Annotated in this window: 53 protein-coding genes and 1 pseudogene (1 of these 54 cut by a window edge); 25 read left to right on the forward strand and 29 right to left on the reverse strand. The window is 69.5% G+C overall.

Annotated features, from left to right (window positions below; translation table 11 throughout):
* Positions 1-425: pseudogene (locus JIG36_RS45115) on the reverse strand (transposase); the annotation flags it as partial.
* A gap of 457 nt (positions 426-882) precedes the next feature.
* On the opposite strand from JIG36_RS45115, the gene JIG36_RS45120 reads away from it, so the two are divergent.
* On the forward strand, positions 883-2697 hold the full coding sequence (locus tag JIG36_RS45120; RefSeq protein ID WP_203383065.1) for an AfsR/SARP family transcriptional regulator: 1815 nt from the start codon (positions 883-885) through the stop codon (positions 2695-2697).
* A 74-nt stretch (positions 2698-2771) separates the two neighbouring features.
* On the opposite strand, the gene JIG36_RS45125 is transcribed toward JIG36_RS45120, so the two are convergent.
* On the reverse strand, positions 2772-3419 hold the full coding sequence (locus JIG36_RS45125) for an SRPBCC family protein (protein WP_203383066.1): 648 nt from the start codon (positions 3417-3419) through the stop codon (positions 2772-2774).
* Positions 3412-3765 (reverse strand): ArsR/SmtB family transcription factor, encoded by a 354-nt coding sequence (locus JIG36_RS45130; protein WP_203383067.1) that lies wholly within the window; start codon positions 3763-3765, stop codon positions 3412-3414. Before JIG36_RS45130 ends, JIG36_RS45125 begins: the two co-directional genes overlap by 8 nt.
* 118 nt (positions 3766-3883) lie before the next feature.
* Here JIG36_RS45130 and JIG36_RS45135 point away from each other — a divergent pair, with 118 nt between their 5' ends.
* Positions 3884-4753 (forward strand): alpha/beta fold hydrolase, encoded by an 870-nt coding sequence (locus JIG36_RS45135; RefSeq protein WP_203383068.1) that lies wholly within the window; start codon positions 3884-3886, stop codon positions 4751-4753.
* A 228-nt stretch (positions 4754-4981) separates the two neighbouring features.
* Here the strand turns inward: JIG36_RS45135 and JIG36_RS45140 are convergent, their stop codons facing one another.
* Entirely contained in the window at positions 4982-5560 is a 579-nt protein-coding gene (locus JIG36_RS45140; protein ID WP_203383069.1) for a hypothetical protein, read from the reverse strand.
* Positions 5561-5729: 169 nt separating this feature from the next.
* Positions 5730-6329, reverse strand: coding sequence for a TetR/AcrR family transcriptional regulator (locus tag JIG36_RS45145; RefSeq protein ID WP_203383070.1), 600 nt, complete (start codon positions 6327-6329; stop codon positions 5730-5732).
* Positions 6330-6428: 99 nt separating this feature from the next.
* Here JIG36_RS45145 and JIG36_RS45150 point away from each other — a divergent pair, with 99 nt between their 5' ends.
* The 5 genes from JIG36_RS45150 to JIG36_RS45170 all read left to right on the forward strand — a co-directional run bounded on the left by JIG36_RS45150 (position 6429) and on the right by JIG36_RS45170 (position 13242).
* On the forward strand, positions 6429-7730 hold the full coding sequence (locus JIG36_RS45150; RefSeq protein WP_203383071.1) for an MFS transporter: 1302 nt from the start codon (positions 6429-6431) through the stop codon (positions 7728-7730).
* A complete protein-coding gene (locus JIG36_RS45155; RefSeq protein WP_307873171.1) occupies positions 7727-10501 on the forward strand; it encodes a glycoside hydrolase family 2 protein in 2775 nt (924 codons plus the stop codon). The genes JIG36_RS45150 and JIG36_RS45155 overlap by 4 nt, the downstream gene beginning before the upstream one ends.
* A gap of 321 nt (positions 10502-10822) precedes the next feature.
* Positions 10823-11329, forward strand: coding sequence for an LURP-one-related/scramblase family protein (locus JIG36_RS45160; protein ID WP_203383072.1), 507 nt, complete (start codon positions 10823-10825; stop codon positions 11327-11329).
* 76 nt (positions 11330-11405) lie between these two features.
* Entirely contained in the window at positions 11406-12152 is a 747-nt protein-coding gene (locus JIG36_RS45165) for a sulfite exporter TauE/SafE family protein (RefSeq protein ID WP_203383073.1), read from the forward strand.
* A 550-nt stretch (positions 12153-12702) separates the two neighbouring features.
* On the forward strand, positions 12703-13242 hold the full coding sequence (locus JIG36_RS45170; protein ID WP_203383074.1) for a deaminase: 540 nt from the start codon (positions 12703-12705) through the stop codon (positions 13240-13242).
* Here JIG36_RS45170 and JIG36_RS45175 read toward each other — a convergent pair.
* A complete protein-coding gene (locus tag JIG36_RS45175; RefSeq protein ID WP_203383075.1) occupies positions 13142-14125 on the reverse strand; it encodes an SDR family NAD(P)-dependent oxidoreductase in 984 nt (327 codons plus the stop codon). The genes JIG36_RS45170 and JIG36_RS45175 overlap by 101 nt on opposite strands.
* 82 nt (positions 14126-14207) lie before the next feature.
* Here JIG36_RS45175 and JIG36_RS45180 point away from each other — a divergent pair, with 82 nt between their 5' ends.
* Positions 14208-14774 (forward strand): TetR/AcrR family transcriptional regulator, encoded by a 567-nt coding sequence (locus tag JIG36_RS45180; RefSeq protein WP_203383076.1) that lies wholly within the window; start codon positions 14208-14210, stop codon positions 14772-14774.
* Positions 14775-14828: 54 nt separating this feature from the next.
* Here JIG36_RS45180 and JIG36_RS54855 read toward each other — a convergent pair whose 3' ends face one another.
* The 9 genes from JIG36_RS54855 to JIG36_RS45220 form a co-directional block, all read right to left on the reverse strand.
* On the reverse strand, positions 14829-14927 hold the full coding sequence (locus JIG36_RS54855; RefSeq protein WP_436655917.1) for an MFS transporter small subunit: 99 nt from the start codon (positions 14925-14927) through the stop codon (positions 14829-14831).
* Positions 14924-16318 carry an OFA family MFS transporter gene (locus JIG36_RS45185; RefSeq protein WP_236049614.1) on the reverse strand — a complete coding sequence of 465 codons (1395 nt, stop codon included), beginning with the start codon at positions 16316-16318 and terminating at the stop codon, positions 14924-14926. The genes JIG36_RS54855 and JIG36_RS45185 overlap by 4 nt, the downstream gene beginning before the upstream one ends.
* Positions 16319-16399: 81 nt before the next feature.
* Positions 16400-17893, reverse strand: a complete 1494-nt coding sequence (locus JIG36_RS45190) for a M1 family metallopeptidase (protein WP_203383078.1) — start codon at positions 17891-17893, stop codon at positions 16400-16402.
* An 83-nt stretch (positions 17894-17976) separates the two neighbouring features.
* Complete coding sequence (locus JIG36_RS45195; protein WP_203383079.1) at positions 17977-18801, reverse strand: ABC transporter permease; 825 nt, start codon at positions 18799-18801, stop codon at positions 17977-17979.
* Complete coding sequence (locus JIG36_RS45200; RefSeq protein ID WP_203383080.1) at positions 18801-19724, reverse strand: ABC transporter permease; 924 nt, start codon at positions 19722-19724, stop codon at positions 18801-18803. The genes JIG36_RS45195 and JIG36_RS45200 overlap by 1 nt, the downstream gene beginning before the upstream one ends.
* 43 nt (positions 19725-19767) lie before the next feature.
* Positions 19768-20814: an ABC transporter ATP-binding protein gene (locus JIG36_RS45205; protein ID WP_203383081.1), complete on the reverse strand. Its 1047-nt coding sequence runs from the start codon at positions 20812-20814 to the stop codon at positions 19768-19770.
* Between the two features lie 37 nt (positions 20815-20851).
* Positions 20852-22051 carry an extracellular solute-binding protein gene (locus tag JIG36_RS45210; RefSeq protein ID WP_203383082.1) on the reverse strand — a complete coding sequence of 400 codons (1200 nt, stop codon included), beginning with the start codon at positions 22049-22051 and terminating at the stop codon, positions 20852-20854.
* 5 nt (positions 22052-22056) lie between these two features.
* Entirely contained in the window at positions 22057-23202 is a 1146-nt protein-coding gene (locus tag JIG36_RS52880; RefSeq protein ID WP_236049615.1) for a LacI family DNA-binding transcriptional regulator, read from the reverse strand.
* A gap of 151 nt (positions 23203-23353) precedes the next feature.
* Positions 23354-24181, reverse strand: a complete 828-nt coding sequence (locus JIG36_RS45220) for an aldo/keto reductase (protein WP_203383083.1) — start codon at positions 24179-24181, stop codon at positions 23354-23356.
* Between the two features lie 94 nt (positions 24182-24275).
* Between JIG36_RS45220 and JIG36_RS45225 the strand changes: the two genes are divergently transcribed.
* Together JIG36_RS45225 and JIG36_RS45230 are read left to right on the forward strand one after the other, a co-directional pair.
* Complete coding sequence (locus tag JIG36_RS45225; RefSeq protein ID WP_203383084.1) at positions 24276-25229, forward strand: metalloregulator ArsR/SmtB family transcription factor; 954 nt, start codon at positions 24276-24278, stop codon at positions 25227-25229.
* A gap of 1 nt (position 25230) precedes the next feature.
* The gene (locus tag JIG36_RS45230; protein ID WP_203383085.1) at positions 25231-25815 is read left to right on the forward strand and encodes a dihydrofolate reductase family protein; all 585 of its coding nucleotides are present in this window, start codon (positions 25231-25233) and stop codon (positions 25813-25815) included.
* A 40-nt stretch (positions 25816-25855) separates the two neighbouring features.
* Here JIG36_RS45230 and JIG36_RS45235 read toward each other — a convergent pair whose 3' ends face one another.
* Positions 25856-26689, reverse strand: a complete 834-nt coding sequence (locus JIG36_RS45235) for a DeoR/GlpR family DNA-binding transcription regulator (RefSeq protein WP_307873172.1) — start codon at positions 26687-26689, stop codon at positions 25856-25858.
* A 408-nt stretch (positions 26690-27097) separates the two neighbouring features.
* Here JIG36_RS45235 and JIG36_RS45240 point away from each other — a divergent pair, with 408 nt between their 5' ends.
* From JIG36_RS45240 to JIG36_RS45265, 6 genes are read left to right on the forward strand one after another with little or no spacing between them, the layout of a single operon-like run.
* Positions 27098-28267, forward strand: coding sequence for an ABC transporter substrate-binding protein (locus JIG36_RS45240; protein WP_307873173.1), 1170 nt, complete (start codon positions 27098-27100; stop codon positions 28265-28267).
* 54 nt (positions 28268-28321) lie between these two features.
* Positions 28322-29257, forward strand: coding sequence for a carbohydrate ABC transporter permease (locus tag JIG36_RS45245; protein WP_203383087.1), 936 nt, complete (start codon positions 28322-28324; stop codon positions 29255-29257).
* The gene (locus tag JIG36_RS45250) at positions 29257-30108 is read left to right on the forward strand and encodes a carbohydrate ABC transporter permease (protein WP_203383088.1); all 852 of its coding nucleotides are present in this window, start codon (positions 29257-29259) and stop codon (positions 30106-30108) included. The genes JIG36_RS45245 and JIG36_RS45250 overlap by 1 nt, the downstream gene beginning before the upstream one ends.
* Positions 30109-30152: 44 nt before the next feature.
* A complete protein-coding gene (locus tag JIG36_RS45255; RefSeq protein WP_203383089.1) occupies positions 30153-31016 on the forward strand; it encodes a ketose-bisphosphate aldolase in 864 nt (287 codons plus the stop codon).
* Between the two features lies 1 nt (position 31017).
* Positions 31018-32223: an ADP-dependent glucokinase/phosphofructokinase gene (locus tag JIG36_RS45260; RefSeq protein WP_203383090.1), complete on the forward strand. Its 1206-nt coding sequence runs from the start codon at positions 31018-31020 to the stop codon at positions 32221-32223.
* Positions 32220-33161, forward strand: coding sequence for a class I mannose-6-phosphate isomerase (locus tag JIG36_RS45265; RefSeq protein ID WP_203383091.1), 942 nt, complete (start codon positions 32220-32222; stop codon positions 33159-33161). Before JIG36_RS45260 ends, JIG36_RS45265 begins: the two co-directional genes overlap by 4 nt.
* A 410-nt stretch (positions 33162-33571) precedes the next feature.
* On the opposite strand, the gene JIG36_RS45270 is transcribed toward JIG36_RS45265, so the two are convergent.
* Together JIG36_RS45270 and JIG36_RS45275 are read right to left on the reverse strand one after the other, a co-directional pair.
* Entirely contained in the window at positions 33572-34303 is a 732-nt protein-coding gene (locus JIG36_RS45270; protein WP_438870805.1) for a LuxR C-terminal-related transcriptional regulator, read from the reverse strand.
* Positions 34288-35535 (reverse strand): sensor histidine kinase, encoded by a 1248-nt coding sequence (locus JIG36_RS45275; RefSeq protein ID WP_307873174.1) that lies wholly within the window; start codon positions 35533-35535, stop codon positions 34288-34290. The genes JIG36_RS45270 and JIG36_RS45275 overlap by 16 nt, the downstream gene beginning before the upstream one ends.
* A 134-nt stretch (positions 35536-35669) precedes the next feature.
* Here JIG36_RS45275 and JIG36_RS45280 point away from each other — a divergent pair, with 134 nt between their 5' ends.
* A complete protein-coding gene (locus JIG36_RS45280) occupies positions 35670-36566 on the forward strand; it encodes a CPBP family intramembrane glutamic endopeptidase (RefSeq protein WP_203383092.1) in 897 nt (298 codons plus the stop codon).
* A 144-nt stretch (positions 36567-36710) separates the two neighbouring features.
* On the opposite strand, the gene JIG36_RS45285 is transcribed toward JIG36_RS45280, so the two are convergent.
* The 5 genes from JIG36_RS45285 to JIG36_RS45305 all read right to left on the reverse strand — a co-directional run bounded on the left by JIG36_RS45285 (position 36711) and on the right by JIG36_RS45305 (position 43956).
* Positions 36711-38786 carry an alpha-galactosidase gene (locus tag JIG36_RS45285; RefSeq protein ID WP_203383093.1) on the reverse strand — a complete coding sequence of 692 codons (2076 nt, stop codon included), beginning with the start codon at positions 38784-38786 and terminating at the stop codon, positions 36711-36713.
* A 6-nt stretch (positions 38787-38792) separates the two neighbouring features.
* Positions 38793-40115, reverse strand: coding sequence for an ABC transporter substrate-binding protein (locus JIG36_RS45290; protein WP_203383094.1), 1323 nt, complete (start codon positions 40113-40115; stop codon positions 38793-38795).
* 39 nt (positions 40116-40154) lie between these two features.
* Positions 40155-40961, reverse strand: coding sequence for a carbohydrate ABC transporter permease (locus tag JIG36_RS45295; RefSeq protein ID WP_203383168.1), 807 nt, complete (start codon positions 40959-40961; stop codon positions 40155-40157).
* Positions 40962-41065: 104 nt separating this feature from the next.
* Complete coding sequence (locus JIG36_RS45300) at positions 41066-41992, reverse strand: carbohydrate ABC transporter permease (protein WP_203383095.1); 927 nt, start codon at positions 41990-41992, stop codon at positions 41066-41068.
* A 2-nt stretch (positions 41993-41994) separates the two neighbouring features.
* The gene (locus JIG36_RS45305; protein ID WP_203383096.1) at positions 41995-43956 is read right to left on the reverse strand and encodes a beta-galactosidase; all 1962 of its coding nucleotides are present in this window, start codon (positions 43954-43956) and stop codon (positions 41995-41997) included.
* Between the two features lie 387 nt (positions 43957-44343).
* On the opposite strand from JIG36_RS45305, the gene JIG36_RS45310 reads away from it, so the two are divergent.
* The gene (locus tag JIG36_RS45310) at positions 44344-45360 is read left to right on the forward strand and encodes a LacI family DNA-binding transcriptional regulator (protein WP_307873176.1); all 1017 of its coding nucleotides are present in this window, start codon (positions 44344-44346) and stop codon (positions 45358-45360) included.
* A gap of 225 nt (positions 45361-45585) precedes the next feature.
* A complete protein-coding gene (locus JIG36_RS45315) occupies positions 45586-45843 on the forward strand; it encodes a DUF4352 domain-containing protein (protein WP_203383098.1) in 258 nt (85 codons plus the stop codon).
* Between the two features lie 40 nt (positions 45844-45883).
* Here the strand turns inward: JIG36_RS45315 and JIG36_RS45320 are convergent, their stop codons facing one another.
* Positions 45884-47248, reverse strand: a complete 1365-nt coding sequence (locus JIG36_RS45320) for a TrpB-like pyridoxal phosphate-dependent enzyme (protein ID WP_203383099.1) — start codon at positions 47246-47248, stop codon at positions 45884-45886.
* Between the two features lie 97 nt (positions 47249-47345).
* Here JIG36_RS45320 and JIG36_RS45325 point away from each other — a divergent pair, with 97 nt between their 5' ends.
* The 3 genes from JIG36_RS45325 (at position 47346) to JIG36_RS45335 (ending at position 49936) form a co-directional block, all read left to right on the forward strand.
* A complete protein-coding gene (locus JIG36_RS45325; RefSeq protein WP_307873177.1) occupies positions 47346-47855 on the forward strand; it encodes a DUF2199 domain-containing protein in 510 nt (169 codons plus the stop codon).
* Positions 47856-48372: 517 nt separating this feature from the next.
* Complete coding sequence (locus JIG36_RS45330) at positions 48373-48954, forward strand: TetR family transcriptional regulator (RefSeq protein WP_203383101.1); 582 nt, start codon at positions 48373-48375, stop codon at positions 48952-48954.
* Positions 48947-49936, forward strand: a complete 990-nt coding sequence (locus JIG36_RS45335) for an NAD(P)H-dependent flavin oxidoreductase (protein WP_203383102.1) — start codon at positions 48947-48949, stop codon at positions 49934-49936. Before JIG36_RS45330 ends, JIG36_RS45335 begins: the two co-directional genes overlap by 8 nt.
* Positions 49937-49940: 4 nt before the next feature.
* Here JIG36_RS45335 and JIG36_RS45340 read toward each other — a convergent pair whose 3' ends face one another.
* A complete protein-coding gene (locus tag JIG36_RS45340; RefSeq protein WP_203383103.1) occupies positions 49941-50912 on the reverse strand; it encodes an arabinan endo-1,5-alpha-L-arabinosidase in 972 nt (323 codons plus the stop codon).
* A gap of 99 nt (positions 50913-51011) precedes the next feature.
* On the opposite strand from JIG36_RS45340, the gene JIG36_RS54495 reads away from it, so the two are divergent.
* Positions 51012-51782, forward strand: a complete 771-nt coding sequence (locus tag JIG36_RS54495; protein WP_203383104.1) for a GNAT family N-acetyltransferase — start codon at positions 51012-51014, stop codon at positions 51780-51782.
* Here JIG36_RS54495 and JIG36_RS45350 read toward each other — a convergent pair.
* Both JIG36_RS45350 and JIG36_RS45355 read right to left on the reverse strand, forming a co-directional pair.
* A complete protein-coding gene (locus JIG36_RS45350) occupies positions 51775-52362 on the reverse strand; it encodes a hypothetical protein (protein ID WP_203383105.1) in 588 nt (195 codons plus the stop codon). The genes JIG36_RS54495 and JIG36_RS45350 overlap by 8 nt on opposite strands.
* Before the next feature lie 71 nt (positions 52363-52433).
* Positions 52434-52910: a DUF6082 family protein gene (locus JIG36_RS45355; RefSeq protein ID WP_236049617.1), complete on the reverse strand. Its 477-nt coding sequence runs from the start codon at positions 52908-52910 to the stop codon at positions 52434-52436.
* 680 nt (positions 52911-53590) lie between these two features.
* Between JIG36_RS45355 and JIG36_RS45360 the strand changes: the two genes are divergently transcribed.
* Positions 53591-54436: a substrate-binding domain-containing protein gene (locus JIG36_RS45360; RefSeq protein ID WP_203383107.1), complete on the forward strand. Its 846-nt coding sequence runs from the start codon at positions 53591-53593 to the stop codon at positions 54434-54436.
* On the opposite strand, the gene JIG36_RS45365 is transcribed toward JIG36_RS45360, so the two are convergent.
* On the reverse strand, positions 54433-55320 hold the full coding sequence (locus tag JIG36_RS45365) for a hypothetical protein (RefSeq protein ID WP_203383108.1): 888 nt from the start codon (positions 55318-55320) through the stop codon (positions 54433-54435). The two genes, JIG36_RS45360 and JIG36_RS45365, sit on opposite strands and share 4 nt — an antisense overlap.
* Before the next feature lie 214 nt (positions 55321-55534).
* Between JIG36_RS45365 and JIG36_RS45370 the strand changes: the two genes are divergently transcribed.
* Positions 55535-56413, forward strand: coding sequence for a hypothetical protein (locus tag JIG36_RS45370; RefSeq protein ID WP_203383109.1), 879 nt, complete (start codon positions 55535-55537; stop codon positions 56411-56413).
* Positions 56414-56419: 6 nt separating this feature from the next.
* Here the strand turns inward: JIG36_RS45370 and araA are convergent, their stop codons facing one another.
* Positions 56420-57439 carry the 3' portion of an L-arabinose isomerase gene (gene araA, locus JIG36_RS45375; RefSeq protein WP_203383110.1) on the reverse strand. Its footprint extends 456 nt past the window's final position, so the window shows 1020 of its 1476 coding nt (coding positions 457-1476); its start codon lies off the right edge, out of view — the gene reads right to left on this strand; it ends in the stop codon at positions 56420-56422.

Below are 57439 nucleotides of genomic sequence, written 5' to 3' on the forward strand. Positions count from 1 at the left end.
GGCCCGATACGTGCTGGACGCGATCGGCCACCCGGACGAGGTCAGGGTCCGGCAGATCGGCTCGACGCCGAACTCGTGCTTGTGCTCGTCGATGTATTTCACGAGCGTCGCGGTGGCCGGTCGAGCTCGGCCGCGAAGAAAGCCGACGCCGATTTCAGGATCTCGTTCGCCCGGCGTAGTTCGGCGTTTTCCTGCCGCAGCCGTTTCAACTCGGCCGCCTCATCCGTGCTGGTCCCGGCACGTCCGCCGGTGTCGACCTGGTCCTGGCGAACCCATTTGCGCAGCGTCTCGGCAGTGCCGATACCGAGTTTCTGGGCGACCGCGACGATCGCGGCGTACTCCGAGGCGTAACTCGGCCGCACCTCGGCGACCATCCGCACCGCTCGCTCACGAAGTTCCGCGGGGTACGGCGAAGGGCGTGACATGAACTCGATCCTCCAAGAGATCGGGCCGATATCAAACCCGGGGCGGTTCAATACAGGCGCACGACACGCACGCGTACGCGCAAACGAACAACCGGCGGGCACTGCCGGCGCGCGAACACTCACGTACGCGACCCGCCGCACGCAACGCGCAACCGAACAACCGGCAGGCACCGCCAGCGCGCAGACACACGCGAACGACACGCACGCGTACGCGAACAACCGACCGACGCGCCGCAGGCGACGAGCAAACGAACCCAACCGGCAGGCGACCACTGAACCGCGAACACACTCGCGCACGACTGCAACGCGCGAATGAACAACGGGTCAGCACCGCTGGCGCGCGAGGACGCACGTGCGCGAGGCGGCGCGCCCACGAGCAGGCGGGCGCGCGTTGGCCGGCGAACAGACTGGCGGGTGGGTGCGCGAATGAGCGAGCGGCGAGCGTTACCGTTGCTCGGTGACGGTCGGGTTCGGGGTGCTGGGGGCGGTTGCCGCCTGGGACGACTCGGGCGCCGCCATCGCGCTCAAAGGGCCCCGCCACCGCGCGGTGCTGGCGCGGCTGATCGTGGCTCGGGGGCGCGTGGTGCCGGTCGGGCATCTGGTCGACGACCTCTGGGTGGCGCCGCCCGAGGGGGCGGTGGCGGCCGTGCGGACGTTCGTCGCGGCGCTGCGCCGGGCGCTCGAACCGGAACGGGCGCCCCGCACGCCGCCGCGACTGCTCATCACCGAAGGGCCGGGCTACGCGTTGCGCGCCGGCGAGGTCGACTCGTGGCGTTTCGAACAGCTCATGACGGCCCGGCCGGCCGAGGCCCTGAGCCTGTGGCGCGGGCCGGCGTACGCGGACTTCGCCGGTGAGCCGTGGGCCCACGCCGAGCGGGCCGGCCTGACCGAGCTGCGCCTGAAGACCGTCGAAACGCTCGCCGAGCAGCACCTGGGCGGCGGGCGTACGGCCGAGGCGATCGCCGCCCTGGACGCGCACGTCACCGAGCATCCTTGGCGCGAGGAGGCGTGGCGGCTGCTGGCCCTCGCCCTCTACCGCGACGACCGGCAGGGCGACGCGCTCGCCGTGCTCCGCCGCGCCCGCGACCAGCTCGTCACCGGGCTCGGCCTCGACCCGGGGCCGGGGCTGGCCGCCCTTGAGGCCGACATCCTGCGCGGGGCCGGCTATCTGAGACCCGAGAACGTGTGGGCGTCGGCGGCCGCGGACTACGACCGGATCGTCGCGGCGGGCGCGCGGGCCCGGCTCGACTCGACCGTGGGCCTGCTGCGCAACCTGGCCGTGACAGGTGGCGGCGGGCTGGAGGCGGTCCGCAAGCACCGCTTGGCCGCCATCAACGCGGCCGAGGAGCTGGGTGACCCGGAGTTGACGGCGCGGGTCATCGGCTCGTACGACGTTCCGGCGATCTGGCCCCGCTCGGACGACCCGGAGCAGGCGGCGCAGATCGTGGCGGCGGCACGGCGGGCGTTGCCGGGACGTACGGGGGCGGCCCGGGCGCGGCTGCTGGCCACGATCGCTCTCGAATCGCGGGGCGGCGGGGAGGCGTACGCGCGGGAATGCGCCGAACAGGCCGTGACGATCGCCCGTGGGCTGGACGACCCGGGGCTGCTCGCGTTCGCGCTGAACGGTCTGTTCATGCAGAGCTGCCACCGCTGCGGCCTGGCCCCGGAACGCGACGCGATCGGTGCCGAGCTGGTCACGCTTGCGGGGCGGCACGGCCTGACCACGTACGAGGTCCTGGGTCGTCTGATCCGGATGCAGGCACGCGCGGCCCTGGCCGATCCGGTCGGCGCCGCCGAACACGCGGAGGCCGCCGATCGCCTGGCCGCGCACCACGAACTGCCGCTGGTGGCCGTTTTCACCGGGTGGTTCCGGGCGATGCGCGACCCCTCGGAGGCGGCCTGTCGCGAGGCGGCCGCCCTGCTCGACGGCGCCGGCATGCCGGGCCTCCAGGATGGACTGCTGCCGCTGGCCCTGTTGTGCCTCGGCACGACGAGCGAAGGCTACGGCCCGTACGAACCGTGGGCGCGCCCGCATGTGCTGCTGGCCGAGGGAGACACCGCCGGGGCCCGGGCTGCCCTGCACGACACCCCGGACCCGCCGGCCGACCTGCTCTCGGAAGCCCTGTGGTGCCTCAACGCGCGCGCGGCCGAGGCCTTGGACGACCGCCCGGCGCTGGAACGCGCGCGAGCGGCCTTGAAGCCGGCGGCGGGCCAGATCGCCGGGGCCGGCAGCGGATTCCTCACCGCCGGCCCGGTCGACGACTACCTCTGACGCCCTGAAGCGAGGCGCGGCCCAGTCGACGACTACCTCTGACGCCCTGGAGCGAAGCGCGGCCCAGATCGGCGCTAGCCTTCGGCGCCCGGGCCGGTGCCGGTGTAGAACGCGTACGTGCGCTCGCCCGCCTCCCGGGCCGCGGTCGCGTCGGTGCCCGCGGCGATCGACGCCTCGGCCCACAGGTCGCTCGACTGCCGCAGGAACGACTTGCCCTCGGGCGTCTCGTGCCAGGTCGCCATGGCTACCGGGTCGATCCCCGACTCCGGGTCGGACAGGTGGCCGTGCAGGCCGAGCAGGGCCAGGTCCCAGCCCACGCCGGTCGCGCCGGGGCCGAACTGGTCCCACCACTCGTCGGCCACGTGGGCGACGTGTTCGAGCTCGAACCGGGTGCCGTCGCCGTCGGGGGTCAGGCGCACCTCGATCCAGCTCACCTGGTCGGCGTATTCCCACGTGGCCGCGTACGAACGCGGCTTGTCGCACCTGGTGATCGTGCCGCTGGCATTGCCGGTCAACTGGTAGTGGCCGCCCTCCTTGAGCTCGCCCTCGATCGGCAGGAACCAGCGCGCGATGCGCTCAGGACTGGTGACCACGTCCCACAGGTCGTCGATGTCGGTGTCGTAGACCTGGCTGATCACCGAGACACGGGCCTCGCCCGCCTCGAGGGTGCGGCTGCCCAGCACGCGGCGCACCTGGCTGATCTGAGTGTCGACGTCAATCATGAGTCTTTCCCTCGTCTGCGAGTCGTCGCTGTCGTTTGCCCCGAGCCACCTCGGTGGCCATGGCGGCCAGGTGAGGAGCCCAGAAGCGCCGAAATTGCGCGAGCCAGGCGTCGGCCTCGCGCAGCGCGGTGTCGTCCACCGCATAGAGCCGCCGGGCCCCCTGCGGGCGCACGGTCGCGAACCCGTTGTCGCGCAACACCTTCAGGTGCTGCGAGACGGCCGGCTGGGAGATCCCGAACTCGGCCCGGATCACGTCGGTGAGGGCGCCGGAGCTCTGCTCCCCCGTGGCGAGCAGCTCCAGGATCCGTCGCCGGACGGGATCTCCGAGAACATCGAACGCGTGCACGAGCCGTACGGTATCAGTTGGCTCTTATATAAGCTAGGGCTGATACCGGTGGTTCCGCCGATGACGTGTTCACCGGAGTGCGGCATGCTGTCCCGGAGTGCGAGGAAAGGGGCGTCACGTGCCGGACGTACGGGCCAACGGGATCGATGTGCGCTACGAGACGGTGGGGAACCCCGACGACCCGGCTCTGCTGCTGGTCATGGGGCTGGGCGCGCAGCTGGTCGACTGGCCGGCCGACTTCTGTGCGGCCCTGGCCGACCGCGGATTCCACGTGGTGCTGTTCGACAACCGCGACGCCGGGCTGTCCACCGCCCTCGACGAGCTCGGCGCGCCCGACCTGGCCGCGATCATGGGTGGCGACCCGGCCACCGTGCCCTACCTGCTGGCCGACATGGCGGCCGACGCCGCCGGGCTGCTCAAGGAGCTCGGCATCACCCGCGCGCACGTGGTGGGCGCCTCGATGGGCGGCATGATCGCCCAGCAGCTCACCGTCGACCATCCGGGCCTGGTGGCCTCGCTCTGCTCGATCATGTCGACGACCGGCGACCGTACGGTGGGACACCCGACCCCCGAAGCCATGGCAGCCCTGATGCGTCCGCCCGCCAGCACGCGTGAGGAGATCCTGGCCGGCGCCATCGCGTCGTCGCGGGTCATCGGCTCCCCCGCCTACCCCGCCTCGGAGGAATGGCTGCAGCAGCGCGCGGCCGCCAAGTTCGACCGCAGCTTCCGGCCCCGGGGAACCCAGCGGCAGTACGCGGCGATCATCGCCTCACCCGACCGCACGGCGGCGCTGCGCTCGGTCGAGGCCCCGACGGTGGTCATCCACGGCGAGGCCGACCCGCTGATCAACGTGAGCGGCGGGCGGGCCACCGCGGCCGCCGTCCCGGGCGCCGAGCTGCTGGTCATCCCGGGCATGGGACACGACCTGCCCCAGGTGTTGTGGCCCCAGATCATCGACGCGATCGTGACCAACACGACCCGCGCCTGAGTTCCGCGTCCCGGCGCGCGCCCCTTCCGCGTCCCGGCGCGCGCCCCTTTCCGCGTCCCGGCGCGCGCCCCTTTCCGCGTCCCGGCGCGCACCCCTTCCGCATCCCGGCGCGCACCCCTTCCGCATCCCAGCGCGCGCCCCTTCCGCATCCCAGCGCGCGCCCCTTCCGCGTCCCGGCGCGCGCCGGACTTCAGCGATCCGGCGCGCGAGCCGGCGACGCACGACAGGTCAGCGCACGAGTTTGCGCCGCACGGCGTCGGCGACGAGCAGGAACGCGAACACCGTCACGACCAGCAGCAGACCGGGGAACAGCAGGTAGGCCGGGTCGTGGCGGAACCAGAGGGCCGCGTCGGCCAGCATCTCGCCCCAGGCCGGCTCGGGCGGCGTGCGCAGCCGCATTCCCGTGTACGAGAGGGCGACCTCGACGATCAGGTTGAGCGGCACGAGCAGCGCGAAGTACATGAGGGCGGGCGCGCCCAGCCCCCGCCACCGTCCGCGCCGGGCCGCCACGGCGATCAGCAGACCGACCAGCACCTCGACGGCGGCCGCGACCACGGCCAGGCCGAGCGAGTACTGCAGGCTCAGCCCGAGCCGGGCGAACAGGTCGCGGCCGGTCAGCGGTTCGACCCCGAACCAGTAGTCGGCGCCGGCCCCGCCGTAGTCACCCAGCGGCGCGCCCCGCATGGGGTCGATCAGCTCGGGGTGATAGCTGACGTAGTCGCGTCCGGACGCGGTCAGGGCGACCACGACCAGCAGCGCGACGGCGACCGCACCGACCCAGAAACCCTTGGACCGCAACAGTTTCATCGGACTCCCCATCCCCCGGAGCCCGGCACACTATCGCAGACCATCGATCCACGGTGGCCCGCTCACCCCACGAGCATCCCCGCCCCGGAGGACGCCCACGGCCAGCCCTCGCCACCGACAACCCCGCCCGGAAACGCCTGGGAGACCGGCAACCCCGCCCGGAGAACGGCTACGCCGCCGGCATCCGGGGCAGCAGGACGCCCGCGTTGAGCAGCGACACGACCCGGTCGGCGTGCACCGACAAGGCCTCGGGAGTCACGGTCGAGCGGGCCTGGTCGAGGGCCATCTGGATGATCGTCTGCGTGATGTGGGCGGTCACCTGCACGGCCAGCGGGTCGGCCGGAGCGTCGGCCCGGTCGGCGATCGCTTGTTCCAGCAACGCTTCCTGCCGGGCCCAGATGTCCCAGACCCGGGCCCGCACGGCGGGATTGTGGTCGATCTGAAGCCGTACGCGGGCGATGTCTTCGATGTCCTGGTCGAGCGCGGCCAGATGCGCCGCCAGCGCGTGCCCCAGCGCCTCCTCGATCGGCTCGCCGGACGGGCGCTCAGCCAGCAGCTCGGCGACCGTGCGGGCGTCGAGGAACGGGTGGTCGAGCAGCGTGCTGTCCTTGGTCGGGAAGTACCGGTAGAGCGTCGACGTGCCGACGTCGGCCGCCGCCGCGATCTGTTCCATCGTCGTCTCGTCGTAGCCGTGCTCCTCGAAGAGCCGCAGAGCCACGTCGGCGATCGCTGACCTCGTACGACGGGCGTTTTGTTCGCGAAGTCCCACTCGAACATCGTACCGGAAAACGAAAGCGTCTTTGCTTCTGGTAGTTACTACCAACTTGGGTTACGGTCCCGTTAACGCTCCGCACGAAGGAAGTGCCTGATGACCGTCGCCCCTCGTACGTCTCTGGGCCGCCTGATACCCGCCCTGCTGGTCTCCCAGGTCGGTTTTTACGTCGCCCTGCTCACGCCCGTGCAGCTTCTGCTCACCCTCCGCCTCACCGACATCGCCGGCGACGACGCGACCAGCGCTTTCGGCGTCGTCACCGGCTTCGGCGCGCTGGTCGCGCTCGTGTTCAACCCGATCGCGGGCCGGATCAGCGACCGCACCGTCTGGCTTTTCGGCCGCCGTCACACGTGGATCCTCACCGGCGCGCTCGCGGGCGCGGCGGCTCTCGTGGCTCTGGGCGCCGCGACCGCCGTGTGGCAGGTCGTCGTGCTCTGGTGTTTCGTCCAGGCGCTGTTCAATTTCCAGTACGCCGCCACGAACGCGCTCGTGGCCGACCAGGTGCCCGCCGAGCGCCGTGGCGGTGTCTCCGGCCTGGTCGGGCTGACGATCGCGCTCGGGCCGCTGAGCGGGCTCGCCCTCGCGAACAGCTTCGACGCCGGCTCGTCGCTCCAGTGGACGGCCGTGGCCGTGGTGGCCGCGATCGCCGGTGTCGTCGCTGTCGTGTTGTTGCGCGATACGCCGGCTTCGCGCACGGTCGCGCAGTCCGGCGGTTCGTTTCTGCGCACTTTCTGGATCAATCCCCGGCGCCACCCCGCGTTCGGCTGGGCCTGGCTGGTTCGTTTCCTGATCACTTGCGCGTACGCGAGCAGTTCGTACAACGCGTTCTTCCTGCTGCAACGTTTCGACGTCAGTGAGGACGAGGTCGGCGCCACGGTTCTGCAGCTGTCGCTCATCTCGGTCGTCCTGCTGGCCGTCACCAGCGTGGCCGCCGGTTACCTGTCCGACGCCGTCCGCCGGCAGAAGCCGTTCATCGTGTTCGCCGGTGTCATCGCGGCGGCCGCGCTGGTCATGATGGCGTTCGCGCCGTCGCTCACGGTCGTCTACCTCGCCACCGGCCTGCTCGGGATCGGCACCGGCGCGTTCTTCGCGATCGACCTCGCGATGTGCGTACGCGTCCTGCCCAGCACCGAGGACGCCGGCAAGGACCTGGCGATCATCAACATCGCCAATTCGCTGCCGCAGTCGGTCGTGCCGTTCGTGGCGCCGCTGCTGCTCGCGATCGGCGGCTACTCCGCGCTGTTCGGTTTCCTGGCCGTGCTCGGCCTGCTCGGCGCCGCCTCGGTGCTGCGCGTTCCCGAGATCGGCCAGGAGAACGACGAGAACGGCCGTACCGCCCCCATCACCCGCCACGACCTCGTCCACAAGACGGCGTCCGATGAAAGGACCTTGGCATGACGTCTCCCGCAGAGGGCCGCACGACCTTCCTGACCGGATTCGAGCTGACGGAGGCGTTAACCGGCAGCGGCCCGGAATCGCTCACAAACGCGCAGTGGATTCCGGCGGTCGTGCCCGGCGGCGTGCACGAATCGCTACTCGCCGCGGGCCGCATCGACAACCCGTACTACGACCGGAACGAGGAGTCGGTCCGCTGGATCGAGGAGCGCGACTGGTGGTTCCGTACGTCGTTCGCGGGTGTCGAGGGCCGGACATTGCTCGTCTTCCACGGCCTCGACACGGTGGCCGATGTATGGCTGAACGGTGTGCACCTCGGACACCACGAGAACATGTTCCGCCCGTTCGAGGCCGACGTGACGCTCGCCGCGGACAACGAACTGCTCGTCCGCTTCCGGCCGCCGCTGGCGGGGCTGACCCCGCCGGAGTCAGCGGTCGCGATGAACGAGCGGCTGGGTGCGGTGTTCGCGGCCATCTCGGACGCCGACACCGGCGAGAGCGGCCTGTCGGACGCGCTGCCACTGGCCACGCTGCGGCGCAAGGCGACGTTCTCCTGGGGCTGGGACTTCGGGCCGCGTGTGCCCTCGGTCGGGCTGTGGCGGCCGGTCGAACTGCGCGTTCGATCGAGCGCGTCCATCATCGGGCATCACATCCGGACAGACTCGCTCACCGGGACGACCGCTTCGCTCACGGTTCTGGTCGAGACGGACGCGTCCGGCGCCGGGACGGACGAACCAGCCGGGCTCGAAACGGACACGGTCAACGTCGGCACGGACAAATCGGCCGGGCTCGAAACGGACACGGTCAACGCCGGCACGGACGAACCAGCCGGGCTCGAAACGGACACGGTCAACGCCGGCACGGACGAACCAGCCACACTCGAAACGGACACAGTCAACGCCGGCACGGACGAACCAGCCACACTCGAAACGGACACAGTCAACGCCGGCACGGACAGCCCTGGCGTCGCGCTCGATGCGCGTTTGACGCTCACGTCACCGTCCGGAGTTGCGCACATCTTTTCGTTTCCCGTCGGCACGCCGACTTCGCTCACGGTCGAGCAGGCCGAGCTGTGGTGGACGCACGACCTCGGCACGCCCTCGCTCTACGACGTGACGATCGAACTGCTCGGCCCGGACGGCGCAGTGCTCGACCGGCTCGAGGACCGGGTCGGCCTCCGTACGATCGAAATCGACCGCTCCCCCGACCCCGAGGGCGGCCGCCTCTTCCGGTTCCTGCTCAACGGGGTGCCGATCTTCGCCCGCGGCGCGGCCTGGCTGCCCGCCGACATGCTCCTCGGTTCGGTCAGCGACGAGCGCTATCGCTCACTCATCACGCTCGCCCGCGACGGCAACATGAACATGCTGCGCATCTGGGGCGGCGGCATCTATGAGCAGGACGCGTTCTATTCGCTCACCGACGAACTGGGGGTGCTTGTCTGGCAGGACTTCGCGTTCGCGTGCATCGACTATCCGAGCGACGACCCGGTGCTGCGGCGCGAGGTGACACTCGAGGCCGAATATCAGGTCACGCGGCTGCGCAACCGGGCCAGCCTGGCCGTGTGGAGCGGCAACAACGAGGTCCAGCTGATCCACGGCTTCGCCTACCAGGGCTACGAGCCGGGCAACTGGGGCTACGACTTCTTCCACCAGATCCTGCCCGAGACCGTCGAACGGCTGGACGGCGCCGTGCCGTACTGGCCGGGAAGCCCGTGGGGTGAGGACGAGTTCGAGGGTTGGATGGCGGTCAACGGCGTCCGCGACGGCGACCGGCACGCGTGGGAGGTGTGGCACGGCTTCGACTTCGGCGCCGGCGGCGGCCCCTACGACGAGCCCGGCCAGGCCCGGCACCACCGGCGGTACGCCAACGACCTGGGCAAGTTCATCAGCGAGTTCGGCATCCACGCCTCCCCCGCGCTCGAGACCCTGCAACGGTGGATCCCGGCCGGCCACCTGTCCATCCACAGCGAGTCGTTCGACGCCCACAACAAGGACCACCCCAAGAACAAGGGCGACGCGGTCCTGGAGATCGTCACCGGGCTGCCCACGACCATGCGCGAATACGTCGACTTCACGATGGCGGCCCAGGCCGAGGGCCTCAAGTTCGGCGTCGAGCACTACCGTCGCCGCCAGCCGCACTGCAGCGGCACGCTGGTCTGGCAGTTCAACGACGTGTGGCCCGGGTTCAGCTGGTCGATGGTCGACCACGATCTGGTGCCCAAGTCGAGCTGGTACGCGCTGCGCCGCGCCTACGCGCCGGTCGTGGCCTCGTTCGCCGAGACGGCGGGCGGGCTGGAGTTGTGGGTCAGCAACAGCACCCCTTCCCCCGTACGGACCACAGCCGTCCTCGACCTCACCGACGCCGCGGGCGTGGTCCTCGGCTCGCGCGAGGTGCCGGTCGAGCTGGAACCAGGCGAGTCGAAGCGGGTCTGGGCGAGGTCCGAGCGTCTGCGCACCGGCGCGTGGGCCTGGGTGCGCAGCCACGACAACACGTTCCCGCCCAACCGCGTGTTCGGGGGCGAGGTCCGCGACCTCCAGCTGACCGGCGAGGCGCCTAAGTGGACGGTTTCGCGCACCGGCGCCACCACGGCTTCGGTCACCGTGCACGCGACGTCGCTCACCTACCAGGCACGGGTGTCCGCGGGTGTGCCGGGCGCGCGCTACAGCGACAACTACCTCGACCTGCGCCCAGGCGACGAGGTGGTGGTGACGGTCGACGGCCTGCCCGAGAACTTCGACCCGGCCACGATCGTCGTGGAGACGTACGGAAGCTAGTGCCTGTTCCGTCCCCGAAGCGGGACTGCTGCCGGCGCCGAGTGCGGAAGCGCTCGACGATGCCGCCTCGGCGCCGGCCCGGCTGGTTCCGCTGGGGGCGCGCCGCGCGGCGCGAACATTCCACGTGCGCGCCACGAGCAACCAACCCTGCGCGCCACGAACATCCCACCTGCGCGCCACGAACAACCAACCCTGCGCGCCACGAACAACCAACCCTGCTCGCCACGAACAACCAACCCTGCTCGCCACGAACAACCGACCCTGCTCGGCGCGAGCAACCCCCGTCCTGCGCGGCCGGGGTGGCCGCGCGAGAATCGGCTCATGTATGTGATCAGGGAGCGGTTCTTCTCCATCGGTGACGACTTCGACGTGATGGACGAACACGGCACCAAGGTGTTCCACGTCGACGGCAAGGTGCTCAGCGTCCGCGACAAGGTGGTCATCGAGGATCCGTCGGGGCAGGAGGTCGCCACGCTGCACCGCCACCTGGTTTCGCTGCGGCCCACCTACGAGATCCGGATCGGCGGCGAGAAAGCGGCCGAGGTGCGCAAGAAGCTGTTCACGCCGTTCCGTGAGAAGTTCACCATCGACGTCCCCGGGCCCGACGACCTGGAGATGAAGGGTGACCTGCTCGACCACGAGTACGTGATCGAACGCGGCGGCGAGGAGGTCGCGAGCGTCTCCAAGAAGTGGCTGACGATCCGGGACACGTACGCGGTGCAGGTCGCGGCCGGTGTCGAGCCGCTGCTCATCATCGGGGCCGTGCTCGCCCTCGACCTGGCCCTGGAGCGGGACAAGAAGAAGGACGAGAAGGACGAGGACGACTGAGACCGGCCTCACGGTGCGGTCCGCCAGCGGTGGTCGATCCGCCGCCGGTCGGGGGCCGCACCTACCATGATCGGCTATGGAGCTCTGGCAGGTGTTCGCCCTGCTCGGCGGCGGTCTGGTGGCGGGCACGGTCAACGCCATCGCCGGCGGCGGGTCGCTGATCACGTTCCCGCTGCTGGTCGGCCTGGGGTTGCCGGGCGTGGCGGCCAACGTGAGCAATGCGCTGTCGGTGGCCCCCGGGTACGCGGCCAGCGCCGTCGCCAGCCGCCCCGACCTGACCGGGCAGGGCCGCCGCATCTGGTCGATCGTGCCCACCATCGTCGTCGGCACCCTGTGCGGCAGTTCGCTGCTGTTGTTCACGCCGCGCTCGGTGTTCGACGTCGTGGTGCCGTTCCTGCTGCTGCTGGCGGCCGCGATGATGGCCTTCCAGAACCGGTTGAAGGCCCTGGCCGGGCACCGCGGGGGCGGCGGGTCCACGCTGTATGTGCAGGTCGCGGTGTTTCTGTGCGGCCTGTACGGCGGTTACTTCAACGCCGCCATGGGCCTGCTGCTGATCGCCGCGCTGGCCCTGGTGCTCGACGAGCCGTTGCGGCGGATCAGCGCCCTCAAGAACGTCTTCTCGGCCGTGGTCGGCGCGACCACGGTGCTCACGTACAGCATCTTCGGCCCGGTGAACTGGGCGGTCGTAGCGGTGCTGGCCCCCGCCACCATCGTCGGGGGCGTGGTCGGGGCCCGCATCGCGCGCCGCCTGCCGTCCGAGGTGCTGCGCTGGACCATCGTGGTCTTCGCCCTCGCCGTAGCGGTCATCCTGTTCATCACGTGAGGCCGGCGCGCGGGCGGAAGCACGTGAAGCCAGCATGTGGGCGTTCATCACGTAAGGCTGACGCGCGGGCGTTAATCACGGGAGGCCAGCGGGCGGGCGGAAGCATGTCACCGTCAACCAAGCGATGTCGTGGCGCTACGGCCGCTCCGAGGGTCGCGAAGAAGGCGCGCGGTGCCGGGGTGGCAAGCGCGGAGCCGGAGTGGAAGGCGCGGAGCCGGAGTGGAAGGCGCGGAGCCGGAGTGGAAGGCGCGGAGCCGGAGTGGAAGGCGCGGAGCCGGAGTGGAAGGCGCGGAGCCGGAGTGGAAGGGGCGCGGCGCCCGGGGTGGCACGCGCGGAGCCGGGGGTGGAAGGCGCGCGGTGCCGTGGTGGAAGGCGTCGTGCCCGGCCACCGGCAACATCCCGCCGGCCGGCGACGGCCGTTTGTTGCAGCTGAGTAGCCGCAGCGGCCGGGAGCGCACCGGTGTGGTTGTGGGAGGGGCTTCCGCGTACGGGAGCTTGGAAGGTTTATGGTTTTGGCTCGTTGCCCAGGAAGCACGCCGACTGGAGAAGCATGGATGACGACCGCTGGATGAGCCGCGCGGTGGCGCTGGCCGGTCGGTCGCCACGGTCGTCCACGGCGTTCGCGGTCGGGGCGGTGATCGTGGGGGCCGACGGGCGTGAGATCGCGTGTGGGTGGTCGCGCGACACCGACCCGCTGGTCCACGCCGAGGAGTCGGCGCTGCTGCGAGCCGGCGGCGAAGACCTGACCGGCGCGACACTCTACAGCAGCCTGGAGCCGTGTTCGAAGCGTGCGAGCCGGCCCGACGCCACGTGCACGAGCCTGATCCTCGCGGCGCGGATCCCGCGGGTGGTGATCGCCTGGCACGAGCCCGACATCTTCGTGACGTGCGAGGGCGTGGCCCTGCTGACCGCCGCGGGCGTCGAGGTCGTGGAGATGCCGGAGTACGCCCAGTCGGCCCGCGCCGCGAACGCGCACCTGCTCCCTCCGATCATGCCGGAGGGAGCGCCGGAGGGGTCGCCGGAAGGAGCGCCGGAGGGAGGGCCGGAGGGGTCGCCGAAGGGAGCGCCGGAGGGGTCGCCGAAGCCGTGAGGCCGGTCAGGGTCAGGCTGTGCTGCCAGAGGTCGCGGGCGTTGGCCCGGTTGTAGGACAGGGGTGACGACTTCGTCTCCTCGCCGCGGTCGAAGTAGCGGCCGGACACCGTGGCGAACCGCGGGTCGGTGACCAGGGCGGCGAGCGCGACACCGGACGTGGCGGCCGTGCTCTGCTTGCCGATGAGGGCGCCCATCACGCCGCCGATCAGCCGGACGGCGCTGCGGGTGAGGACGTTGCCGGTGGGGCGCGAGAAGCCGGTGTCGGACATGGCGCCCGGGTTGAACGCGTTGACGGTGATCGGACGGCCGGCCTCGGTGAGGCGGCGGGCCATCTCGTACGTGCAGTACAGGTTGCACAGCTTCGAGAGGCAGTACTGGGGCATTCCGGAGCGGCCTTGGGCGATCGTGGCCGCGTCGCGGTAGGTCACCCGGGCCGGGAAGAACGGCGGCGGGTTGTGCAGGTCGCTGGTGACGAAGACGATCCGGCCCGACTTCATGTGGTCCAGCAGCAGGTTCGTGAGCAGGAAGTGGCCGAGGTGATTGACGGCGAAGATGGGTTCGAGGTCGTCGGCGGTGCGGGTCACGCCGGGCATCCCGGCCGCGCTGATACCGGCGTTGCACACGATGGCATGCAGCGGCGGGAGTCCGGCGCGGGTGAACTCGTCGTGGAACACGCGTACCGAGTCAAGCGCGGCCAGGTCGAGGGTCATCACCCGTACGTTCGGGTTGCCGGTCTCGTTTTTCAGCGCCTCGGCGGCGGCCGCTCCCCTCGATGCGCTCCGGCACGCCAGCACAACGTGAAAGTCCGCAGCGAGGTTTCTCGCGGCCTGGTAGCCGAGACCGGTGTTGCCACCGGTGATGATGACGGTCCTGTCTTGCATGGTCAGCTCGTCCCTGCTGTAGCATAGCGGAAACGGAATGCGATCCGTTTGAAGTCGCGACGATAAAGGGAGCGCGTTCCGTTTGTCCAGCCGTCCCGAGCGCGCCGACCGTCGGCGCAACCGCGATCTGATCGTCAATGTGGCCCGTGAGGCGTTCGCACGCGCCGACGCGGCCGGTGAGACCCTGTCGATGAACGAGGTGGCGCGCACCGCCGGAGTCGGGGTCGCGACGCTTTACCGGCACTTTCCGACGCGGGAGGACCTGGCCGCGGCGGTCTACGAGAGCAAGCTCGCCGACCTGACGGCGAGCGTGGTCGAGCGCACGCGCGGGGCCACCGGCGCCGTGGCTCTGCAGACGTGGGTGAGCGACTATGCGGCGTTCATGCTGGCGACCCGCGGAATGATGGACACGCTGCGCTCGGCGTGGCAGTCCGGCACGAGCACGACGGCGGCCGCCACGCACCGCATCGCGGCGACGGTGAAGGTCTTTCTCGACGCGGGCGCGGCGGATCACAGCCTGCGGGCCGGCGTGGACCCGATGGACGCCACGGTCGGCATTCTCGCGTTGCTCAGCACCACCCCGCCCGACGACACGGGCGACCGGGCGAGGCGGCTGCTGACGCTGTTCGTCAACGGGCTGAGCCGCTGACGGGCGGTCTGTTCAAAAAGATGACGAGCGGTCTGTTCGAAGATGACGGGCGGCCTATTCGAAGAGCTTGGCCGCGGTGATCACGGTCTGGATGATGCCGTAGCCCAGCAGCACGGCCACCAGGAGCCAGGACAGCACAAGGCGAGCGCTCATGCGGCGGCCTCCTTCTCCACGGACGCGGCCTGCTCGTGGTATTGCGAGGGGACCGGGCGGACCAGCAGGTTGGCGATGAAGCCGACGGCCAGGACGCCGACCATGGTGAACAGGGCCGGCTGGTAGGCCGACGACGTCAGGGTGCCGGGTTTGCCCTGGGCGTCGAGGAAGCCGTTGATGATCAGCGGCCCGGCCACACCGGCGGCCGACCAGGCGGTCAGCAGGCGGCCGTGGATCGCACCGACCTGGAACGTGCCGAACAGGTCGCGCAGGTAGGCCGGGATCGTGGCGAAACCGCCGCCGTAGAACGACAGGATGATGCCGGCCAGGATCACGAACAGGGCCGTCGCCGCGTCACCGACGATCGCCAGCAGCAGGTAGAGGATCATGCCGACGCCCAGGTAGACCATGTAGATGGGCTTGCGGCCGATCACGTCCGAGGTCGACGACCAGGCGAACCGGCCGGCCATGTTGAACAGCGACAGCACACCGACGAAACCGCCCGCGGCGGCGACGCTGACGCTGGAGACGCCGTTGTCGCGGAAGAAGTCCTGGATCATCGGGCTGGCCTGCTCGAGGATGCCGATGCCGGCCGTCACGTTGCAGAACAGCACGACCCACAGCAGCCAGAACGACCGGGTCCGGATCGCGTTCGCGGCCGAGACGTTGGCCGTGGTGACCAGCGGCTTCTCCTTGACCGAGGCCGGGTCCCAGCCCTCCGGCCGCCAGTTGTCGGCGGGCACCCGGATGTTCGCGACCCCGAACATCATGATCACGAAGTAGGCGATGCCGAGGGTCAGGAACAACCCGACCAGCGCTCCCCCGTTGGCGACCGAGGTGGCCACGTTGGGGTCGTAGCCGTCGTCGTAGAACGACAGCAGCTGGCGGGAGAGCGGGCTGGCGATCAGCGCGCCGCCGCCGAAGCCCATGATGGCCAGGCCGGTGGCGAGGCCGGGCCGGTCGGGGAACCACTTGATCAGGGTCGACACCGGCGAGATGTAGCCGATGCCGAGGCCGATGCCGCCGATCACGCCGTAGCCGAGATAGACCAGCCACAGCTGCTTGGTGGCGATGCCGAGCGCGCCGACCAGGAAGCCGGCCGCCCAGAAGCTGGCCGAGACGAACATGGCCTTGCGGGGGCCGTTCTTCTCGACCCAGGTGCCACCGACGGCGGCCGACAGTCCCAGCATCACGATGGCGATGCTGAAGATGATGCCGATCGCCGTCTGTGACGTTTCAAAATGGGCGACGAAGGAGTTCTTGTAGACACTGGTCGCATAGACCTGGCCGATGCACAGGTGCACCGACAGAGCAGCGGGCGGGATCAGCCAGCGGCTGAAGCCGGGCGGCGCCACCGAGTGTGAGCGGTCGAGCCTGGTGAGAAGAGACAAAGGGAGCGCCTCCCTACCCGTTCGGGACAGATCGATCTTCATAGTCGTCCCAAACGGGCAGGGCGGCAACCGGTGGAGCTGTCAGGAGCGGTGCAGCAGGGCGTGCGTGCGGCTGATCTGGGCCCACGACTTCGGGGCGGCGGGCTTGGCCGCGCGCAGGGCCGCGGCGTTGGCCACGACCGGGCGGGACGGGGTGTAGAGCCACGCCTGGAACAGGGCATCCAGGTCCTTGCCCGAGATCTTCTCGGCCAGGTCGGTGAACTCCTTGGTGGTGGCGTTGCCGTAGCGGTGGTCGGCCACCCACGTCCGCAGGATCTCGAAGAAGTCGTCGTCACCGACGGCCAGGCGCAGCTGGTGCAGGGTCATCGCGCCCCGGTCGTAGACGGCGTCGCCGAACAGCTGGGCCACGCCGGGGTCGGCCGGCTTGGTGGTCCAGACGAGGGCGTTGGCGGGGTAGGTGGCGTACAGGTAGTCGAAGATCTCCTGGGCCGTGCCCTCGCCGTTCTTCTCCGACCACAGCCACTCGGCGTAACTGGCGAAGCCCTCGTTGAGCCAGATGTGCTGCCACTCGGCCACCGACACCGAGTCGCCGAACCACTGGTGGGCGTTCTCGTGGACGACCACCGAGGTGTTGGAGCCGCGCGTGAAGAAGCCGGACGAGTAGTTGGGGCGGGTCTGGTTCTCGAGCGCGAACGTGAGCGTGCCGGGCGGGGCGACGATGCCGCCGCGCGCCTCGAACGGCCACGGGCCGAACACCGTGCTCTCCCAGTCGGTGATCTCGGCCGTACGCTCGACGCTGGCCTGGGCGGCCTCGCGCAGGGGCTGGGTGAGCCGCTGCGAGTAGGCGTTGTAGACGAGCTGGCCGTCGGCGGTGGTGTCCTGGGTGACGTCGTACTGGCCGACGGTCAGGAACGTCAGATAGGTCGCCTGCGGTTTCAGCGAGCGCCAGCTCCAGCGGGTGTAGTTCAGCGTTTCCCGCACGGGGGGACGTGGCATGCTGCCGTTGCTGATGGCCTCGACGCCGTCGGGCACGGAGACCGACACGTCGAAGGTGGCCTTGTCGAGCGGGTGGTCGTTGCTGGGGTACCACCACCACGCGATCTCGGGTTCGCCCACGGCCATCGCCCCGTCCGGCGTACGGACCCAGGCGGTGTATCCGGCGGCGACCTTCGTGGACGGCACGCCCGAGTACTGCACCACGACCGTCATCGCGCCGCCGTTGGCGACCGTGCGGGCGGGCGTCACGACCAGCTCGTGGTCACCCTGACGGGCGTACGTGGCCGGGCGGTTGTTGACGAGCACCGAGGACACGTCGAGCACGAAGTCCAGGTTGAACCGGCTGAGATCCTGCGTGGCGGTGGCCAGGATCGTGGTGGTGCCGGTCAGCCGGTCGGTGGCGGGCGTGTAGCGCAGGCGTATGTCGTAGTGGGAGACGTCGTACCCGCTGTTGCCGTAGTCGGGGTAGTACTTGTCGCCTAACCCCGGTCCGCCGGGCGCGGGTGCGGCCTGAGCGGCGACTCCGGTCGCGGCGAGGGTCAGCGCGGCGACGGTCACCGTGGTCAAGAATCTGCGCACGATGCACTTCCTTCCGTAGTTGAGCACCTCCTCGAAGCTATCGACATTGGTCGATCATGGGGCCTGCTTGGAAGACAATCGACTCAGTCCGGTTCCTCCTTGACACGCGCGACGAGCTGGGTCGGGTTGACGAACCTGAGTGCGATCACGAGCAGGACCAGCATCGAGGACGTGTAGAGCACGGCCATCGCGTCGACCGACTGCTGGGCCCGGATGCCGGCGGCCGACATCGAGTAGTAGAGGGCGACCACCAGAGTCTGCGAATCCGGACCGGCGGTGAGGAAGGTCAGCTCGAACATGCCGACCGTGCGGACCAGCACCAGGATCGAGGCGGCGAGGATTCCGGGTACGAGCAGGGGCGCCAGGATCCGGACGAAGATCTGCCACGTGCGGGCGCCGCACATGCGGGCGGCGCGTTCGACGGACTGGTCGATCTGCTCGATGAACGGGGTCATGGTGAGGATGACGAACGGGATCGACGGCACCAGGTTGGCCAGCACCACCCCGGCCAGATGACCGGCGAAGCCGTACTTGTACAGGACCGTGGCCAGCGGAATCCCGTACGTGATGGGTGGCATGAGGATCGGGAGCAGGAACAGCAGATAGACCAGGCGGCGGCCGGGGAAGGAACGGCGGGCGAGCACGTACGAGGCGGGGACGCCGACCAGCACCGAGATCGCCACCACGAGCAGCGCGACCTCGAGCGTCACCACCAGCACGTCGAGCAGCCCGAACTCGGTCCACGCGGACGCGTACCACTGGGTCGTCCAGCCCTGCGGCAGCCAAGTGTCGAACCAGCGGCGGCCGAACGAGTTGACCAGCACCGAGCCGATCACACCGGCCAGATGGACCAGGAAGAAGGTCACGGCACCCCAGACGAGCCAGGCGCCGACCGTACGGGGTCTCATCAGCCCTTGCCTCCCGTCGCGCCGGTGTAGAGCAGGGATCGCAGGCCGAGCACCACCGCGACCACGACCAGCTCGACCACGCCCATGACCACGGCGATGGCGCTGCCGAGCGGATAGTCGTAGGCCTCGTACGCGGCGTGGTAGGCGGCGATCGAGACCACGCGCGTGGTTCCGGCCGGGTCGCCGACGAGCACCGCGGACGGGAAGACGCTGAACGCCAGCACGAAGGTGAGGCAGAACGTGGTGGCCAGCCCCGGGGCGAGCAGCGGCAACGTGATCCGGCGGAACCGTTGCCCGCGGCCGGCCCCGAGGGTGGCGGCGGCCCGTTCCAGGGTCGGGTCGATGCCGGACAGGTACGACAGGATCAGCAGGAAGGCGAACGGGAACCCGGTGATGACCAGCGAGAAGAAGACACCCCAGTAGTTGTTGGTCAGCCGGACGGGTTCGCCGGTGAGGCCGGTCGCCATCAGGGCGCGGTTGAACCAGCCGGCCGGGCCGAGATAGTTGAGCAGGCCCTCGGCGGTGAGCACGGTGCCCAGGGTGATCGGCACGACCAGGATCGTGGTGAGAAGCCGCTTGCCGCGGAACCGGCCGCGCATCCGATAGGCGATGGGGACCGAGGCGGCCACGTTGAGGATCGCCGCCGGCAGGGCCAGCCCGAGCGTGGTGGCGATGGTGTCGCGCTGGTAGGCGTCGGTGAAGAACTCGCGGTAGGCCCCGAACACGCCGCCCTGTGCGGGTTGGAAGGACAGACCTATCCCGTACGCGAAGGGGTAGACGAAGAGGGCGAGCACGCAAGCCAGTCCTGGTATCAGCAGCAGGAGTTGACGGTCCATGCCGCGCTCGGCCAGGCGGTGGCGCCATGCGGTCCTGGCGCTCGTGTTGGTCTTCGGCGCGCGTTGGTTCGTGTCGGTCGCGCTCATGCCGGGAACACCTTCCCGCTCATCTGGGGAGCACGCTTCCCGCTCATGTCGGGAACACCAGCACTCGTGAGGGGGCGGCGGTGACGGTGATCCTCTCCCCCGGCGCGGGGCGTTCGAGGGCGCGGAGATGCAGGGCAACCCCTTCCCCCGTACGGGCTTCGACCGCGAACTCCCGTCCCTGGTACTCGACGACCTCGACCGTCACCGGCACCCCGTGCGGGCCGGCGCGCAGGTCCTCGGGGCGGATCGCCGCGACCACCTCGTCCCCGGCGCCGACCGGGCCGATGGCGGTGCCGTCGAGCGACACGCCGGCGCCGTCCACAGTCACGGTGGCGCCGTGCACAGCCTTCACCCGCATGGGCAGCAGGTTGCGGTAGCCCATGAAGTCGGCGACATGCCGGTTGGCCGGGCGGTTGTGGAGTTCCTGGGGTGTCCCGATCTGCTCGACCCGGCCGTCGCGCAGCACGACCAGCCGGTCGGCCAGCGACAGCGCCTCCTCCTGGTCGTGGGTGACGTAGACGGTGGTGAGGCCGAGGGACTGGTGCAGCCGGCGGATCTCGGTGCGCATCTCCAAGCGGAGCTTGGCGTCCAGGTTCGACAGCGGCTCGTCCATGAGCACCAGCGCCGGTTCGAGCACGACGGCCCGGGCGATGGCGACCCGTTGCTGCTGGCCGCCGGAGAGCTGGCCGGGCAGCTTGGCGGCGTGGTCCTCCAGGCGTACGAGGGAGATCGCCTCGTCGGTGCGGCGCCGCACCTCGTCGCGGGGCAGGCGGCGCATCTGCAGGCCGAAGGAGACGTTGCGGCGTACGGAAAGGTGGGGAAAGAGCGCGTAGTTCTGGAACACCATGCCGAAGCCGCGCCGCTCGGGAGGCACGGTGTCGAGGCGGGTCTCGTCCTGCCAGATGCTGCCCTCGCTCAGCGGGAGAAGGCCGGCCAGGCAGTTCAGCGCGGTCGACTTGCCGCAGCCCGACGGCCCGAGCAGGGCGATGAACTCGCCGCGCCGGATCGTCAGGCTCAGGCCGGCCAGCGCGTCCCGCCCACCGAAGCGCCGCCGCACCCCGTCCAGGCGCAGCTCGGAGAACCCGCTCACGGCTTTCCCTTTCGCGCCAAACGCTTTTCGCGGCGCCTCACTTCTTGACCTTCGCGCCGCCGATGTCGCGGTCCCACTTGTCGAAGGCGGCCACGAGCGACTTGGCGTCGAGCGGCACTTCGAGGGGGTTGTCCGCGATGAGCTGGTCGTACTCGGGACGGCCGTACTCGGCGAGGGCCTTCTGGCTCTCCTCGGGCGCCATGCTCAGGGTGACGTCCTTGAGCGCCGGGCCCGGATAGAAATACCCCTGGTCGTACGCCTTGGCCTGTTGCTGTGGCGTCAACATGTCTTTCAAGAGGTTGAGGATGGCGGCCTGCTTGCCGGTGGGAACACCCCGCGGGATGACGGCGTAGTGGGCGTCGGTGACCCAGTGGAATCCCTTGAGCGTCTGGACCTTCGCTTCTTTGGGGACAGTGCCGAGTACTCGCGGGTTGATGTCCCAGCCGGTCGTGGTGGCGATGATCTTCGCCGAGCCGTTCGCGAGGTTCTTCATGGTCTCGGACGTGCTCGACGGGTAGAGCGTGACGTACTTGTTCAGCTCGGCCAGGTACTGCCAGGTCTTGGACCAGCCGTTGACCGGGTCCTTGGGATCCTTGTCGCCCAGCAGGTAGGGCAGCCCCATGAGGAAGGTGCGGCCCGGGCCCGAGTTGGAGGGACGGGCGTACTGGACGGCGCCCGGGTTGGCTTTCGCGTACGCGAGAAGCTCCTCGGCGCTGGTGGGCGGGCTCGGCACCCTGTCCGGCAGATATTCGATCAGCGGCCCCGACGGGTAGTAGGTGACCGTGACACCGAAGTCGCCGGCCAGCTTCTGCATCTCCGCCGCGCCCGGCTGGTAGTCGTTCATGCCCGGCAGCCGGGACGCATATGTGGGCAACAGAGTTGTCCACAGCCCCTGGTCGATTCCGGCGGCCAACCCGTCAACACCAGTCAACACGAGGTCGATGTCGACACGCCCCGCGGCCTGCTGCGCCTTGATCTTGCCGACCAGCTCGGGCGCGGTGGCCTTGGAGTAGGTCACCTTGCCGATCTGGTCCCCGTTGCGGGCGACGAAGTCGTCGATCATCCCCTGTGTGAGTTGGAGGTTCCCGGCAACGTCCAGGATGTTGATGGTCACGGCGTCACTGGGCTTCTCGGGCACCGGCCCGTCGGTGGCACCGCCGCCGTTCGGCGCGTCAGGCGCGCCGCAGGCAGCGAGAACGAGGACGGCGGTCAACGAGGCGAGGCGAGCTCTGGGCATGGCGGTTACCCTCCTGCCGGGCCGGTGGAAGCCCGGACGATCAGCTGGGTGGGCAGTTGCTGGTTGACCATCTGGGGCGTCAGGAGCAGGTCGACGGCGGCTCGACCGGCCGGCCCCTTGGGAAGGGCGACGGTGGTCAGCGCCGGATGGACCATCGCGCCGAGCGGGATGTCGTCGAAGCCCAGCACGCTGATGTCCTCGGGGACGGCGATGCCGCGGGCCGCGAAACGGTGGAGCAGGCCGAGCGCGACCAGGTCGTTGTAGGCGATCACCGCGGTCGCACGGGTGGCCAGGATGCGGTCGGCGGCGGCCACCCCGCCCTCGAACTGGGGCATGACGCTGCCCATCTCGATCAGCTCGATCTCGGCGACTTCGTCTCTCGCACCGCCGGTCGTGGACACTCCGACGTCCACGGACACGCCCTCGCTCGTGGGTCGGCCGATCCTTGGGGACGTGCCCTCATTGGTGGGTCGGCCGATCCCCGGGAAGGCGCCCTCATTCATGGGTCGGCCGATTCCCGCGGACGCGCTGCTCCTCGAGAAAGCACTGCTCCGGGTGACCCCACGCAGCGACCGGACCCGTTCGCGGTTGGCCCAGGACGTGCGCGGGCCGGCCACGTACGCGATCCGCCGGTGTCCCAACGCGACCAGGTGGCTCACCGCTTGGCGCATCCCGTCGAGGAACCCGGCCGTGACCGACGGCGCGCCGGGGATGCGGCGGTAGACCAGCACCATCGGGATCTCAGCGGCGAGCGCGCGCAGCTCGGTCTCGGGCATGCGCGGCGAGCACAGCACCACGCCGTCGACCTGTTTGGCGAGCCTGCGCACGAGGCCGGCCTCGGCCGCCGGGTTCTCGTCGGTGTCGGCGAGGAAGACGGCGTGGTCGGCCTCGTGCGCGCGGGCCTGCACACCCTTGACGATGCCCGGGAAGAACGGATTGGCCAGGTCAGGGACGATCAGACCAAGGTTCCCCGTACGCCCGGTGATGAGCCCCCGGGCCGCCCGGTTGGGGTGGTAGCCGAGGTCGGACGCCACCGCCCGCACCCGCTCCCGCGTGGCCGGCCGCACCTTGTCCGGCTGCGACAGCGCCCGGGTCACCGTGGCCACCGAGACGCCGGCCGCGTCGGCAACGTCCTTGATGGTGACCGCCATGCCGGCCAGTCTGGGATCGCTCCCACCTACCGGTCAACGCATCGACGACGATCATTGCGAATGGCGCTGAAAACCTTTACATCCATGCTCATCGCCGGGCCGCGTTGATCTTGCGGCGACAGTCGCGACAGGGCGGCGTCGCCGGGGTTGGTCAGGTCAGACCGCTGATCGCCGCCACCTCGCCCGGGGTCAGGTCGAGGGAGGCGGCCGCGATGTTCTCCTCCAGGTGGGCGACCGAAGCCGTCCCCGGGATGGGCAGGATCTGCGGCGACCGCGCCAGCAACCACGCCAGCACGATCTGGTGCGCCGTCACGCCGTACTTCGACGCGGCCTCCTGCACGGCCCGGTTGCCGTCGAGGTTCTGGATCGGCGCCCACGGCAGGAACACCAGCTGCTCCTGCTCGCACAGGTCGACCAGCGACTCCGACTGGCGGTCGTCGACGTTGTAGCGGTTCTGCAACGACACGATCGGCGTGAGGCGCTGGGCCACCCGCAGCTGCGACTCGTTGAAGTTCGACACGCCGAGGTGCCGGATCTTGCCCTCGTTCTTCAGCTCGGCCAGCGCCCCGATCGAGTCTTCGAGCGGGACCTTCGGGTCGATGCGGTGGAACTGGTAGAGCGGGATCTGCTCGAGGCGCAGACGTCGCAGGCTGCCCTCCAGCGCCGACCGCAGATGCTCGGGCCGGCCGTCGGGCACCCACTGTCCCGGGCCCGGGCGGGTCAGGCCGCCCTTGGTCGCGATCACCAGCTCTTCCCCGTACGGATGCAGGGCCTCGGCGATCAGGGATTCGCTCACATCCGGCCCGTACGAGTCGGCCGTGTCGATGAAATTGACGCCGAGCTCCACCGCCCGGCGCAACACCGCCTTCGCTTCGTCCCGGCTCTTGGGTTCACCCCAGATGCCGTCCCCGGTGATCCGCATGGCGCCGTAGCCGAGGCGGTTGACCGTCAGGTCCCCGCCGAGATCGATCGTGCTCATTTTCGGACTCCTCTCCACCGCCGAACCTACGCCCGATCTCCGCACCCGACTTATTCCTTGACAGGAATATTCTGCTAGGAGAATACTTCGCCACATGGAAGCTGTCCTGTCAGCTCTCGCCGACCCCGCGCGGTGGCAACTCGTCGGCCTGCTGGCCGAGCGGCCCCGCCCGGTCGGGGTCCTCGCCCGGCTCGCCGGTGCGCGCCAGCCGCAGACCACCAAACATCTGCAGACCCTGGAACGCGCCGGCGTCGTCGCCTCCGAGCGCACCGGTCAACGACGGATCTACGCGTTGCGGCCCGGCATGCTGCGCGACCTCGCGGCCGAGCTCATCCGGCTCGCCGACGAGGCGGAACGAACCAATCAGCCGTACGCGCAACACGGTTTGACCCTCGACGCCGAGCGCCGCGCCGCGAGCGGGTCCGGGTGGGCCGACGGCCGGTCGTTCGACTTCTCCCGTACGCTGCCCGCCGCGCCCGAGACCGTGTGGCGTCACCTGACCGAGGCGTCGTTGCTGGCCGCATGGTGGACGCCCGACGATCTGCGCACCTCCGAGCTGGTGTTCGAGGCGCAGCCGGGCGGCCGGATCGTCCAGGAGTACCGCGACGCCGAGGACGTCGACGACACCGACCAGGTCGCCGGCCGGGCCGAGGGCGTGGTCGACGAGGTGGATGCCCACGAACGTCTCGCCTACCTGCTCTCCCCGCTGCTCCCCGGCGGCGGCCTCGCCTTCACCTCGCACGTGACCCTCGTGCTGCGCCCGGCCGGGGCCGGCACCGAGCTCGAGGTGACCTACCGCGTCACCGACAGCGCGGTCGACGCCGCCGACTTCATCGCGGGCATCGAGCTCGGCTTCGGCCAGAGCCTCGACAAGCTGGCCACCACGCTGCAGACACCCGACTCCGCACCTCGGCCGACAGCCTCCGCGCCCCGGCCGACATCCAACTCCGCACCCGTGCCGACATCCGACTCCGCACCCCGGCCGGCAACCGACTCCGCACCCCCGCCGGCAACCGACTCCGCACCGCGAACATCCGAAGGAGCCTGACATGCGCCGAGTAGTCACCAACATGAGCCTGTCCCTCGACGGCTGCTACGCCTCCCCCGCCGGCCCGCAGGACATGGGCTGGGTGATGCCGTACGCGGTCAGCGACGTCGCCCGGGCGCACCTGACCAGCCTGTGGGAGCCCGCCACCACGGCCCTGCTCGGTCGCGTCAACGCCGAAGGGTTCCTGGGCTTCTGGCCCACGATCATCGGAGCCGAGGGTGTCGATCCGCGCGACGAGGCGTACGCGAAATGGCTGGTCGAGGCGGACAAGGTGGTGCTGTCGTCGACGCTGGCGCAGGCGCCCTGGGAGCGCACGACCGTGGTCGACCGACCGGCCGCCGAGGTGGTGACCGACCTGCGGAAGACCGGTGACGGCGACATCGTCGTGTTCTCGAGCGCGAGCGTGATCAAGGCGCTGCTCGCCGCGGACAAGGTCGACCGGCTCGCCCTGATGGTGTTCCCGGTGTTCCTGGGCGACGGCCCGCGCCTGTTCGACGGCGACCGGCCCGGCGTGAAGTGGAACCTGGTCAGCCAGACCGCCGGCGAGCACGGCGAACTCGCGCTCGTCTACGACCGGGCCCGCTGACCCGAAGAGGCCGCCGACGTTGGCGGGACGAGCGCCGCGGCTATGACGCGTTTCTGCGCGACGCAGCCGCCGGGGTGATGATCTCGACCCCGGCCTCGGTCAGGGCGTCACGGATGTCCGGCGGCGGCATAGTGTCGGTCACCAGGTAGTCGGCCGCCGACAGCTCGCTGACCTGGGCGAACAGACGCCGGCCGAACTTGGACGAGTCGGCGAGTATGGCGACCCGGGCCGCCCGCGAGATCATCTCCTGCATCATGGCCGCCTCGGCCAGGTTGCTCGTGGTGTAGCCGGCGTCGGCCGAGACCGCGCCGACGCCGATCAGGGCCAGGTCGCAGCTGATGTCGAGCTCGGCCCCGCCGTTGGCCCGGAAACTGACCGGCCCTATCGTCGCCAGCGTCAGCGCGCGCACGGCACCGCCGAAGACGTAGATGTCGCGGATCGCGCTCGACGGCAGCGCGGCCGGCACCAGCAGGTTGTTCGTGGCCACGGTGAGCTCGCGATGCTGGCTGAGGCCGCGGGCCAGGGCCAGCGTCGTCGTGCCGCCGTTGATCATGATGGTGGAGCCGTCTTCGACCAGGGCCGCCGCCAGCTCCGCGATCTGTTCCTTCTCCTGTTCCTGGATGCTGAGGCGCTGGTCGACGGCGCGATCGGTGCGCGCCAGCGTGGAGCGGCTCACCGCACCGCCGTACGTGCGAACCAGAACCCCGTCGGCACTGAGCTGATCGAGATCGCGCCGCACGGTGTCGATCGAGACGCCGAACCGCTCGGCCAGCGCACTGACCGTGACCTGCCCGGTCTCCGCCACATAGGCGGCCAGCTGGGCCTTGCGTCCGGCCGGCAGATGCCGTTGCCGCTCGTCCTTATCGACGCTCACCGCTCCCCCTCGGTTTTGTGCGGCAGTATGCCACAACCTTGCGTTAACAACCCGCACCGCCGCGAAGAGCAGCGAAGAGCCGCAGAGTCACGCAACTAGGCCGCACATACTGCACGACCAGGGCAACGCTGCGCAATAGCCCGAGCGGCCCCGCCCCGAACCTTGCCGCATCCTGCAAGACTTCGCAGGATTCTGCGGTTCTTGGCCTTGTTAACCGCCGTAACACGTTGCTAACGTGACGCTCACCTCGCAGAGAACAGAAGGACTTCCCTATAGAAGGAGCACGACATGGCCATTCGGAAGGCGTCTCGGACGCGACTGATAGGGGCCCTCACGGCCGCCACGGTCGCGCTCGCACTCGGTGCCTGCGGTGGTGGCGATTCGGATGACGTCGCGGCGGACGGTTCCGTGACGCTCGAGTTCGCACAGTGGTGGGCGCCGGAGCTTCCGGCCGGATCGTTCGACAAGATCATCAACGAGTTCCAGACGGCGAACCCGAACATCAAGGTCAAACTGCTGAGCGGCCCGTACGCCTCGACCAAGCAGCAGCTGGTCACCGGCGCGGCCTCGAAGACGCTGCCGGACGTGGTCGGTCTCGACGGCGCATGGGTCAACGACTTCGCCAAGCAGGGCGCGATCGCCGACCTGACCGAGCTGATGGGCGACGCCAACTACGACTCGAGCCAGCTGGCCAGCCAGATCCAGCTCGAGGGCAAGACGTACATGATCCCGGTGGTCAACTTCGTCTACCCGCTCTTCGTCAACCAGGACCTGCTGACCAAGGCCGGCGTCGACAAGGTGCCGAGCACGCGCACCGAGTTCTCCGACGCGGCCAAGAAGATCACCGCGACCGGCGGCAACGTCAAGGGCTGGGCGCTCCCGCTCGACACCGCCGTTCCCAACGGCATCCAGAACGACGTCATGTCGTGGCTGTGGGCCTCGGGCGGCAGCATGCTGGCCGACGGCAAGCCGGCCCTGACCACCCCGCAGGTCAAGAGCGTCGTCGAGTACGTCAAGAGCCTCAACGACGCCGGAGTGATCGCCGAGGGCTCCCTCACCATGAAGGAGCAGGACAAGGTCGAGAAGTTCACGACCGGCCAGGTCGGCATGATGATCGACTCGCTCGCGCACATCAACCTGGTCAAGGAGAACGCGCCGAACCTCAAGTTCGCGATCGCTCCGGTTCCGGCCGAGGACGGCTTCACCGGCAAGCGGGGCATCCCGTACGCGTCGTGGGGCATCGGCGTCGCGAACTCCTCCAAGCACAAGGCCGAGGCCTTCAAGCTGGTGCAGTTCCTGATGGACGCCAAGGCCAACGCCGAGCTGGCCACGCTGGCCAACGGCTTCCCCGGCAACAAGACGGCCAAGCCGGACTTCAGCAAGAGCGACCCGATGTTCGAGGAAGCGTTCAAGATCTACCAGGAGGGCTTCCCGGCCAACGAGTTCGTCGGCCTGCCCAAGTCGGAGGACCTGATGCGCAGCTTCGACGAGAACCTTCAGCTGGTGCTCACCGGCAAGCAGAGCGTCGACGACGCGCTCAGCAAGTCGCAGGACTCCTGGTCCTCGGTAATCGAATAGTCGGCCCGGGCGCCGCGCTCCACCAGGGCGCGGCGCTCGACCAAGGAGACAGCGATGACTTCCCTGACCGTGGAAAAGCCGCCGCCGGCCGAGCCCGAGGCGCCCACGCGCACCAAGAAATCGGTGGCCCGCCGGCTCATCCCGTTCGGCTACCTGTCCCCGACCATCGTGTTGATCGTGGTCCTGATGGTGGTCCCCATCATCATGGTGATCAGCTACTCGTTCCGGGACAACGTGATCGTCCAGGAGAACTCGGTGTTCGCCGGGTTCGCCAACTACACGGACGTGCTCACCGACCCGGACTTCGTGGCCGCGCTGAAGAACACGTTCATCTTCATCACGGTCAGCATGGTGGCCCACCTGCTCCTCGGCCTGGGCTTCGCCATGATGCTGAACTCCGGCATGCTGAGCGGTGTCACCAAGGCGATCTTCCGGGTCGTCTACGTGCTTCCCTGGCTGTTCACGATCGCGGTCATCGCCGTCATCTGGCGGCTGCTGCTCGACCCCTCCGGCGTCATCAACTACGTGCTGCAGACCCTGGGCATCATCCAGGACGGCGTGAACTGGCTCGGTGACCCCGGCTCGGCGCTCTGGGTCGTGACGTTCGTGAACATCTGGTCGGGCTATCCGTTCTTCATGATCAGTTTGCTGGCCGGCCTGCAGGGCATCCCCGGCGAGCTGTACGAGGCGGCTTCCGTGGACGGGGCGAACCCGTGGCAGAAGTTCTGGAACGTGACGATCCCGCAGCTGCGCCCGGTGATCATCAGCATGGCCGTACTCGACCTGATCTGGACGTCCCAGCAGTTCGCGCTGATCTGGATGATGACCGGCGGCGGGCCTCTGAACTCGACCGAGATGCTCAGCACCTTCACCTACAAGCTGGCTTTCAGCGAGTACGAGTTCGCCACCGCTTCCGCCAGCGCCGTGATCGTCCTGCTGCTGACGATGATCCTGGCCTTCTTCTACGTCCGTCAGCAAAGGGAGCGGTGATGACGACAGCGACTCTCAAGGGGCCGCGGCGCACCCTCGCGAAGGCCGGCCTGATCGTCGGACTGACCCTCGGTGGCCTGTTCGCCGGCCTGCCGGTGCTGTGGATGCTCTCCACCTCGTTCAAGGCCAACGGCGAGGTGTTCCAGAACCCGCCGAAGCTGATCACGGAGAGCTTCTCGTTCGACGCCTACACCGAGATCCTCGGCAACGGCGCTCAGCTGCGGTTCTTCCTCAACAGCTACATCGTCGCGATCGCCGTCACGGTGCTGACGCTGCTCGTGGCGGTCCTGGCCTCGTACGCGTTCAGCCGCTTCACGTTCCCGTTCTCCAAGACGATCAACGCGGTGATCGTCAGCGTCCAGGCCGTCCCGCCGATCACGCTGGTCATTCCGTACTTCGGGCTCGTCGTCGCGCTCGGTCTCTACAACACCTATCCGGGTCTGATCCTCACCCACATGGTGTTCACCCTGCCCTACGCGATCATCATGATGACCGCCTACTTCAACACGCTCCCGAAAGAGCTGGACGAATCCGTCAAGGTCGACGGAGGCAACAGCTGGACCGCTCTGTGGCGCATCCTCGTGCCGATCTCGGTCCCGGGTCTCATCGCCGTCGGCGTCTACACGTTCATGATCTCGTGGAACGAGTACCTGTTCGCGCTCGCGCTGACTCGCACCGACGACATGCGCACGGTCCCGATCGGCATCCAGCTGCTCATGGGCCAGCACTCGTACGAGTGGAACCAGATGATGGCGATGAGCATCCTCGGCTCCATCCCCGTTCTCGTCCTCTTCCTGATTTTCCAGCGGCGGTTCATCGGGGGACTCACCTCCGGCGCCGTCAAAGCCTGACCCCCCGCTTTTCGTTCGGGAATCCCAAAAGGAGAAACAAGCACATGCTCACGACCGGCAAGGCGATCCTCGACGTCGCTAACGAGCACAACTTCGCCGTGCCCGCCTTCAACATCAGCGACTGGGCGATGTTCAAGGGCATCGTGGAGATCAGCGAGGAGACGAACGCCCCCCTCATCGTGGCGATCCACCCGGACGAGGTGGCGCACATCGGCCGCGACATGATCGCCGGCATCATCGAGCGCTCGCACCGTTCGAGCGTGCCGATCGCGATCCACTGGGACCACGGCGGCACCTACGAGCAGGTTCTCCAGGCGGTCCAGTACGGCTTCACGTCCGTCATGATCGACGCCTCGATGAAGCCGTTCGACGACAACCTGGCCATCACCAAGAAGGTCGTGGACTCGGCGCACGTGCTGGGCGTCTCGGTCGAGGGCGAGCTGGGCACGATCGGCGGCAACGACACGTACGCCGAGGGCGGCTCCGACACCATCATCTACACCGACCCGGACGACGCGGTCACCTACGTCAAGCAGACCGGTGTGGACAGCCTGGCCATCGCGATCGGCACGTTCCACGGCTTCTACCCGGCGCACCTCAAGCCGGAGCTCAAGCTCGACCTGCTCAAGGAGATCAAGGGCCGGGTCGGCATCCCGCTGGTGCTGCACGGCGGCTCGGGCAACCCGGACGACGAGATCCGTGAGGCCGCGCGCATCGGCATCAACAAGATCAACATCTCGACCGACATCAAGGTGGCCTACCACAACAAGATGCGTGAGGTTCTGGGCAACGACCCCAAGACCCGCGAGCCCAACGCCATCCAGCCCGCCTGCATCGCGGCCATGAACGAGGTCGCCGCCCAGAAGATCGAGCTGTTCGGCGCCGCCGGCAAGGCCTCGCTGTACTGACATGAGCGACGCGTCCCGTGTAGTCCTGGGCCTCGGCGGTTGTGTCGACTACGAGTTGAAGCTCACCGCCGATGTCCTGGAACAGCTGATTACCTCGTACGGCATCCGCGCCGCGGAGCTGACATCACCGCCGGCCGTGGTGAGCAGCGAACGGGACCTGGTCGTGTCGATCCTGGGATACGTGGCCCGGGGCGGGGGCGGCGAGCACTTCGTCGCCTCGGCCCCGGCGCTGTCCACCTTCGCCGACCGCTTTGCCCACCGTACGACCCTGGGCGGCACCTCGGTGCGGGCCGGGCTCCTGCTCGACCGGCTCGGCATCCCGTCCGCCCTGCACCTGGTCACCGTCAACGACGACTTCCGCCGTCTGCTGCCGGCCGGCGGCGAGTGGTTCAACTCGGGCACCGAGGACACGTTCTTCCCGCACCTGATCGTGCAGTTCGACCAGGGCCTGCACGTGCGGGCGGGCGACCTCGACCTCACCTCGCCGTTCCCGAACCGCCTGATCTACGTCAACGACCCGGCCAACGAGATCATGCTGCTCACCGACGACCTGGGGTCGCGGCTCAGCCGGGCCTCGGTCTTCCTGATCTCCGGCTTCAACGCGATGCGCGACGAGACTCTGCTCGACTCGCGGCTGGCCGCGCTGCGCGAGCACATGAGGCAGCTGCCGGCCGACGCGGTCACCTACTTCGAGGACGCGGCCTACCACGAGCCCGCGTTCAGCGCGCGGGTCCGCGCGGCGCTGCTCGACCGCATCGACGTCTACGGCCTGAACGAGGACGAGCTGCAGACCTACCTCGGCCGTACGGTGGATCTGTTGTCACCGGCCGAGGTCGCGGACGCCCTGGCTGCGTTGTCGAAGCTCATCCCGGCCCCGATCCTGGTGCTGCACACCAAATACTGGGCCCTCGCCTACGGCGCCGACGCCGCCTCCTACACGGACGCGGTCGACGCCGGCATCGTCATGGCCGCGACCCGCTATGTGCACGGCGACGACATGACCCGCGCCGACGGCGAGGAGCTGCGGACCCGCCGGCGCCGCGCCGAGTCGGTGGTGTTCGCGACCGCCCTCGCCGACCGGCTGGGCGAGGTGGTCAGCTGCCGGCCGGCCTTCCAGCTCGACGTCGCGAACCCGACGACGGTCGGCCTGGGCGACACTTTTGTTGGCGGCTTTCTCTCCGCGATCGCCGGAAAGGCACACCGATGACTGTCATAACTCTGCCCGCGAACCAGCCCGAGACGTTCTACCGAGGCGCCGGCCGGATCGCGTCGTTCCGCAACGTGCCCGCTCTGGAGGACCGTCCCGAAGACTGGGTCGGCTCGACGACTGACCGTTTCGGCCTGGGCCCCTCCGGTCAGTCGTCCCTGCCGGACGGCCGCCTGCTGGCCGAGGCGATCGCCGCCGAGCCGGGCTGGTGGCTGGGCCCCGACCGCACCGACACCGGCGTGCTGGTCAAGCTGCTCGACGCCGGTCAACGCCTGCCCCTGCACGTGCACCCCGACCGCTCCTTCGCCACCGCGCACCTGGCATCCCCGTACGGAAAGACCGAAGCCTGGGTGATCGTCTCGGCACGGGACGACGCGTTTGTGCACCTGGGTTTCGCCCGCGACGTCGAGGCCGACGAGCTGGCGACGTGGGTGGCCGGCCAGAAAACGGACGAGATGCTGGCCGCCACCAACAAGGTCCCGGTCTCAGCGGGCGACGCGATCCTCTGCCCCGCCGGCCTCCCCCACGCCATCGGCGACGGCATCCTGCTGGTCGAGGTCCAGGAGCCGACCGACTTCTCGGTGCTGCTGGAGTACGAGGGTTTCGGCCTGGCCGACGGCCATCTCAACCTGGGCTACGACCTGGCCCTGCAGTGCGTCGACCGCAGCGCCTGGTCGCCGGCCCGCATCGAGCAGCTGCGCGGCACCGACCGCCTGCTCCCCGCGGCCGCCGACGAGTTCTTCTCGGCCACCCGCCACCGCGCCGGCGACCGCCTGCCCCAGGGCTTCGGCATCGCGGTCGCGGTCTCCGGCGAGGGCACCCTGACCGGCGAGCACGACACCCTCCCCGTCCGGCGTGGCGACACCCTGCTCATTCCGTACGCCGCCGGCCCGCTGAGCGTCGACGGCCAAGTGGAGCTGATCCGCCTCTCGGCCTGACCGCCCCGATTCCCCGCCGCCGGACGCTTCACGCGTCCGGCGGCAACAGGCTCCCACCCACTCCACGTCCAGCACCTGCTGTCCCGCACACCCCGCATCCCTGCGTCCAGCACCTGCCGCCGTACACACCTCCATCGAGCGGCTGCCGTCCCGCTCACCACACACCGCATTTCGCGTCCAGCCCCTGCTGTCCCGCACACCCCGCATCCCTGCGTCAGCACCTGCCGCCCTACTCACCTCCATCGAGCGGCTGCCGTCCCGCTCACCACACGCCGCATCCCGCGTCCAGCACCTGCCGCCGTGCACACTTCCATCGAGCGGCTGCCGTCCGCGCACCGCACACCGTGCATCCCGCGTCCAGCACCTGCCATCCGTCGCACGTCTCCTGTGCTCGGTCGCGACGGAGCCGATCAAGCGCCGGAGGCTGGGACGTCGCCTCTGAGGTAGGTGAGCGCCGCGAGAACGCGCCGGTTGGTGTTGTCGTCGGGCGGCAGGGCGAACTTCGCGAGAATGTTGCCCACGTGCTTGCCGACGGCCGCCTCCGACAGCGACAGCGTCCGAGCGATGGCCGCATTCGAATGCCCCTGCGCGACAAGCGCCAGCACCTCCCGCTCCCGCGGAGACAACAGCGAGACCGGATCGCTACGCCGCACCAGCAGCCGCCGGACCACCTCAGGGTCGATCACCGTCTCGCCCGCGACAACCCGCCGCAGCGCGTCCACAAACTCCTCAACATCAACCACCCTGTCTTTCAACAGATAGCCGACGCCCCCACCGGACTCCAGCAGTTCGGTCGCATAGCCGTCCTGCACGAACTGACTGAGCGCCACTACCGCCAGCCCCGGACAGTCCCGCCGAAGCCGAACCGCGGCCCGCAGCCCCTCGTCACTGAACCCCGGCGGCATCCGGATGTCGGTCACCACAAGCTCGGGCCGAAACTCACCGACGGCCGCCTCGAGCGCCACCGCGTCCCCCACAGCGGCAACCACCTCGAACCCGAACCGCCCCAGCAGACCCGCGACTCCTTCCCGCAGCAGAACGCCGTCTTCCGCCAGAACTACCCGCACCCGCTCCCCCTCGGTGGCACGCCGCTCGCTCGTCGCCCCGGCCGCGGCTGGTGGCCCGCTCATTTGCGCGGCCACGGCAGCTCCACCCGGATCATGGTCGGACCACCAAGCGGGCTGGCGAGCAGCATCCGGCCGTCCGCCACGGCCACCCGGTCGGCCAGCCCGACCAGGCCCGTTCCGCGCTCGAGGTCGGCACCACCCCGGCCGTCGTCGCGCACCTCGACCACCAGCGTCCCGTCTTCTGCGCGGGCTTCTACGGCCGCGCGCGCCGCGCCGCTGTGCTTGGCCACGTTCGCCAGTGCTTCGGCGACCACGAAGTAAGCCGTTGCCTCCAGGTGTTCGGGCGGCCGCGACGGCAGCTCGGTGTGGACGTCGACCGGCATCGGTGTCTGCCCGGCGAGGTCGCGCAGCGCGGCCGGCAAGCCGAGGTCGGTCAGCACCTGCGGCCGGATGCCATGGATGAGTTCGCGCAGCTCTCCCATGAGTTCCTTGGCCTGCCGATGCGCGGTCGCGACCGGAGCGGCGGCCGGCGAGCCCTCGGGAAGGTCGATTTTCGCCAGCCCCAGCTGCAGCGTCAGGCCGACGAGCTTCTGCTGGGCGCCGTCGTGCAGGTCGCGCTCGATCCGCCGGCGCTCGGCCTCGAACGCGTCGGCCATGCGGGCCCGCGACCGCGACACCTCGACCAGTTCCGCGCGGAGCTTCTCCCCGCTGCCGGTGTGCAGCAGGGCCCGGGCCGCCGCCGCGTGCGCCCCCGCCGTCACGGCGACCAGATAGGGCATGGAAGCCAGCGCGATGACACCCGCGACCGCATAAGGCACGGCCTCGCTCGCCGTCGCGATAATGATGATGCCGAAGGAGATCGGCCCTTGGTCGACGAGCCACGGGCTGAGCGCCAGAACGACGATCAGGATCTCGATGAACGCCAGCACGCCGTAGACCACCGGGACGATGGTGACGAGCAGGACGGCGTATCCGAATCGTCGCCACCGTGAAGGGCTGAGCCTGAGGAACCGGTCGTCGGCCAAGCGCAGCCTCCGTCGCTCGAGCCCGGCCAGGGGCCATGCGACCAAGGGCCCGAGGCCGCCCAGCAGCACCGCACCCGCAACGAACAGCAGCAGCGCCTCGAGGGCGTCGGTGCGGCCGGTGCCGAGCCGACGGATCAGCACGATCCACGGCGCCGCGAACAGGCCGAGCGCCGCTGCGGTCACCACTATGAGCGGGATGCTGGTCACGAGGAATGCGAGCGACCGCCAAGGCCACCAGGTGGCCAGGAAGCGCCGACTGCGTAATGCGGTGAGTGCGGACACGAGAGCCAAGCTAGCGGTGCTGCGCATGCCGCCCCAAGGTGTCTGGCACTACATCTGAGGTATGCCTAGCCCTACCCGAAGACGGTGTCCAGACGTAGTGCCCGGGCGGTGTCCACGGTGGTCTTCTTCCGGCCATGACATTCCCGCAACGCCGTCCTATCTTCACCTTCTTCCTGCTGACGTTCGGGCTGACATGGTTGTTCTGGCTGCCCTATGTGCTCTCGGCCAACGGCCTGGGCGTCTTTCCCTGGCGGTTCCCGTCGGTCCTCGGCAGCTCGCAGACGCTCGGCCTGTTGCCGGGCGCTTATCTGGGCCCGGTCACGTCGGCCCTGCTCGTCACCGCCGTCACCCAGGGCCGGCCCGGCCTGCGCCGCTGGGCCCGGCGCCTGGTTCGCTGGCGAGTAGGCCTCCGGTGGTATGCCGGGGTTCTCTTCGTCGTGCCGGCGGTCATGGTGGCGTCCACCCTTCTCCTGCCCGACGCCGCGGCGGACATGACCTTCCCATCGGCGGCGACGCTGGTCGCGTACCTACCGCTGTTGGTCCTTCAGGTGCTGACGACCGGGCTGTCCGAGGAACCGGGGTGGCGCGATTTCGCACAGCCGCGCTTGCAGGCCCGGTTCGGGCCCCTGACGGGTTCGCTCGTGATCGGCCCGCTGTGGGGCGCCTGGCATCTGCCGCTGTTCTTCACCGAGTGGGCCGGCTGGCCCGATGTCGACTGGCGGATGCCGGCGGAGTTCGTGCTCAGCTCGGTGCTGCTGAGCATCGTGCTGACCTGGGTGTTCAACCGAAGCGGAGAGAGTCTGCCCCTCGCCATGCTGCTGCACGCGAACGTCAACACGGTGTTCTCGCTGGCCTGGCCCCAGATCTTCCCGCGGCTCGACGCCTTCAGCGACTCGCTGCATGCTCTGGTGATCGGTTCCGGTCTGGCCGCACTGGTCCTGATCGTCGCGACACGCGGCCGGCTTGGGGCCCCGCCGCCGTCCACGCCCTGCGAAAGCCAGCCGGAAACCACGGCGCTGCGAAGGGTGTGATGTCCGGTGTGGTTGCCAGTGCGACGGACGGCGGCCCGGGCGAGGTGGGAGAGCCGGTTCGCGGTGTGGCGCGTCAGGACGGCGTGCACGGTGGATACCGCCACGCCTTCCTGGTCGGCTGTCGGGGCTGGTCCGATGGATGAGTCAGACCGCGTCGACGGTGAACAGCATGGCCTGCTCCGGGGTGAGCAACGGGACCGGAAGCCCGGCCTCCAGCAACACTCGCCCGGGAAGGGTGACCTCACCGGCTGCCAGCCACGGGGGTGGTGCGTCCTGGACGGTCCGGGGCGGGGCACCGAGCGCGAGCGGACGCACGGTGTAGCGGCGGTCGGGGTCGAGACCCGGGAAACGCACCGGCTCAGGGATCGCGGAACCCGGTGCGCGCAGGACGGCCACGGCGAACAGGGCCGTGCGCTGGTCGAGCGAGACGACTCCGTGCACGAGGCGGTCGGGGTCGTCGCCGCCGGAGCGGACCACCCGGCCGCTGTGCAGCAGCGAACGCCGCTGTTTGTACTCGGCTACCCACCCGCGGATCAGTGCCCGCTCGTCGTCGGTGGTTGTGGTCAGGTCCCACTCGATGCCGGCGTGGCCGAACAGCGACGTGGCCAAGCGGAAACCGAGCGCGCCGGTACGGCCGGTGATGTGGGCGGTCGGGGCGCCGACGTGCGAGCCGAGCAGCTCGGGCGGCATCAGCACGCTCGTCCAGCGCTGGATCTGCTGACGCTCCAGGGCGTCGTTGGTGTCGGACGTCCAGAAACGGTCGGTGTGTTCGAGGATGCCGAGGTCGATCCGGCCCCCGCCGGCGGCGCAGCTCTCGATCTCGACCGCCGGGAAGCGACGCTTGAGTTCGGCCAGCAGCCCGTAGAGGGCGGTCGTCTGGCGGTGGGCCGAGCCTTCCTGGGCCACGTCGCGGTTGTGGTCCCACTTCACAAAGGCGATTTCGTACGTCGTGAGGAGCTCGCTGATCGCGCCGAGCACATAGTCGTAGGCTTCGGGGACGGCCAGGTTGAGCACCTGCTGGTGACGCCAGGTCGCCGCGCCGGGGCCGCCGAGGATCCAGTCGGGGTGGGCCCGGGCCAGATCGGAGTCGGGCGAGACCATCTCGGGCTCCAGCCAGAGCCCGAACTCCATGCCGCGCTCGTGCACGGCCTTGATGAGCGGGCCGAGGCCGTCGGGCCAGCGGGTCGGGTCGACGGTCCAGTCGCCGAGGGCACGCCGGTCGTCGGTGCGGCCGCGGAACCAGCCGTCGTCGAGCACGAACCGTTCGACCCCGACCGAGGCGGCGGCGTCGGCGAGCGCGGTAAGGCGTTCCAGCGAGTGGTCGAAGTAGACGGCCTCCCAGGTGTTGAGCACCACCGGCCTCGGCTTCAACGGCGCGCGCCGCGACCGGATCCAGTCGTGCAGCCGGTCCGACAGCCCGTCGATACCGGTGGCCGACCAGACGGCGACGGTCCAGGGGGTGGTGTAGGCGCCGCCGGGTTCGAGGCCGACCTCCCCCGGGGCCAGCAGCTCGCCGGCGCCGAGCACGGTCGAGCCGAGAGTGCTGCGTTCGGCCCACAGCTGCTTGTCGCCGCTCCACGCCAGGTGCACGGCCCACACCTCGCCCGAGCGGAAGGTGAAGCCGGGGGTGCCGAGCATCATCACGTACGGGTCGTCGTGGCCGGGCTTGCCGTGCCGGGTCTCGCGGGTCCAGGCGCCGGTCCGCATCGGCGTGCGCTGCGGTTTGCGCTCGTAGGCCCAGATGCCGGCGAAGTCGAGCAGGTCCGACGCCCGCGCGGGCACGGGCAGGACAACCGCGAGCGAGCCGAGGCCCAGGTCCGCGTCGCCGGCGTTGGCCAGGGTGTGCCGCATCCGCAGCACGCCCTGCGCGCTCAGCTCGATCTCGGTCGTGACGGTGAGGGGGCCGTCGGTCAGCGAGATGAGGATCGAGCCGGGCGAGGGCTGGGAGACGCCGGCCAGGGTCCAGCGGGGGCGGCCGGGTGTGCCCGAGAAGGCGGGACGGCCGTTCCAGCCGTCGCCCAGCGTCGGCAGCAGCGACAGGTAGGGCGGCTCGTCGAGCGAGCTGGGCGGGTTGGCGGGCACGGCCGAGGCGGCGAAGGCGGCCAGATCGTCGGCGGCGAGGTCGCCGAGCGCGGCTCCCCAGTGCAGGACGGCGGGTGGCCGCGGGCCGCGGGCGTCCAGCACGAAACTGGTGCCCGCGGCCTGCAGGTGGATCAACAACGCGTGTTACTCCTTGACCGGGATGGCCTGGGACTTGAGGGTGTCGATGGTCGACTTCTGGGCGGAGGTGAGGGCGTCGGTCAGGGTGCCGCTGCCCGAGACGGCCGCCTTGAAGCCGTCCGAGGCGTTCGCGTACGTCGAGGTCATCGTCGGTCCCCACGTGAAGTCGGGCGTGACCTCGGTGGCGGCCTGCGCGAAGACCTCGTAGATCTTCTGGTCACCATAGAACTCGACCGGGTTGGCCAGGTACGAATACTTGGTTCCGGCCGTGGTCGCCGGGTAGAGCTGGGCCTCCTTGTTGAGCAGGCCGAGCGCTTCCTCGCTGGTGTTGAGCCACAGGGCGAACTGCGCGGCCTCGTACGGGTGCTTGGAGGTCTTGAAGATCGCGGTGGCCGAGCCGCCCCAGTTGCCCGCGATCGACTCGCCGGCGCTCCACTGCGGCATCGGAGCGACGCGCCACTTGCCGGCCGTCTTCGGCGCGCCGCTCATGATCGAGTTGGCGCCCCAGACGGCGGAGACCCAGGTCCAGGCCGAGCTGGAGTTGTAGGCGTTGTCCCACTCGGTGGTCCATGGCGGGACGGTCGAGACGAGCTTCTTGCTGATCAGGTTCTGCCAGTAGTCGGCGACCTTCTTGGTCTTGTCGTCGGTCAGGTTGACGGTCCACTGCTGGCCGTCGTTGGCGAACCAGCGGCCGCCGGCCTGCCACGCGAAGCCCGCGAACTGGTTGATGTCGCTCTGCGAGAAGTTGGTGATGTAGCCGCCGGCCGCCTTCACCTTCTCGGCCGCCGCCGCGTACTCGTCCCAGGTCTTCGGCACCGGGATGCCGTTCTTCTCGAACAGGTCGGCCCGGTAGAACAGCGCCATCGGGCCCGAGTCCTGCGGGATGCCCCAGGCCGACTTGTCGTCGCCGAAGCTGACCTGGTTCCAGGTCCACGGGATGAACTGGTCCTTGGCCTTGGCCACGATGTCGCAGGAGGCGACGTCGAACAGGCCGTCCTGCACGCGGAAGCTGGGCAGCGCGTCGTACTCGATGTGGCCGAGGTCGGGGGTGTTGCCGGCCTTCAGCTGGTTGAAGAAGTTCTGGTAGGTGCCGCCGTTGCCGTTGGGGCCGGTCTGCACCTTGACCTGGATGTTCGGGTTCTTGTCGTTCCAGGCCTTCACCACGTTCTCGATCCCGGGGATCCAGGTCGTGTAGGTGAGGGTGACCGGGCCGGACGACGGCGCGCAGGAGGCGGCCGCGGCGCCCTCGGACGAGGAGTCGTCTCCGCCGGACCCGCAGGCGGACAGGGCAAGCACCGAGATCAGCAAGGCGCTGAGGCGTTTACGCATGGCGTTTCCTTTGACGGGGTGAGAGGGGTGCTAGGGGTACTACTTGACGGCGCCGGCACCCAGGCCGTTGCGCCAGAACCGCTGCAGAAGCAGGAACGCGACCACCAGCGGCGTGATCGAGAGCAGGGCGCCGATGATCACCAGGCCGCGCAGCTCGGGAATTTGGTTCACCTGGGTGTTCCAGGTGTAGAGGCCGAGCGTCACGGGGAACAGCCGCTCGTCGCTGAGCATGATCAGCGGGAGCAGGAAGTTGTTCCAGACGGCGACGAAGTGGAACAGGAAGATCGTGACGAGGGCCGGGAACATCAGCCGGGTCGCCACCTTGAAGAACGTGCGGATCTCGCCCGAGCCGTCGATGCGGGCCGCCTCGAGCAGCTCGTCGGGAACGCTGGCGGTGGCGTAGATGCGGGCCAGGTAGACGCCGAACGGGTTGACCAGGCTGGGCAGGAACACCGCCCAGAACGTGTTGGTCGCGTCAACCTTGCTGAACAGCAGGAACAGCGGCAGGGCGAGCGCGGTGGCCGGCACGAGCACGCCGCTGAGCACGACGTTGAAGAGCAGTTCGCGGCCGCGGAACCGATATTTGGCCAGCGCGTAGCCGCACATCGCGGCCAGCACGGTGCCGAGCAGCGCGGCGCCGCCGGTGTAGAGCAGGCTGTTGAGCATCCAGCGCAGGAACACGCCGTCGCGGTAGGCGATCAGGTCGCCGATGTTGGCGAACAGGTCGAAGTCGGCGAACCAGAGCGGGTTCGTGCTGGTGAACTGGTCGGAGCTCTTGCTGGCCCCGACGAAGAGCCACCAGATCGGCACCAGGAAGTAGAGGGTGCACACCGCCATGACGAGCATGGCCGCCGTACGGGAAAGAAGTGGCTCTTTGATCTTGCTGCGGCCGCCGCTTCCGGGTGCGGACGCGGAGTCGACGGCGGACGCGGAGGAAGCCGGGAGGACGCTCACTGGACACCCTTCCGAGACGTGAACTTCAGGAAGGCGAAGGAGAGGACGAACGTCGCCAGCGCCAGCACCACCGAGAAGGCCGCGGCGAGGTTGAAGTTCGGGATCGACGACGTCGAGTACACGGTCAGGTTGGGCGTGTACGTGCTGGAGACCGCCGAGCTGAAGCTGCGGAACACCTGCGGCTCGGCCAGCAGTTGCAGCGTGCCGATGATCGAGAAGACCGTGGTCAGCACGATCGCCGGCATCACCAGCGGGATCTTGATGGACCAGGCGATGCGCCACGGGCCGGCGCCGTCGATCCGCGCCGCCTCGTACACCTCGGCCGGGATGGCCAGCAGGGCCGAATAGATGATCAGCATGTTGTAACCGACGTAGACCCAGGTCACGACGTTGGCCATGGCCCAGAGCACGAGGTCGGCCGAGAGGAAGTCGATCGCGCTGGTGACCGGCTTGAGCGGGGAGAGGTTCGGTGAGTAGAGGAAGCCCCACATGATCGCGGCGATGACACCCGGGACCGCGTACGGCACGAAGAAGGCCAGCCGGAAGAAGCGGCGGCCCTTGACCAGGCCCGAGTCGAGCAGCAGGGCCAGCAGCAGGGCCAGGCCCAGCATGACCGGCACCTGGACGACGCCGAAGCCGAGCACCCGGCCGATCGAGGTCCAGAACGGGCCGTCGGAGAAGACCCGCTCGTACTGGGTGAAGCCGCCGAAGACCTCGCGGGCCGGGCCGAAGGTGCCGGTGCGTTCGACGGTGTAGAGCGACTGCACGATCGCGTAGCCGATCGGCAGCAGGTAGAACACGATGAACAGCACGCCGAAGGGCACGACGAAGAACGGCACCGCGCGGCCGTGGCGTACGGCCCTGGCTCGTCCCGTCGGCGCCTCGACCGGTTTGTCTATGTCGGCGGTGAGTGTCTGGGTCATGGTCACGCCTCCTCCCGTACGACTCGGACCGTGCCCGCGGGCACGGACAGCGAGCCGGTGACCGGCTGACCGGTCACCAGCTCGCGGCCGGTGATCGGGTGTTCGATGTCCTTGCCGCCGTGGTTGATCACGAACACGTGGTCGCCGCGGCGGACGATCTCGGTCTCGCTGCTGCCGGTCCCCCGGTCGCCGACCGCCTGGCGCAGCACGTTCTGCAGGTCGGCCGGGTCGAGCGCGGTCGCGACATACCAGGCGAGCCCGGCCCCGAACTGGTTGCGGGTCACGGCCGGCTTACCGTCGGCATACGCCTCGACGACCTCGGCGGTCGTACAGCGCAGCCGCTCGGTCCAGACCGTGGCGCGGCCCCCGCTCGCCAGGGCGACCTCCTGGCCGGGCAGCAGCGGCGCGAACTCCTCGCTGACCACGCCGAGCAGGTCGCGGAACGCGCCCGGGTAGCCGCCGAGCCGTACGCGGTCGTCGGGGTCGACGATGCCGCTGTAGAACGTGATCACCGCCCGGCCGCCGTCCCGGACGTAATCCGTGATCGCGGCCGTCTCGGCGTCGGAGACCATGTGCAGGCAGGGGACGACGACGGCCTTGTACGGGCTCAGATCGGCGCCCGGGGCAACGATGTCCGCGGTGACGCCGAGTTCGCGCAACGCCCGATAGGCGGCGTGCACCTGCTCCAGGTAGCGCACGTCGTGGGAGGGCCGGGCCTCGGTGTCGGTGGCCCACCACGACTCCCAGCTGAAGACCAGCGCGGTGTCGGCCGCGACGGTGGCGCCCGCGATCTCGCCGAGGCTTTTCAAGACCGCGGACAGTTCGAGCACCTCGCGCCAGAGGGCAGTGTCGCGTCCGGCGTGCGGCAGCATCGCCGAGTGGAACTTCTCGGCGCCCTGGGCCGAGGCCCGCCACTGGAAGAAGCAGATCGCGTCGGCGCCGCGGGCCACGTGGGTCAGCGCGTTGCGCAGCAGCTGCCCGGGTTCCTTGGCGAGGTTGTAGGGCTGCCAGTTCACGGCGCCGGTAGAGGTCTCCATCAGCATCCACGGCCGGCCGCCGGCGAGCCCGCGGGTCAGGTCGGCCGCGAAGGACAGTTCGGCGACCGGGTCGGGCAGGCGGTGGTCGAGGTAGTGGTCGTTGGCGATCACGTCCATGTCCGCGGTCCAGCTCCAGTAGTCCTGGTTGCGGATGTGCGCGGTGACCATGAAGTTGGTGGTGATCGGCGCGTCCGAGTGCCGGCGGATCACCTCGGCCTCGGCCCGGTAGTAGTCGAGCAGAGCGTCCGACGAGAACCGCTGGAAGTCGACGAGCTGGGCCGGGTTGCGCACCGACAGCGCCCGGCGCGGGGGCTGCACCTCGTCGAAGTCGGCGTAGCGCTGACTCCAGAACGCGGTGCCCCAGGCCTTGTTGAGCGCCTCGACCGTGCCGTACCGCTGCTCGAGCCAGACCCGGAAGGCGGTGGCGCCGGCGTCGCAGTAGCAGAGCGCGTTGTGGCAGCCCAGCTCGTTCGAGACGTGCCAGAGGGCGAGCGCCGGGTGGTTGCCGTAGCGGGCGGCGACCCGCTCGACCAGCCGCAGAGCGTGCTCGCGAAAGACCGGCGAGCTCGGGCACCAGGCCTGGCGGCCGCCGGGATAGCGGGTGGTGCCGTCGTCGGCCATCGGCAGCACCTCGGGGTGGCGGCGGGTGAGCCACGGTGGGGCGCTGGCGGTTCCGGTGCCGAGGTTGATCCGGATGCCGGCCTCGTGGATCAGTCCGATGATCTCGTCGAGCGCGGTGAAGTCGTACTCGCCCGGGCGCGGTTCGACGTCCGACCATCCGAAGACGTTGATCGCGACGAGGCCGACGCCGGCTTCCCGCATGAGGGCCATGTCCTCACGCCAGACGGCCGGCGACCACTGTTCGTAGTTGTAGTCGCAGCCCAGCCCGATGCCCTCCACGGGCACGGCCGACGGACGTCGCAGCATCGGTTCCCCTTCGTGTGTGCACGTGCACACATTTCGCCGCGCGAACTCGCCGGTGACGAATGTGTGAACGGGCACACACTAGGCACGCCGCTGCTGGGAGGTCAATACCGGGTTTGCCGACTGTTTCCATGAACGACTTTCGTGCCCACCGGCCGTGGTGCCCGCTGGGCCGACCGCCCGAGGGCCGCCGGCTGGACCTGGCGCTCGACCACGGGGCCTTCCCGGTGCGGGAGTAGGGACTACACCGGGTAATCGGACGCGAGGTCCACATGAATGTCCGGCCGCGCGTCCTCGGCATCAGCCCGGCCCTCGCGGGTGGGCAACGTGACAGGGCCCGGCTCGGGCGGGGACGGGCGTACGCCGTGGTCTTGGCCTTACAGTGTTGCCGTGACCGGGCCCAGGAAAGCGCGCCGCGCCACCGTGCATGACGTGGCCGCGGCGGCCGGCGTCTCCCGGGGCACGGTCAACCGGGTGCTCAACGGCGGATACGTGTCGAGCGACGCCCGCACCGCCATCGAGGCGGCCATCGCCCAGGTCGGCTATGTGCCGAACCGCGCCGCCAGCAACCTCGCGCGGCAACGGTCGCAAGCGGTGGGATTCCTGGCCCTGGAACCGCATTCGCTGCTGCTCGAAGACCCCAACATCGGCGCGATCATGCTGGGCGCCAACGCGGTGCTGTCGCTGGCCGACCACCAGATGGTCAGCCTGGTCATCGACTCCGACCGTGACATGCAGCGGGTCGGGCGCTACCTGAGCGGCGGCTTCGTCGACGGCGCGATCATCGTGTCGGCCCGCTCGCACGACCCGATCACCCGGCTGATCGCCGAGATCCGGCTGCCCGCCACGTTCGTCGGCCACCCGCCCGACCTCGACCGCGACATCCCGTTCGTCGGCATCGACAACATCGGCTCGGCCCGCGCGATCACCCGTCGCCTGGTCGAGACCGGCCGCCGCCGCATCGGCATGATCGCGGCCGCGCTCGACCGCGACTCCGGCGCCGACCGGCTCACCGGCTTCCAGCAGGCCCTGGGCGACCTGTTCGACCCCAACCTGGTCGCCGACGTGCCGCTCTACGACTACACGTACGGCGTCAAGGGCATGCGCGCCTTGCTCGACCGCGAGCCCGCGCTCGATGGCGTGTTCGCCGCCTCGGACGCGGTCGCCGCCGGCGCCCTGGAAACGCTGCGCGAGTCGGGCCGGCGCGTTCCCGAAGACGTCGGCCTGGTCGGATTCGACGACAGTTCCTGGGCGTTGCGTACGCAGCCGGCGCTTTCCACAGTGCACCAGCCGGCGCGCGAGATAGGGCGTAATGCCGCCGAATCCGTGCTGCGTCAGATCGCCGGCGAGCCGGTCGAACCGAGCGTGGTGCTCGATTCGCCCGTTGTCTGGCGCCATTCCGCCTGAACGCATACGCGAATGGCTTTCACGACAGGGTGGCGCGCCGTCAATGCTTCCGACGGCCGGGCAAGGCTCAGCTTTTGCGTCGGCACGGCACTCGTCGCCGGATCTCGGCCGACAAGGATCAGTACAGCGACAAGCGGCCGGCGGAGGCGGTGGCAGCCGCGCCGACCGCTTTGGCGGCGCCGACCACGACGACCGCTGACGACGGGGACCAGTCCGGTCGTCGACGTGACCATCGCGGTCACCGAAGGCTCGGCGTCGATGAACCCGCTGCACTTCGAATGGGTCGGTGACAACGGCATCACCGCCGATTCGATCAGTGGCGCCTTCTCCGGCTGCGCGAAGAACAACCTGTCGTCGGCCAACGGCGTCCGGGCCGGCCAGAAGCGCGCCGGTCAGATTGTGTTCGACGTGCCGTCGGCCAAGGGCGCGGTGGAATTCTCGCCCGACGCGTTCGGCTCGGCCGAGGCGTCCTGGCGGCCCTGACGGGTGGTCTCCGGTGGCGATCCCACCGGAGACCACCGGTTCAGACCGCGGGCAATTTCGTGAGAGCGGCTTCCACCGCGGCGGACGACAGCGAGTGGTCCACCATGTCGCCGGCGAGGAATTTCCCGTACGCGGGAAGGTCGAGATGCCCGTGGCCACAGAGCGCCGTGAGAATCACCTTCTCCTCGCCGGTCTCCTTGCAGCGCAACGCCTCCTCGATGCAGGCGGCGAGCGCGTGGGTCGGTTCCGGGGCCGGGATGATGCCCTCGGAACGGGCGAAGGCGACCCCGGCCTCGAAGCATTCCTTCTGCGTCTTGGCGACGGCCTCCATCAGGCCCAGCTCATAGACGTGGGAGATCAGCGGGGCCATGCCGTGGTAGCGCAGCCCGCCCGCGTGAATGGGGTCCGGAATGAAGTCATGGCCCAACGTGTGCATCTTCATGAGCGGGGTCATTCCGGTGGTGTCCCCGAAGTCGTACGCGTAAACGCCTTTGGTCAGCGACGGGCACGAGGCCGGCTCGACCGCGCGGATGATCGGTGACATGTTTCCGGCCATCTTCTCGCGCAGGAACGGGAACGCGAGCCCGGCGAAGTTCGATCCGCCGCCGGTGCAGCCGACAATCACATCGGGGACGGCCCCGACCTTCGCCAGTTGCAGCAACGCCTCCTCGCCGATCACCGTCTGGTGCAGCAGGACGTGGTTGAGCACGCTGCCGAGGGCGTAATTCGTGTCGGGGTGCTGGGCCGCGACCTCCACCGCCTCGCTGATCGCGATGCCTAGCGAACCGGGCGAATCCGGGTCGTCGGCGAGCACTTTCCGGCCGGCCTCGGTCAGCTCGGAGGGCGACGGATGAATGGTGCCGCCGAACGTCTCGATCATCATTTTCCGGTACGGCTTCTGGTCGTACGACGCCCGCACCTGCCAGATCTCACACTCGATGCCGAATTGCGCGGCCGCGAACGCCAGGGCGGTTCCCCACTGGCCGGCGCCGGTCTCGGTGGTGAGCCGCCGGATGCCCGCCGACGCGTTGTAGTAGGCCTGCGGCACGGCGGTGTTCGGCTTGTGCGAACCGGCCGGCGACACACCCTCGTACTTGTAATAGATTTTCGCCGGCGTGCCGAGCGCCTTTTCGAGCCGGTGCGCCCGGAAAAGTGGCGACGGCCGCCACAGGCGGTAGACGTCGAGCACTTCCTCGGGAATGGTCACGAAACGCTCGTCGGTCACCTCCTGCTCGATCAGCGCCATCGGGAACAGCGGCGCCAGGTCTTCCGGGCCGACCGGCTGATGCGTCCCCGGATGCAGAACGGGCGGAGGCGGGCTCGGCAGATCGGGCACGATGTTGTACCAACTCCGAGGCATCTCCGATTCGGACAGCAGAATCTTCGTAGCGGCGTCATCGCTCATGGCCCGATCATCGTCCATCCCAGCCGGATACCCGAGGCCCCGCGTGTTTTTCAGCCGGACGAAACCTGCGCGCGGCACGTCGCGTATGTTGCCCGGCGTGGATGATCAGACTTGGTACTGCGGCTCGTGCAGCGAGCCCCATCACGGCCTCCCGTTCTCGTACGGTTCGCCGGCCCCCGCCTATTGGCGTCCGGAGCTGGAAGAGGACGAGCGCAGCGTTCTCGAGGGCGAGATCTGCGTGATCCAGGCCGAGCACTACTTCGTCCGTACGCGTCTGGTCATCCCCGTGCTGGACGCCGGGAACGACTTCGACTGGGGCGTGTGGGTGTCCCTGAGCCGCGACAACTTCCGCCGGATGCTCGACAAGTGGGACACCCCCGGCCGCGATTCGGAGCCGCCCTACTTCGGCTGGCTCTCGACCGAACTGCCCGCGTACGACGTGCCCACGCTCAACCTGAAGACCAACCTGCACCACGAACCGGTCGGCACCCGTCCGCACATCGAGCTGGAACCGACCGACCACCCGCTGGCCGTCGAGCAGCGCACCGGCATCACCACCGAGCGCGTACGCGAGATCGCCACCCTGCTCCTGCACCCACCCGCCTGAGGTCTGCGTCGGACCTGGTGCCGAAGTGAGGTGAGCGACGGGCGGCGGCTGGGCCAGGCCGCAGCCGTCTTCCAATCCACGCCAACCCCGCTTGGCACAGACCCTGGTCTGACACGTGCTCGCGGGCGGTTGCGCGCTACGGCCGTAGGCTCTCGCATGGTTCTGGACGCGGCAGCCGCCGAAGGCGGAGTTCGGCCGTCCTGCGTCTGACGGGGCTGCCCCGCCGTACGAAAGCCTCTAGAATTTGATCCGAAGATTGGCACGGACGCCCCTGTGGACAACGCGTTCGCCCGCTCTTCTGGGCCTTAGGGTGGTGGTCCCCCGGTTGGGGCGGGCCCTGACTTGGAGTCGTATACCAGCAACCACTCCGGCGCCGGCCGGGCGTCGCACACCGCCGGCCACTCCAGCCCTGACCGGGACTCGCACACCGCCGACCACTCCAGCCCTGACTGGGCGCCGTACACGGCCGACCGGTCAACAGGCGCTTACCGGGAAATCGGGTCGGTACGCTGGTCGGGTGACCACCCCTACCCGGCGCCGGGATGCGACCCGGACGCGTCAGCTGCTTCTCGAGGCCGCCCGCCACCGGTTTGCCAGTGATGGGTATGCGGCCACCACCGTGCGTGACATCGCGGACGACGCCGGGGTCAACGTGGCGCTGATCAGCCGGTACTTCAGCTCGAAAGAGGGCCTGTTCGAAGCGTGCCTGACCAGCGCCGTCGAGGACATGCGGCGTACGGCGGGCGGGGCCCGGCTCGACGAGGTGCCCGAACGCATCGTCGAGCAACTGGCCGGCATCGACACCGACGGGTTTCCACGCCATCTCGTGCTGCTGTTGCGCTCCTCGGGGGACGCGCGCGCCGACGAGATCCGGGTCGGGATGCTACGCACGTTCGCCGAGCGGCTGGCGGCGCTCGCGGGCTGGGAGGACGGGGACGACGAGCTGCTGCTGCGGGCCCAGGTGACCATCGCGGCGTCGCTGGGCATCGCGCTGCTGCGGTCGAACACGAAGCTGGAACCGCTCGGCTCGGCCGGGCCCGGGGAACTGATCGGGCCGGTCACGGATCTGATCGGCTCGGTGCTGGGTAAGCATGCGTGACCTGATCCGGCCCCTCATCGTCGCGCCGATGGCCGGTGGGCCCTCCACCCCGGCGCTGGTGAACGCGGCCACGAAGGCGGGTGCCACTGGGTTTCTGGCCGCGGGATACAAGACGCCGCCGGCGGTCGAGGACGAGATCCGGGCGGTTGAGGGGACATACGGGCTCAACATCTTCGTACCTGCGCCGCCGCCACCGGATGTGGCCGCCCTCAACAACTACCGCGACCTGCTGCGGGGCGAGGCGGAGCGGTACGGGGTGGAGATTCCGCCGCTGCGGCTCGACGACGACGACCACTTCGCGGCCAAGGTCGAGATGGCGATCGCGTACGGGGTTCCGCTCGTGAGCTTCACGTTCGGCGTGCCGGACCGGGCCGTGGTGGCCGCCCTGCACGACGCCGGCTCCCGGGTTTTGATCACTGTGACGACGCCCGCCGAGGCCGCCCGCGCACTCCAGGCCGGGCCCGACGCGCTGATCGTGCAGGGCGGGACGGCCGGCGGCCACTCTGCGACGACAACGCCGGGGCAGTATCGTGGCGACACACCCCCATCCGCGCTGCTGAGGGCGATGAGGTCGGACGTCCCACTCATCGCGGCCGGGGGTGTCGCCGGCGCCGAGGATGTCGATCGTCTGCTCGGCGCCGGGGCCGTGGCGGTGCAGTGCGGCACGGCGTTCCTGCTCGCCGACGAGGCCGGCACCCGACCGGCCCAGCGCGAGTTCATGCTCTCCGGCCGCGCCACCGAGACGGTCGTGACCAGGGCGTTCACCGGGCAGCCGGCCCGCGCGCTGCGCAACCGGTTCACCGACACCTACTCCGGCGCGGCGCCGATCGGGTATCCGGCCGTGCACCACCTGACCGCTCCCCTTCGGGCCGCCGCCGCCCGGGACGGGGACGCCGACGGCCTGAACCTGTGGGCCGGCACCGGTTTCCGAGCGGCGCGACCGGGGCCGGTCGCCGAGCTGGTGGCGAGGCTGACGCCGTAGCCGGTCAGTACACGTACGGCCAGGCCGAGGACGTCCAGCCCAGCAGGTTGATGCCGAGGCGCGCGTCGCCCGCGTTCGTGTAGTAGTGGTAGACCAGCACGTCGGCGTCGGTGTCACCGAACACGGCCGGGTGCCCGGGGCCGTGGATGCTGTCGTGACCGGCCAGGATCTCCGTACCGCCGCCGGCCGTCATCGCCACGCCGGCCTGATCGACGTACGGGCCGGTGATGCTCCTCGATCGTCCGACCATGATCCGGTAGGTGCTGGACGCACCGCGGCAGCAGAAGTCGAACGCAACGAACAGGTAGTAGTAGCCGCCGTGGGCGTAGATGAACGGCGCCTCGACCGATTTGCTGTTCACGAATCGCTCGGCCAGGTTGACCATGCTGCTGTCGGCGCGCTTGCCGGTGCTCGGGTTGAGCTTGACCATCTTGATGCCGCTCCAGAACGAGCCGAAGCTGAGCCACCACTCCCCCGACGCGGTGACGGTCAGGTTGGGGTCGATGGCGTTCCAGTTGCTCGAGGTGGTGCTCTCGATGACCAGGCCCTGGTTGGTCCACGATCCGGCGGCGCCGGTGGTGCTGGTGGCCAGGAAGATCGCCGACTTGCTGGAGCCGAACGACGAGGCCGAGTAATACATGACGTACTTGCCGCCCCGGTACGAGATGTCGGGCGCCCACAGGTTGGCGTCGCCGTTGGTGTACGGATTGGCCCACGAGGTGCCGTTCGGGAAGGCGCGCCCGGCGTCGGCGAACGCGATCCGGTTCGTGGACGTCTTGAGCGTGATCCCGGCGCCGGTCGTGGCCATCAGGTAGCCGCCGGTGGGGCGTTTCACGATCGTCGGGTCGTGGGCGCCGGTCGAGCCGGTGACCGTGCCCGGGTTCGGATAGGTGGCGGCGTCGGCCGCGCCGACCCCGTAGACGGCGGCCGTCACAGCCAGCAGAACGGTGGCGCCACCGAGGAGGAATTTACGCATACCTATGAGTGGCCCGCCCGGCGTCAAAGGTTGCCCGTCGGAGCCGGGTGGGCTCGTCGAGCGGGTCCATGAGGGGTCTTCGTCCTCTAAGTTGATCACGTGAATCTCGAGACCGCGGCGGACACCGCCGCGCGGGCCTGGCTCGACGCTGTCCGCATGCTTGCCGGGACCCAGCACAACGGGTTCTTCCGCCGGACGCCCGGGGGCACGGCCGAGCTGATCACCGGGGCGCCCTTTCCGGCGCTGAACGGCGTCGCCGCGATCAGCCGGAAGCCGTCGGCCGAGGAGATCTCGGAGTTCTCCGACTCGCCACGGCTTCGGGAGGTGCCCTGGACCATTCACGTACGGGGTGACGCGATCGAACCCGAGGTGGTGGCCGTCGCCGACGATCATGGGCTGGCCAAACGTCTCGCCCTGCCGCTCATGGTCCGCGAGCTCACCGAGGAGGACGCCGCCGAGGTGCCGGGGGCGCGGCGGATCTCGGCCGCCGACGGTCTCGCCTATCAGCGCACGATGGCGGCCGGCTTCGAGGCCCCGGAACCGCTGTTCGCGATCTTCGCCGACCCGGCCGTGATCGACATGGCGTCCGGGCGGGCCTACCTGGTCGAGGTCGACGGCGTTCCGGTCGCCACCGCGTTCGGGCTGATCGCCGGGGACGTGGTGGGCGTCTTCAACATCGCGGTGCCGCCCGCGTTCCGCCGCAAGGGCTACGGGCGGCGGGCGACCGCGGCCGTGCTGCGGGACGCGTATCGGGACGGCGTGCGGACGGCTTTCCTGCACTCGAGCGTGCCGGGGATGCCGCTCTATCTCGACATGGGCTTCCAGGTCGCCGAGAACTGGTCGGTGTTCTCCGCGAACCCCGCTACTTGACGACGGTCAGGCCGCGACGAGCCGGAGGGTCGGCGGGAGCGGTGCGGGACCGAACGAGCTTCCGTACGCCCCGCACCACCAGAACCGCGAGCACCACCGCCGTGGCGTCCCGGACGAAGACGTACCCGGCCTCGCCGAAGCCCAGCTCGGTGTTGATGACCTTGTGCAGCACGGCCCCGGAGAGGGCGGCCACACCCGCGGCCGCGGCCAAGCGGGCCAGCGTCGGCCCGAGGCGGCGGAACCGGTCGCCGTGGCCCAGCCAGTAGCCGGGCAGCCAGCGGTCGAACAGCCACGCGAACAGCAGCGCCGGGACCACCTGCGGCACCGCCTGCACGAACGAGTGCAGCAGGCCGCCGCCGTTGCCCGGAGCGAGCACGGCCAGGACGCTGAGCGCGATGACGTCGAGGTTCCGCCGGCCGTAACGCCCCTGGGCGACCAGCCACAGCGCGCCGGCGACGGCGGCCGGCCAGAGGACGCGGACGCCCGAACCGGACTCGGCCGTGGCGAGCCCGGCGACCGTGGCCGCCAGGTAGAGGGCGCCGAAGCCGGCAGTGCGCAGCGCGTATCGGGACAGGCTCACCGTGCACCTCGGGGGGTAGGTGCGGACAGGGGACCCGTCTTATCGGCGCGCCGGCCTCGGGCTTGAGGAACTTAGTCCCGTACGCCGGAACCGCTCTTGACCGGCTCCCGGCGCTGCACCGTCGGCTTGGTGCGCGCGGCCTCGCATTCCTCGTTCGCGATCGCGATGAAGCGCCGCTCCTTGCGGTTGCCCTTCGACGACCAGGCGCTGCCGACGCGGCGCCACCAGGACCGGGCCTCGGCGTTGGCGAACAGGTCCTCGAGGTTGAAGCGCAGGGCCTTCTCGTCGAGCTTGCCGATGTGCCAGAGCGTGTTCCAGTGCGCCATCCACAGGCTCATGCCGATCGCGGTCTTGCGCTCGTCGGACGGGGGCCGGTCGGTGGCGTTGTAGTCCAGCTCGGGGTGGTCGAGCATCAGCTTGATCAGCTCGAAGTGGCGCTCGCGGACGTCGACCGCCTGCGCGGTGCGCGCCTGTTGCTGCTGCACCACGATGGCGATCGCGACGGCGAGGAGGGCGGCAATCGACACGACAGTTGGTAGATCGGTCATCATCACTCTCTGTTTCCTTCTTGCGCCGCTCCGACCTGGTCAGGGGGCCGTCGGCGGGCGGGCGCGGGCGATCAGGGCGCGTGGTTTCCCGTAGCTCTCACGTGGACGAATACGTCGACAACGCAGTCTGGCACCGGGAGTACGTCAGCAGTTGCGATGTATTCCGTACCGGACAGAGTCGTGTTCCCGTCGCTCGCTCGGAGTATTGTCATGGCGGCCGGCATGTGCATGCGCAGGTCACCATGCATAGGCCTCCGTGCGTAGGACCATTCGTCCATGCGCCCAGCCTTGCCCATTGCGGAGATCCACGTACCTTCTGTCACCGTGACCGCCGATAACGGCGAACGGCAGCATTCGCCGTTACCCGGCAAAACGGTCACGACTCGGCCGAGATCAGGATCAGCTCGCGACCCGTTCGCAAGCCTGTGTCGGCAACCCGACCCGCGGTGGGAGCCTCGCCGGCCCGGCGCCTCGGGGCACCGCGCGCAGTCTTCGCCGGGTCGTTTCGGCCCATATGCGTGCTGAGTTTGGCAAGGGATCGAGCCTAATTTGTCGGCCTGATTCGATCCCCGTACATGGATGTAACAAGGGCGTAACGGAGGCTTGACCGGGCCGGACCGCACCAAGCATGTTTGCGTTCACCAACGACTCGTGGGACTCCTCCGCAAAGGACGCACAGCATGCCGACCCGTCCTGCGCCGACCCGTTCCCCTGTCATCGGCGTGGTCGCGCAAAACACGACTCTGTACGGCCCGGCCAGCATGGTGCAGGCGATCGGCGACGCCAGCCTCGACGTCGACCTGCCCGTCACCATCGGGCACGTCTCCGGCTTCGACGCCGTCGCCGCGTCCCGTCGCCTCGTGCGGCGGATCACCGGCCAGGGCATCGCCGGCCTGATCGTGATCGCTCCCGTCGACGCGGCCGCCGGGATGCTCGAGGCCGTGCCCGCCGACCTGCCGGTGGTGACGGTGGACGGCCCGCCCGGCTGCCCCACCCCGAACGTGTCGGTCGACCAGCACGCGGGCGGCGTCCTGGCCACACGGCACCTGCTGGCGAACGGCCACCGTACGGTCTGGCACGTGGCCGGCCCCGAGCAGTGGCACGGCAGCCGGGCCCGTGAGGCCGGTTGGCGGGCGGCCCTGGCCGAGGCCGGCGTGCCTGCCCCGCCCACGGTCCGCGCCGACTGGTCGGCCGCGTCCGGCTACCGCTGCGGACGCCTGCTGGCCTCGAACCCCGCCTGCACGGCCGTCTTCGCCGCCAACGACGACATAGCCCTGGGCGTGATGAGGGCGATGACCGAGAGCGGCCGCCGCATCCCCGAGGACGTGAGCGTGGTCGGCTTCGACGACGTCCCCGAGGCCGGCTACACCTATCCCGGCCTGACCACCGTGCGCCAGGAGTTCGCCGAGGTCGGCCGCCAGGCGTTGCGCCTGCTGCTCGACCAACTCGACACGGGCCTCCACACCACCGAGTCCGTACGCCTCGACCCGGTCCTGATGCCCCGCGGAACCGTAGCCCGCGGCTAGGGCTTGTTGTCGAGGATGAAGCCGACGATCTCGGGGACGTTGCTCGGGCCGTAGGTAACGGCGATGTCCAGGGAACCGTCGTCGTTCAGGTTCTGGGCGGGTCTCGCGCAACCGTTCAGCGGCAGGATCCGCATCTTGCGGGTCAGGCGGCAGGATTTGTCGAACGTCAGGCCGACGTCGATCCTCCGGGCGTCGGCCCGTTTGCGGGTGATGCTCATTTCGTCCTTGCCGCCGGCCAGTAGTTCGCGATACATCCCCGGCCATTTCCACACGACGAGCACGTTCATCGTCTGGCCTGCGCTCAGAGGCTGGTCGAGGCACAGATACATGACCAGCGCTTGTTCGCGCGGCAGCCATACCGTCGCGACGTCGTACTGGACGCCGACCTCGATGTTTCCCTGCTTCTGGGAGAAGTCGTAGGCGTCGACCCGCAGATGCCGGCGCTGGTAGTCGCTCACGTGCCCGGCCGTCTGCGTCTGGCCGACCCAGATCACCCGCAGCGTCGCCCCGGGATTGACGCGCAACGTGCGCCACTGCTTGATGACGGTGTCGCCGTTGCGGGAGACCGTTGTCTCCTCACGCCAGCGTTCCCAGACGTACGAGGCGGTGGTCGCCTCCAGGTAGATCGTGTCGGTCAGGCGCATGACCGCCCGGTCGAGCCCGGCGCGCAACCGGCGCTCACGCCGCACCTGGGCACCCAGTGCGACGATCACGACCAGGCACGTCGAGAAAGCGGCGACCACGCCGATGAACGCGGCGAAACGCGCGCCGACGACCAGTCCGAAAGCGACGAAAATCGGCACGACCGCAAACGGTGTGGTGGCCACTTTCCACAGCCCGAAACGCGCGACGAGCCGTTCGACGAGAAGCCCGAAATCGTGCATGGCGCCAGCGCTCCACATTGTCGAATCACGGGTGGACAGCCGTTCTCGCGAAAGGCAGCCCGATGTGCGATTCCCCGTTCATCGCCGATGAGTGGCCTTTTCAAGACCCGCGCTCACAGTTGCACTGTGACAGGCGTCCGCAATGTGGATCACGCACGGTCGGCGGATGTCGGTCATCAATCGAAAGCGGGGACGCAGCACGTAGAGTGGCGGGGTGGACGAGCAGTGGCTGCTCGAGGGCGACCCGGCGGTCCGGTGGCGGGTGCTGCGGGACCTGATCGGCGCGTCCGACGAAGCGGTTCGCGCCGAGCGGGCCCGCGTCGCCGCCGAAGGGTGGGGCGCCCGGCTGCTCAAAGAGCAGAACGCCGAGGGCGGGTGGGGTGAGGGTGACTACTCCCCCAAGTGGACCTCGACGACCTACACGCTCCTGCGTCTGATCTGGCTCGGGCTGCTGCCGGGGCATCCGGCCGCTCTCCAGGGATGTGAACGGCTCTGGGAATGGCGATCGCGGTGGCGGTCGCCGGAAACGTGCGTCGCGGCGATCCTGGTCCGGGTCACGTGCGATTCCGGCTATCCCGCGGGTGGCCTCGACGCGCTCGTCGCGCATCTGATCGAGCGGCAGCAGAAGGACGGCGGGTGGAATTGCCAGAGCAAGGGCGGCGAGGACCGCCACGGCTCGTTCCACACCTCGGTCCTCACGCTGGAGGCCCTGGAGGCGTACGCGGGAAGGGGCGGCCCGATCGGCACGGGCGCGGCCGCCGCACGGGGACGCGAGTTCTTTCTCGAACACCGGCTCTACCAGTCACACCGCACCGGCGAGGTCGCCATTCCGGCCAGTCTGCGCTTCCCCGCGTTTCCCGAGTGGCATTTTGACGTGCTGCGGGGGCTCGAATACTTCCGGGCCTGCGGCGTGCGCGACGAAAGGCTCGGTGACGCCGTCGACATCGTCCGGAGCCGGCGCACGAAACAAGGCCGGTGGTCGACGTATTCGCCGTACGCGGGAAAGCAGTTCTTCGCTCTGGAACCGCCCGGCCCGAGCCGCTGGAACACGACCCGGGCCCGCGCGATCCTGAAATGGTGGGAAAGCCCCTGAGAGCGCCTAGAAACCGCGGGCCAGCCGGTAGTAGGCCTGGTTCCAGCGCACCTCCTTGGCGAACTGGCGGATGGACGTGTTGCCGTCGATCACGAGCAGTTCGGTCGCCAGCATCTCGGCCAGGTCGGTCAACTCCTCGGTGCCCACCGCCGACGACAGCACCGTGTGGTGCGGGCCGCCCGCGGTCAGCCAGGCCTCGGTCGAGGTCGAGAAGTCGGGCGCCGGCTTCCACACCGCCCGCGCCACCGGTAGCTTCGGCAGCGGCTCGGACGGGGGCACGACCTCGATCTCGTTGGCGACCAGGCGGAACCGCTCCCCCATGTCGGTCAGGCCGACCACCACGGCCGGGCCCGGCGCGGCGTCGAACACCATGCGGACCGGGTCCTCGCGGCCGCCGATGCCCAACGGGTGGATCTCGAGGCGGGGCTGGCCGGCCGCGATCGACGGGCACACCTCGAGCATGTGCGCGCCGAGGATGCGTTCGTCGCCGGGCGTGAGGTCGTACGTGTAATCCTCCATGAACGACGTGCCGCCGGGCGCCATCGCCTTGAGCGTGTGCAGCAGCACCGACGTCTTCCAGTCGCCCTCACCGCCGAAGCCGTAGCCGTCGGCCATCAGGCGCTGCACCGCCAGCCCGGGCAACTGCCGCAGCCCGCCGAGGTCCTCGAAGTTCGTGGTGAACGCCTGGAAACCGCCCGCCTCGAGGAAGCCGCGCAGGCCGAGTTCGATCCTCGCCGCGTACCGGAGGGAATCGTGCCGGTCGCCCTTCAACGCGTCGGCCACCTGGTAGAGGTCGTGGTACTCGCCGACCAGCTTGTCGATGTCGGCATCACCGATCTGGTCGACCACGGCGACCAGATCGTTGACCCCGTACGTGTTCACGGAGACCCCGAACCGCAGCTGGGCCTCGACCTTGTCGCCCTCGGTGACCGCGACGTCCCGCATGTTGTCGCCGAACCGGGCCAGCTTCAGCGACCGCATGGCCGCATAGCCGCGGGCGGCCCGCACCCACGTGTTGATGCGGGC

This window comes from Paractinoplanes ovalisporus (assembly GCF_016834655.1).
Lineage (GTDB): Bacteria > Actinomycetota > Actinomycetes > Mycobacteriales > Micromonosporaceae > Actinoplanes > Actinoplanes ovalisporus.

Bases quoted from the DNA above. Each gene is read 5' to 3' on its own strand.
- JIG36_RS45360 (WP_203383107.1), top strand. From the start codon at position 53,591: ATGCCGACCCGTCCTGCGCCGACCCGTTCCCCTGTCATCGGCGTGGTC.
- JIG36_RS45265 (WP_203383091.1), top strand. From the start codon at position 32,220: ATGACTGTCATAACTCTGCCCGCGAACCAGCCCGAGACGTTCTACCGA.
- JIG36_RS45365 (WP_203383108.1), bottom strand. From the start codon at position 55,320: ATGCACGATTTCGGGCTTCTCGTCGAACGGCTCGTCGCGCGTTTCGGG.
- JIG36_RS45170 (WP_203383074.1), top strand. From the start codon at position 12,703: ATGGATGACGACCGCTGGATGAGCCGCGCGGTGGCGCTGGCCGGTCGG.
- JIG36_RS45150 (WP_203383071.1), top strand. From the start codon at position 6,429: ATGACCGTCGCCCCTCGTACGTCTCTGGGCCGCCTGATACCCGCCCTG.
- JIG36_RS45320 (WP_203383099.1), bottom strand. From the start codon at position 47,248: ATGAGCGATGACGCCGCTACGAAGATTCTGCTGTCCGAATCGGAGATG.
- JIG36_RS45340 (WP_203383103.1), bottom strand. From the start codon at position 50,912: ATGCGTAAATTCCTCCTCGGTGGCGCCACCGTTCTGCTGGCTGTGACG.
- JIG36_RS52880 (WP_236049615.1), bottom strand. From the start codon at position 23,202: ATGGCGGTCACCATCAAGGACGTTGCCGACGCGGCCGGCGTCTCGGTG.
- JIG36_RS45245 (WP_203383087.1), top strand. From the start codon at position 28,322: ATGACTTCCCTGACCGTGGAAAAGCCGCCGCCGGCCGAGCCCGAGGCG.
- JIG36_RS45220 (WP_203383083.1), bottom strand. From the start codon at position 24,181: ATGAGCACGATCGATCTCGGCGGGGACCTGACGGTCAACCGCCTCGGC.
- JIG36_RS45230 (WP_203383085.1), top strand. From the start codon at position 25,231: ATGCGCCGAGTAGTCACCAACATGAGCCTGTCCCTCGACGGCTGCTAC.
- JIG36_RS45160 (WP_203383072.1), top strand. From the start codon at position 10,823: ATGTATGTGATCAGGGAGCGGTTCTTCTCCATCGGTGACGACTTCGAC.
- JIG36_RS45250 (WP_203383088.1), top strand. From the start codon at position 29,257: ATGACGACAGCGACTCTCAAGGGGCCGCGGCGCACCCTCGCGAAGGCC.
- JIG36_RS45225 (WP_203383084.1), top strand. From the start codon at position 24,276: ATGGAAGCTGTCCTGTCAGCTCTCGCCGACCCCGCGCGGTGGCAACTC.
- JIG36_RS45295 (WP_203383168.1), bottom strand. From the start codon at position 40,961: ATGCTCGTCATGGCGGTGTGCACCCTCTACTTCCTGGTGCCGATCTGG.
- JIG36_RS54855 (WP_436655917.1), bottom strand. From the start codon at position 14,927: ATGAGCGCTCGCCTTGTGCTGTCCTGGCTCCTGGTGGCCGTGCTGCTG.
- JIG36_RS45355 (WP_236049617.1), bottom strand. From the start codon at position 52,910: ATGACCGATCTACCAACTGTCGTGTCGATTGCCGCCCTCCTCGCCGTC.
- JIG36_RS45335 (WP_203383102.1), top strand. From the start codon at position 48,947: ATGCGTGACCTGATCCGGCCCCTCATCGTCGCGCCGATGGCCGGTGGG.
- JIG36_RS45305 (WP_203383096.1), bottom strand. From the start codon at position 43,956: ATGCTGCGACGTCCGTCGGCCGTGCCCGTGGAGGGCATCGGGCTGGGC.
- JIG36_RS45155 (WP_307873171.1), top strand. From the start codon at position 7,727: ATGACGTCTCCCGCAGAGGGCCGCACGACCTTCCTGACCGGATTCGAG.
- JIG36_RS45210 (WP_203383082.1), bottom strand. From the start codon at position 22,051: ATGCCCAGAGCTCGCCTCGCCTCGTTGACCGCCGTCCTCGTTCTCGCT.
- JIG36_RS45195 (WP_203383079.1), bottom strand. From the start codon at position 18,801: ATGAGACCCCGTACGGTCGGCGCCTGGCTCGTCTGGGGTGCCGTGACC.
- JIG36_RS45255 (WP_203383089.1), top strand. From the start codon at position 30,153: ATGCTCACGACCGGCAAGGCGATCCTCGACGTCGCTAACGAGCACAAC.
- JIG36_RS45290 (WP_203383094.1), bottom strand. From the start codon at position 40,115: ATGCGTAAACGCCTCAGCGCCTTGCTGATCTCGGTGCTTGCCCTGTCC.
- JIG36_RS45300 (WP_203383095.1), bottom strand. From the start codon at position 41,992: ATGACCCAGACACTCACCGCCGACATAGACAAACCGGTCGAGGCGCCG.
- JIG36_RS45200 (WP_203383080.1), bottom strand. From the start codon at position 19,724: ATGAGCGCGACCGACACGAACCAACGCGCGCCGAAGACCAACACGAGC.
- JIG36_RS45125 (WP_203383066.1), bottom strand. From the start codon at position 3,419: ATGATTGACGTCGACACTCAGATCAGCCAGGTGCGCCGCGTGCTGGGC.
- JIG36_RS45140 (WP_203383069.1), bottom strand. From the start codon at position 5,560: ATGAAACTGTTGCGGTCCAAGGGTTTCTGGGTCGGTGCGGTCGCCGTC.
- JIG36_RS45165 (WP_203383073.1), top strand. From the start codon at position 11,406: ATGGAGCTCTGGCAGGTGTTCGCCCTGCTCGGCGGCGGTCTGGTGGCG.
- JIG36_RS45260 (WP_203383090.1), top strand. From the start codon at position 31,018: ATGAGCGACGCGTCCCGTGTAGTCCTGGGCCTCGGCGGTTGTGTCGAC.
- JIG36_RS45175 (WP_203383075.1), bottom strand. From the start codon at position 14,125: ATGCAAGACAGGACCGTCATCATCACCGGTGGCAACACCGGTCTCGGC.
- JIG36_RS45280 (WP_203383092.1), top strand. From the start codon at position 35,670: ATGACATTCCCGCAACGCCGTCCTATCTTCACCTTCTTCCTGCTGACG.